This window comes from Parasynechococcus sp. (assembly GCF_042954325.1).
Taxonomy (GTDB): domain Bacteria; phylum Cyanobacteriota; class Cyanobacteriia; order PCC-6307; family Cyanobiaceae; genus Parasynechococcus.
In genome coordinates, this window is sequence record NZ_JBGKDS010000033.1 from 1 (window position 1) to 57,671 (window position 57,671).

General features: G+C 59.2%; 54 protein-coding genes, 1 tRNA gene and 2 pseudogenes (1 of these 57 running past the window's edge). 33 read left to right on the top strand and 24 right to left on the bottom strand.

What is annotated here, in order from left to right; genetic code table 11:
* A pseudogene (locus ACGVKB_RS05005) lies at positions 1 to 301 on the top strand (hypothetical protein); the annotation flags it as partial.
* A 9-nt stretch (positions 302 to 310) separates the two neighbouring features.
* Here the strand turns inward: ACGVKB_RS05005 and ACGVKB_RS05010 are convergent.
* The 5 genes from ACGVKB_RS05010 to ACGVKB_RS05030 form a co-directional block, all read right to left on the bottom strand.
* Complete coding sequence (locus ACGVKB_RS05010; RefSeq protein WP_392350179.1) at positions 311 to 1,114, bottom strand: sulfotransferase; 804 nt, start codon at positions 1,112 to 1,114, stop codon at positions 311 to 313.
* A gap of 4 nt (positions 1,115 to 1,118) precedes the next feature.
* A complete protein-coding gene (locus ACGVKB_RS05015) occupies positions 1,119 to 5,771 on the bottom strand; it encodes a glycosyltransferase (RefSeq protein ID WP_392350236.1) in 4,653 nt (1,550 codons plus the stop codon).
* 176 nt (positions 5,772 to 5,947) lie between these two features.
* Entirely contained in the window at positions 5,948 to 8,554 is a 2,607-nt protein-coding gene (gene pepN / locus ACGVKB_RS05020; RefSeq protein WP_392350180.1) for an aminopeptidase N, read from the bottom strand.
* Positions 8,555 to 8,614: 60 nt separating this feature from the next.
* The gene (locus tag ACGVKB_RS05025; protein WP_392350181.1) at positions 8,615 to 9,022 is read right to left on the bottom strand and encodes a hypothetical protein; all 408 of its coding nucleotides are present in this window, start codon (positions 9,020 to 9,022) and stop codon (positions 8,615 to 8,617) included.
* Between the two features lie 90 nt (positions 9,023 to 9,112).
* Positions 9,113 to 9,700 carry a hypothetical protein gene (locus ACGVKB_RS05030; protein WP_392350182.1) on the bottom strand — a complete coding sequence of 196 codons (588 nt, stop codon included), beginning with the start codon at positions 9,698 to 9,700 and terminating at the stop codon, positions 9,113 to 9,115.
* Positions 9,701 to 9,806: 106 nt separating this feature from the next.
* On the opposite strand from ACGVKB_RS05030, the gene ACGVKB_RS05035 reads away from it, so the two are divergent.
* Together ACGVKB_RS05035 and ACGVKB_RS05040 are read left to right on the top strand one after the other, a co-directional pair.
* Positions 9,807 to 10,958 carry a histidine kinase gene (locus ACGVKB_RS05035; RefSeq protein WP_392350183.1) on the top strand — a complete coding sequence of 384 codons (1,152 nt, stop codon included), beginning with the start codon at positions 9,807 to 9,809 and terminating at the stop codon, positions 10,956 to 10,958.
* Between the two features lie 46 nt (positions 10,959 to 11,004).
* A tRNA-Glu gene (locus ACGVKB_RS05040) sits at positions 11,005 to 11,077 on the top strand.
* A gap of 98 nt (positions 11,078 to 11,175) precedes the next feature.
* Here ACGVKB_RS05040 and ACGVKB_RS05045 read toward each other — a convergent pair.
* Positions 11,176 to 11,655 (bottom strand): SRPBCC family protein, encoded by a 480-nt coding sequence (locus ACGVKB_RS05045; protein ID WP_392350237.1) that lies wholly within the window; start codon positions 11,653 to 11,655, stop codon positions 11,176 to 11,178.
* Between the two features lie 251 nt (positions 11,656 to 11,906).
* Here ACGVKB_RS05045 and ACGVKB_RS05050 point away from each other — a divergent pair, with 251 nt between their 5' ends.
* From ACGVKB_RS05050 to ACGVKB_RS05075, 6 genes are all read left to right on the top strand, one after another.
* A complete protein-coding gene (locus ACGVKB_RS05050; protein WP_392350184.1) occupies positions 11,907 to 13,079 on the top strand; it encodes an FAD-binding oxidoreductase in 1,173 nt (390 codons plus the stop codon).
* A 169-nt stretch (positions 13,080 to 13,248) separates the two neighbouring features.
* Positions 13,249 to 14,772, top strand: a complete 1,524-nt coding sequence (gene zwf / locus ACGVKB_RS05055) for a glucose-6-phosphate dehydrogenase (protein ID WP_392350185.1) — start codon at positions 13,249 to 13,251, stop codon at positions 14,770 to 14,772.
* A gap of 46 nt (positions 14,773 to 14,818) precedes the next feature.
* Positions 14,819 to 16,111 carry a glucose-6-phosphate dehydrogenase assembly protein OpcA gene (locus ACGVKB_RS05060; protein WP_392350186.1) on the top strand — a complete coding sequence of 431 codons (1,293 nt, stop codon included), beginning with the start codon at positions 14,819 to 14,821 and terminating at the stop codon, positions 16,109 to 16,111.
* Between the two features lie 13 nt (positions 16,112 to 16,124).
* Entirely contained in the window at positions 16,125 to 17,501 is a 1,377-nt protein-coding gene (locus ACGVKB_RS05065) for a cobyrinate a,c-diamide synthase (RefSeq protein WP_392350187.1), read from the top strand.
* Positions 17,450 to 17,803 carry an acylphosphatase gene (locus tag ACGVKB_RS05070; RefSeq protein ID WP_392350188.1) on the top strand — a complete coding sequence of 118 codons (354 nt, stop codon included), beginning with the start codon at positions 17,450 to 17,452 and terminating at the stop codon, positions 17,801 to 17,803. Before ACGVKB_RS05065 ends, ACGVKB_RS05070 begins: the two co-directional genes overlap by 52 nt.
* A gap of 85 nt (positions 17,804 to 17,888) precedes the next feature.
* Positions 17,889 to 18,254 carry a hypothetical protein gene (locus tag ACGVKB_RS05075; protein ID WP_392350189.1) on the top strand — a complete coding sequence of 122 codons (366 nt, stop codon included), beginning with the start codon at positions 17,889 to 17,891 and terminating at the stop codon, positions 18,252 to 18,254.
* 131 nt (positions 18,255 to 18,385) lie between these two features.
* On the opposite strand, the gene ACGVKB_RS05080 is transcribed toward ACGVKB_RS05075, so the two are convergent.
* From ACGVKB_RS05080 to folD, 5 genes are read right to left on the bottom strand one after another with little or no spacing between them, the layout of a single operon-like run.
* Positions 18,386 to 19,828, bottom strand: coding sequence for an ATP-dependent RecD-like DNA helicase (locus ACGVKB_RS05080; protein ID WP_392350190.1), 1,443 nt, complete (start codon positions 19,826 to 19,828; stop codon positions 18,386 to 18,388).
* The gene (locus tag ACGVKB_RS05085; protein ID WP_392350191.1) at positions 19,825 to 20,337 is read right to left on the bottom strand and encodes a divergent PAP2 family protein; all 513 of its coding nucleotides are present in this window, start codon (positions 20,335 to 20,337) and stop codon (positions 19,825 to 19,827) included. Before ACGVKB_RS05085 ends, ACGVKB_RS05080 begins: the two co-directional genes overlap by 4 nt.
* Positions 20,334 to 21,263 (bottom strand): geranylgeranyl diphosphate synthase CrtE, encoded by a 930-nt coding sequence (gene crtE / locus ACGVKB_RS05090; protein ID WP_392350192.1) that lies wholly within the window; start codon positions 21,261 to 21,263, stop codon positions 20,334 to 20,336. Before crtE ends, ACGVKB_RS05085 begins: the two co-directional genes overlap by 4 nt.
* A 48-nt stretch (positions 21,264 to 21,311) precedes the next feature.
* Positions 21,312 to 22,007 carry a TIGR02466 family protein gene (locus ACGVKB_RS05095; protein ID WP_392350193.1) on the bottom strand — a complete coding sequence of 232 codons (696 nt, stop codon included), beginning with the start codon at positions 22,005 to 22,007 and terminating at the stop codon, positions 21,312 to 21,314.
* Positions 22,008 to 22,889 carry a bifunctional methylenetetrahydrofolate dehydrogenase/methenyltetrahydrofolate cyclohydrolase FolD gene (gene folD / locus ACGVKB_RS05100; protein WP_392350194.1) on the bottom strand — a complete coding sequence of 294 codons (882 nt, stop codon included), beginning with the start codon at positions 22,887 to 22,889 and terminating at the stop codon, positions 22,008 to 22,010. It lies immediately after the preceding gene.
* 71 nt (positions 22,890 to 22,960) lie between these two features.
* On the opposite strand from folD, the gene ACGVKB_RS05105 reads away from it, so the two are divergent.
* Complete coding sequence (locus tag ACGVKB_RS05105; RefSeq protein ID WP_392350195.1) at positions 22,961 to 25,054, top strand: HDIG domain-containing metalloprotein; 2,094 nt, start codon at positions 22,961 to 22,963, stop codon at positions 25,052 to 25,054.
* Between the two features lie 3 nt (positions 25,055 to 25,057).
* Here ACGVKB_RS05105 and ACGVKB_RS05110 read toward each other — a convergent pair whose 3' ends face one another.
* The 4 genes from ACGVKB_RS05110 to ACGVKB_RS05125 form a co-directional block, all read right to left on the bottom strand.
* The gene (locus tag ACGVKB_RS05110) at positions 25,058 to 27,967 is read right to left on the bottom strand and encodes a G8 domain-containing protein (protein WP_392350196.1); all 2,910 of its coding nucleotides are present in this window, start codon (positions 27,965 to 27,967) and stop codon (positions 25,058 to 25,060) included.
* Between the two features lie 71 nt (positions 27,968 to 28,038).
* Entirely contained in the window at positions 28,039 to 28,644 is a 606-nt protein-coding gene (locus ACGVKB_RS05115) for an RluA family pseudouridine synthase (protein ID WP_392350197.1), read from the bottom strand.
* A gap of 2 nt (positions 28,645 to 28,646) precedes the next feature.
* The gene (locus tag ACGVKB_RS05120) at positions 28,647 to 29,144 is read right to left on the bottom strand and encodes a hypothetical protein (RefSeq protein ID WP_392350198.1); all 498 of its coding nucleotides are present in this window, start codon (positions 29,142 to 29,144) and stop codon (positions 28,647 to 28,649) included.
* A 103-nt stretch (positions 29,145 to 29,247) separates the two neighbouring features.
* Complete coding sequence (locus ACGVKB_RS05125) at positions 29,248 to 29,478, bottom strand: hypothetical protein (protein ID WP_392350199.1); 231 nt, start codon at positions 29,476 to 29,478, stop codon at positions 29,248 to 29,250.
* Between the two features lie 85 nt (positions 29,479 to 29,563).
* Here ACGVKB_RS05125 and ACGVKB_RS05130 point away from each other — a divergent pair, with 85 nt between their 5' ends.
* Together ACGVKB_RS05130 and ACGVKB_RS05135 are read left to right on the top strand one after the other, a co-directional pair.
* Positions 29,564 to 30,004, top strand: a complete 441-nt coding sequence (locus tag ACGVKB_RS05130; protein ID WP_392350200.1) for a hypothetical protein — start codon at positions 29,564 to 29,566, stop codon at positions 30,002 to 30,004.
* An 80-nt stretch (positions 30,005 to 30,084) separates the two neighbouring features.
* A complete protein-coding gene (locus ACGVKB_RS05135; RefSeq protein WP_392350201.1) occupies positions 30,085 to 30,291 on the top strand; it encodes a hypothetical protein in 207 nt (68 codons plus the stop codon).
* A gap of 126 nt (positions 30,292 to 30,417) precedes the next feature.
* Here ACGVKB_RS05135 and ACGVKB_RS05140 read toward each other — a convergent pair whose 3' ends face one another.
* Together ACGVKB_RS05140 and ACGVKB_RS05145 are read right to left on the bottom strand one after the other, a co-directional pair.
* The gene (locus ACGVKB_RS05140) at positions 30,418 to 31,125 is read right to left on the bottom strand and encodes a reprolysin-like metallopeptidase (protein ID WP_392350202.1); all 708 of its coding nucleotides are present in this window, start codon (positions 31,123 to 31,125) and stop codon (positions 30,418 to 30,420) included.
* Between the two features lie 173 nt (positions 31,126 to 31,298).
* A complete protein-coding gene (locus ACGVKB_RS05145; protein WP_392350203.1) occupies positions 31,299 to 31,541 on the bottom strand; it encodes a hypothetical protein in 243 nt (80 codons plus the stop codon).
* A gap of 119 nt (positions 31,542 to 31,660) precedes the next feature.
* Between ACGVKB_RS05145 and ACGVKB_RS05150 the strand changes: the two genes are divergently transcribed.
* Entirely contained in the window at positions 31,661 to 32,161 is a 501-nt protein-coding gene (locus tag ACGVKB_RS05150; RefSeq protein WP_392350204.1) for a hypothetical protein, read from the top strand.
* Between the two features lie 323 nt (positions 32,162 to 32,484).
* Here ACGVKB_RS05150 and ACGVKB_RS05155 read toward each other — a convergent pair whose 3' ends face one another.
* From ACGVKB_RS05155 to ACGVKB_RS05165, 3 genes are read right to left on the bottom strand one after another with little or no spacing between them, the layout of a single operon-like run.
* The gene (locus ACGVKB_RS05155; protein ID WP_392350205.1) at positions 32,485 to 32,730 is read right to left on the bottom strand and encodes a Nif11 family protein; all 246 of its coding nucleotides are present in this window, start codon (positions 32,728 to 32,730) and stop codon (positions 32,485 to 32,487) included.
* Between the two features lie 33 nt (positions 32,731 to 32,763).
* Entirely contained in the window at positions 32,764 to 33,588 is an 825-nt protein-coding gene (locus ACGVKB_RS05160; RefSeq protein ID WP_392350206.1) for a carbohydrate ABC transporter permease, read from the bottom strand.
* A 10-nt stretch (positions 33,589 to 33,598) separates the two neighbouring features.
* Positions 33,599 to 35,221 (bottom strand): 2-isopropylmalate synthase, encoded by a 1,623-nt coding sequence (locus ACGVKB_RS05165; RefSeq protein ID WP_392350207.1) that lies wholly within the window; start codon positions 35,219 to 35,221, stop codon positions 33,599 to 33,601.
* A 133-nt stretch (positions 35,222 to 35,354) separates the two neighbouring features.
* Here ACGVKB_RS05165 and ACGVKB_RS05170 point away from each other — a divergent pair, with 133 nt between their 5' ends.
* On the top strand, positions 35,355 to 36,932 hold the full coding sequence (locus ACGVKB_RS05170) for a glycoside hydrolase family 57 protein (protein WP_392350208.1): 1,578 nt from the start codon (positions 35,355 to 35,357) through the stop codon (positions 36,930 to 36,932).
* Here the strand turns inward: ACGVKB_RS05170 and crtL are convergent.
* Together crtL and gyrA are read right to left on the bottom strand one after the other, a co-directional pair.
* Positions 36,899 to 38,152 carry a lycopene beta cyclase gene (gene crtL, locus ACGVKB_RS05175; RefSeq protein WP_392350209.1) on the bottom strand — a complete coding sequence of 418 codons (1,254 nt, stop codon included), beginning with the start codon at positions 38,150 to 38,152 and terminating at the stop codon, positions 36,899 to 36,901. The genes ACGVKB_RS05170 and crtL overlap by 34 nt on opposite strands.
* A 2-nt stretch (positions 38,153 to 38,154) precedes the next feature.
* Entirely contained in the window at positions 38,155 to 40,788 is a 2,634-nt protein-coding gene (gene gyrA / locus ACGVKB_RS05180; RefSeq protein WP_392350210.1) for a DNA gyrase subunit A, read from the bottom strand.
* Positions 40,789 to 40,881: 93 nt separating this feature from the next.
* Between gyrA and ACGVKB_RS05185 the strand changes: the two genes are divergently transcribed.
* The 5 genes and pseudogenes from ACGVKB_RS05185 to rsmD form a co-directional block, all read left to right on the top strand.
* Positions 40,882 to 41,457: a CAAD domain-containing protein gene (locus ACGVKB_RS05185; RefSeq protein WP_392350211.1), complete on the top strand. Its 576-nt coding sequence runs from the start codon at positions 40,882 to 40,884 to the stop codon at positions 41,455 to 41,457.
* A gap of 65 nt (positions 41,458 to 41,522) precedes the next feature.
* Positions 41,523 to 42,686 carry a GuaB3 family IMP dehydrogenase-related protein gene (locus ACGVKB_RS05190; protein WP_392350212.1) on the top strand — a complete coding sequence of 388 codons (1,164 nt, stop codon included), beginning with the start codon at positions 41,523 to 41,525 and terminating at the stop codon, positions 42,684 to 42,686.
* A gap of 186 nt (positions 42,687 to 42,872) precedes the next feature.
* Positions 42,873 to 43,196, top strand: a complete 324-nt coding sequence (trxA, locus tag ACGVKB_RS05195; RefSeq protein ID WP_392350213.1) for a thioredoxin — start codon at positions 42,873 to 42,875, stop codon at positions 43,194 to 43,196.
* 29 nt (positions 43,197 to 43,225) lie between these two features.
* A complete protein-coding gene (gene hisH / locus ACGVKB_RS05200) occupies positions 43,226 to 43,867 on the top strand; it encodes an imidazole glycerol phosphate synthase subunit HisH (protein WP_392350214.1) in 642 nt (213 codons plus the stop codon).
* Positions 43,864 to 44,412 (top strand): annotated as a pseudogene (gene rsmD, locus ACGVKB_RS05205) (16S rRNA (guanine(966)-N(2))-methyltransferase RsmD); the annotation flags it as partial. The gene hisH and the pseudogene rsmD, both read left to right, overlap by 4 nt.
* A 13-nt stretch (positions 44,413 to 44,425) precedes the next feature.
* On the opposite strand, the gene petG reads toward rsmD, so the two are convergent.
* Entirely contained in the window at positions 44,426 to 44,539 is a 114-nt protein-coding gene (gene petG / locus ACGVKB_RS05210; RefSeq protein WP_006041770.1) for a cytochrome b6-f complex subunit V, read from the bottom strand.
* 55 nt (positions 44,540 to 44,594) lie between these two features.
* Between petG and ACGVKB_RS05215 the strand changes: the two genes are divergently transcribed.
* From ACGVKB_RS05215 to ACGVKB_RS05275, 13 genes are all read left to right on the top strand, one after another.
* The gene (locus tag ACGVKB_RS05215; protein ID WP_392350215.1) at positions 44,595 to 44,984 is read left to right on the top strand and encodes a c-type cytochrome; all 390 of its coding nucleotides are present in this window, start codon (positions 44,595 to 44,597) and stop codon (positions 44,982 to 44,984) included.
* The gene (locus ACGVKB_RS05220; RefSeq protein WP_392350216.1) at positions 44,981 to 45,739 is read left to right on the top strand and encodes an RNA methyltransferase; all 759 of its coding nucleotides are present in this window, start codon (positions 44,981 to 44,983) and stop codon (positions 45,737 to 45,739) included. Before ACGVKB_RS05215 ends, ACGVKB_RS05220 begins: the two co-directional genes overlap by 4 nt.
* A 29-nt stretch (positions 45,740 to 45,768) precedes the next feature.
* A complete protein-coding gene (locus tag ACGVKB_RS05225; RefSeq protein WP_392350217.1) occupies positions 45,769 to 46,914 on the top strand; it encodes a serine hydrolase in 1,146 nt (381 codons plus the stop codon).
* On the top strand, positions 46,911 to 48,275 hold the full coding sequence (locus tag ACGVKB_RS05230; RefSeq protein WP_392350218.1) for a DUF3370 domain-containing protein: 1,365 nt from the start codon (positions 46,911 to 46,913) through the stop codon (positions 48,273 to 48,275). The genes ACGVKB_RS05225 and ACGVKB_RS05230 overlap by 4 nt, the downstream gene beginning before the upstream one ends.
* A gap of 19 nt (positions 48,276 to 48,294) precedes the next feature.
* The gene (bchI, locus tag ACGVKB_RS05235; protein ID WP_392350219.1) at positions 48,295 to 49,383 is read left to right on the top strand and encodes a magnesium chelatase ATPase subunit I; all 1,089 of its coding nucleotides are present in this window, start codon (positions 48,295 to 48,297) and stop codon (positions 49,381 to 49,383) included.
* A 6-nt stretch (positions 49,384 to 49,389) separates the two neighbouring features.
* Positions 49,390 to 49,854 (top strand): crossover junction endodeoxyribonuclease RuvC, encoded by a 465-nt coding sequence (gene ruvC, locus ACGVKB_RS05240; RefSeq protein WP_392350220.1) that lies wholly within the window; start codon positions 49,390 to 49,392, stop codon positions 49,852 to 49,854.
* Positions 49,851 to 50,420, top strand: coding sequence for a 5-formyltetrahydrofolate cyclo-ligase (locus tag ACGVKB_RS05245; protein WP_392350221.1), 570 nt, complete (start codon positions 49,851 to 49,853; stop codon positions 50,418 to 50,420). The genes ruvC and ACGVKB_RS05245 overlap by 4 nt, the downstream gene beginning before the upstream one ends.
* Positions 50,421 to 50,445: 25 nt before the next feature.
* Positions 50,446 to 50,853, top strand: a complete 408-nt coding sequence (locus ACGVKB_RS05250; RefSeq protein ID WP_392350222.1) for a hypothetical protein — start codon at positions 50,446 to 50,448, stop codon at positions 50,851 to 50,853.
* A gap of 8 nt (positions 50,854 to 50,861) precedes the next feature.
* Entirely contained in the window at positions 50,862 to 51,305 is a 444-nt protein-coding gene (locus ACGVKB_RS05255; protein WP_392350223.1) for a SufE family protein, read from the top strand.
* A gap of 36 nt (positions 51,306 to 51,341) precedes the next feature.
* The gene (locus ACGVKB_RS05260) at positions 51,342 to 52,649 is read left to right on the top strand and encodes a homoserine dehydrogenase (protein WP_392350224.1); all 1,308 of its coding nucleotides are present in this window, start codon (positions 51,342 to 51,344) and stop codon (positions 52,647 to 52,649) included.
* 120 nt (positions 52,650 to 52,769) lie between these two features.
* Positions 52,770 to 52,994, top strand: coding sequence for a hypothetical protein (locus tag ACGVKB_RS05265; protein ID WP_392350225.1), 225 nt, complete (start codon positions 52,770 to 52,772; stop codon positions 52,992 to 52,994).
* 89 nt (positions 52,995 to 53,083) lie between these two features.
* A complete protein-coding gene (locus ACGVKB_RS05270) occupies positions 53,084 to 54,622 on the top strand; it encodes an ABC transporter substrate-binding protein (protein ID WP_392350238.1) in 1,539 nt (512 codons plus the stop codon).
* Positions 54,619 to 55,764: an ABC transporter permease gene (locus ACGVKB_RS05275; protein ID WP_392350226.1), complete on the top strand. Its 1,146-nt coding sequence runs from the start codon at positions 54,619 to 54,621 to the stop codon at positions 55,762 to 55,764. The genes ACGVKB_RS05270 and ACGVKB_RS05275 overlap by 4 nt, the downstream gene beginning before the upstream one ends.
* Here ACGVKB_RS05275 and ACGVKB_RS05280 read toward each other — a convergent pair.
* Positions 55,758 to 57,407 carry an alpha/beta hydrolase gene (locus ACGVKB_RS05280; RefSeq protein ID WP_392350227.1) on the bottom strand — a complete coding sequence of 550 codons (1,650 nt, stop codon included), beginning with the start codon at positions 57,405 to 57,407 and terminating at the stop codon, positions 55,758 to 55,760. The genes ACGVKB_RS05275 and ACGVKB_RS05280 overlap by 7 nt on opposite strands.
* A 44-nt stretch (positions 57,408 to 57,451) precedes the next feature.
* Here ACGVKB_RS05280 and ACGVKB_RS05285 point away from each other — a divergent pair, with 44 nt between their 5' ends.
* Positions 57,452 to 57,671 carry the 5' end (the start) of an MFS transporter gene (locus tag ACGVKB_RS05285; RefSeq protein ID WP_392350239.1) on the top strand. Its footprint extends 1,001 nt past the window's final position, so only the first 220 of its 1,221 coding nucleotides appear in the window; it begins with the start codon at positions 57,452 to 57,454; the stop codon falls past the right edge of the window.

Genomic DNA, 57,671 nt, shown 5'->3' on the forward strand with positions numbered 1-57,671 from the left:
CTTGATCGATGAACTGGTCGTTCAGAACTACGCCTATTCCATTCAGGGCTTCGCCCGCGATCTCGATCAACCGGCCTTGCGCAAGGCCAGGGAGTGGGGCGTTCCCACACAGATTGGAATTTTGGCTGGGTTTGGCAAACGGACCACATCGATGAATGACTTGAACAGCAAGATCAAATTGGCTCGCACGCGCAATCACGGCGTGATCTTCTTCTATTGGGAAGGCATCTGCGGTCGACACAGACATTCATTCAATGACGACCAATGCTGGGCAGACTGGAGACGATTGACATCGAACTGACAATGCAATCTAAAATGGGAAAAACCAGCGATCAAACTCCGCAAAATCAGAACAAATCCTGTCCTGAATGGAGGCAGGCAAATCATCCAGAAACTGCATACAAGCCCCAACGCTGATCGACGAGCCCGAAGTATTATTAAATCGCTTACTGCGCAGGCTTAGATACTCTGACTCAAACTCAAGCCCAACAAATTCATAGATCGCAGAGACGGTATTCCGCGCATCAAAACAGATATCCTCTAAGCGGACAACAAAACAACCGTCGTCCTGCCATGCGTACTGATAGCCAAGATACGCAGAACGCATGTAGGCAATCTTCGGATCTCTCCAAGCTTCATACCAAGCATCAATCTGATCCAAAGAATACTTAGATCGCTTGAAATCGGATAAGGCAAGCGATCGAGGATCCTTAATGACAGCAACAATGGGGCGGCTGGAACGCTGCTGAACTCGACCTAGATCCGTAATATAACGCGGAGTCTTGTCGAAAATATAACGCGCTGATTTCTGCGCCAACAGAGACGAACTCTCGAACAACTTCGCATAAAACTCCTCAAAAGTTGATGACATACAAGCACGCTCGAAGTCAAGCTGATCGATCCCCCAACCCACAACCATATGGTTACAAAATGGCTCGTAGTTGAGAAAGTCTGAGGGCTGGGAACAAAGCAGAACGCCACACTCAAAACCGGAATCAACATCCGGGTGCTCACGAAAAAGATCGGAGACCATTGTGGTACCGCTGTGCTCCAGACCACAGATCAGAAAAGATAAAGAAGGAGCCATATTCCCACTCAAGTCAGCAATGTTCATCGTATCAGGATTGCAATGATTGTCTGCGCTTGACGAGATCATCAGGCAAGGCCATCAGTGCATTGCGTAAATCGAGCAACTCATTCGGTCGCACAACAGTCCCCACCGGTCGCGATGACACCTTGATGGGCTCTGCCAATGCTCCAGCATCACTGGCAATCACCCAGAGGCCAGCACTGAGGGCCTCTCGAGTGACCAAACCAAAACTTTCAGGCCAAATGGATGGAGCCACCAAAACATCTTGCTGAGCATAAAAATCTGGCATCAAATCCATGGAAACCGGTGCAATAAAGGACACCTTGTAGCCGTTCCACGTCGAGGTGTAACGATCACGGCTGGATCCCAATCGGTGATCGACAACAGTGAAGATCAAAGGGAGATCGGGGGGGAGTTCATGCACGGCACGGCGGAACAATTGATACCCCTTATGCAGACTCATCCCTCCGATATGACAAACACGATAAAACGGCTGGTAATCAGTTGCCTCCGAAATTGAACACCTCGATGCCAGTTGATCAGACATCGGCGCGAAACGATTTTCACGCACATCAACATCGGCGATGCCAGCCTTTGAGCAAAGGGATTGAAACGCCATCGACACAGCCCATCGACGATCAGCCGCAGAAAGAATTCCATACAACTCCTTCCTTCGCTCGAGAGCATCAGCACGCTCTTGATCCGATGGAGCATGGTCAAAATGTCCGAGGGGGTCGGACGGGTCGACCAATCGGCCCGATGGTGTCACCAAAAATTGTTCAGCACTCATCCACCAGGCATCGTGAAGCACAATGTCGTAAGGGATTCCCATCCGACGAGCCACGACGAGTGGTGAGGCTGTCAACAACTGACAGCAGTGACACTGGATGCGATCAAATTGTTCTTGGGCAAAGAACTCAGCACAAAAGTCTTCAACCAAGGGATCCTCATGCTTCGGCCACGGCTTAGGGGGCAAACACAACCGCACAACTCTGACACCTTTCCAATGGGAAATATCAAGACCAATCGCTTTCCTATAATCTGAATCTTGCTCAATTAATTGACCACGCAGTTGAGCGATCTCTTGGGCACTCGCACCCGATGATGTGAAAGATTGGTCGTGGGACGACAACGAAATCTGATCCGGTACACCAATCTGATCAGGAGATGCGACCACGGATGCAGGATCTGATTGCCAATGGTCGTAATCTGTACATAGCACCGTAATGTCGTAGTCAACGGAAGAGTCAGCGAGAAGATCGTCCACATAATCTTGGGCTACGCGGGTGGCACCGCCGACACTTTGAGGAGCAAAAAACACATTCACCACAAGAATTTTCTCTCGCTTGCGAGCTGACACAGGCAGCGCTGGATCAGAGCTCAACCAGGCGGACCAGAGGCTGTTTGCTGAGGATGGAGAAAAAATGCTCCGAGCATCCAGAAAAGCCTGGTGGCGCAGAGACGAATACAGCGATGAATCACCAAGAAGGCGTTCAATGGCCTCGAGCCACTGATCAGCAGTATCAGCAATCAGACCATTGCGTCCATCCGTCACCACATCGGTATAAGCATGGACAGGCGAGCAAATTGAAACGACCCCACAGAGACTGGCTTCCATCCATTTGATGGCACTTTTCGCATGGGTTGTTGGATGCACCTCTAAAGGCACAAGGGCAATCGATGCAGACTCCAAGACCCCCAAATACTCTGAATAATCGGAGAATGGAAGGATAGAAATACGACCGGAATACTTTGCAATTAAACTGGGACGATCAAAATGGCCAATAATAGTTAACGTGACCGTGGGATGCTTCCCAAGAATTGTCTCAAGAACGGGAATGATCAGCTCATGGAAGATTTGCTTGTGGGAAAGAGTTCCCGACGACACGACGATCCGATGCTGTGAGTCGATCGGCATCGATTCTTGATCGAATTGATCAGCCACATCATCCAAAGCAGCGAGCGGTAAATTGGGCAGTACATGCACGCATTGATCATCCAAACCTAAATCTCTCCGACAAACATCGGCGAGAACATTGGTGGAAACGATCACCTCATCAGCGTAGGCAAGAACGGCCTGACGCAACGGATAGTCAACGGACAGGTTTCTATATTGATAACGGGAAATACTTCCACCATATGATTCATAGGGCGCCGGGTAATCGGAGGTAAAAATTAGATCATCAATTTCAGAAAAAATCTTCTTCCCACAATGACGGGCAAAGGCCATCGCACGGAAAACTGGATAGGTTGCTGCCAACCTGCAGACAATAATTGCGTCGGCCCAAAGGACATGATGTGAGAACGACCATGACTTCAATTCATGGTGATCGAGACAACGCACTTCAGCACCAAGCGATGTCAGCTGAGAAAACTTTTGTTCAACTCGATACATCCAACATTGACGCAACTCAGGTTCACCAACAATCAGCCAACGTTTAATCGGAGCATCGACTGAACGGGATGATTCTCCGGACTGAAGCCAGAGGGTCTCAGCAATCGCCTGCTTCACACCAATCATCTGCTGATGAAAATGGCGAACCCGGTCACAGCTCAAACCTGCCTGCAACATCAAGGAAACAAGGTGCTGTGTCGATGCGTTGACGAGAAATCCAAGATTGTCCACCCAATGTCGAGGCCTGGACTGGCGTGGATGATCCTTCAAGAACTGTGGAAGAACAGATTGAATCTGCTCAATAACGACTTGCAGCAATGCCGGCGACTTATCAACAAATCCAACCACCGATGCCAAATATTGCAGGTCTTGAATGGCATCTGAGCTACCCCTGGACTTGGAGTATGTCGCCATCAGATATGTAAAACAATCGCCTGCCTTAAAAGCCAAGGCTCCATGACGCTCGTCCAAACTGAACGAGTGATCAACTTCCAGAATGGATCGAAGGTAAGTCGCCAATTGGAGATCGGCATAGACGGTATCAACCACCCGAGCCAAGGCCTCAAGCAAGCCCCGAGTCGTTCCGAGCGGTTTCGGCTGACGCTGCAGGAAGAACGTACCAATCAGCACATCGAATAAAGGCCGCAAATGCGTTTGCCATAACCGATTTTCCCAGCCCTGAAGACCAAGAAAACAACGCTCATTCAGTTGCTCAAGCAGATTTTGTGGCTGATCATCAACTCCATCAGAAACAAAAACATCTTGATCAATGGCGTGAAGATGATCTCCATCGAGATCCGATAACAATCGACGCATTGCAAGAAATACCAGCTCAATCCTTCGAGCAGCCTCTGACTGGACGCCATAGTCAAGGAAGGCATTATCCGAGACTGCTTTCAGCACGTAGCGAAGGGGAACGTTGTTCCAATCTCCAGAGAAACAACTCAAAATCGAATGTTCTAAAAGCCTTTTCCGAACGGCAAGTAGAAACAAGGATTGTTGTGAAGTGGACAGATAATCCTGAATCTTTGAAGTTTGTCCCTTCTCAATCTGGCTGGAGACCAACCCAGGAAGCAATGTCGACTTGATCGCATCCGTCATCGACCATGCAACGCCACCAATCAAGGCACCACTTTTACTTTCAACCACCTTGAGAGTGACCGGCAAATCGAGCAGATCCGTCATCGAGCGCCCCTCAATGATCGATAGGTCCACAGAAAAACCACAATCCAGAGCTGTTAATCCTGCATCGATCAAATCAGGCCTTGGCTGTGATGCTGGACCCTCACCAACCAAAAGATCGTCGCGCTCTGTCCAGTACACACAAACGGTGGACATCTCAGTGCCATAGCTCGAAGCATCCACCCATCCCCGCAGGGAAAGGTCATCTTGAAACCCATCAATATGTCCACGAATGGAGGATTGAACCGAATCAGCCAATGGGCGCGGCGGGTGAGCACCGCTGGGGATGATTGCAGCATCGGCCTTGACCTCATCCTGCGGAGCCAAGGCCAACGGCATCATCGGCGGCTCAGGACGCTGTTGGGTTGGGCTCCAACGCTGAATCATTTGCTGCCTCAACAACGCACTGATCGATAACGTCACACCGGGGTCCGTCGGCCCTGTAATCAATCGACGAAACAGTTGGAGATCACTCAACGCCTTGAGGTCAGGATGCTTGGAGCGATACGCCTCAAGCGGAAAGAGCGTCGCCAGAAGCCGCAAACTTGGCCCAAGAAATGTGGTGCTTTCACCGGGGTGAGCCCACGGAGGCTGAACATCCTGGCTGGATCTGGATGGCTTAATCCACAACAGACAATCTCGGAAGGGCTGTTGAAATCCCTGCGTCCTGAGAAAAACCGATAACGACTGCTGCCAGAGCAGACCCAGGGGGTGAAGCGAAAGATCAATCCGGGTGCACTGCCCCAGCAAAGACTGAGAGCGCTTCAAGGTCAGCAATGGATCTCCCTGGGCGAGCGTCAAAGCCAAAGATCTCTGATCAAGACGCTCAAATCCGGATTGAGCGATGAACTGATCCAGTCGATCAGCCTTGACAACAAACTGCTTGTCCAGCGTGATCGAGCACGCCGGATTGCACCAGGAAATCAACCCTTCTGCAAATATTCCATTCAAAAAAGGCTGCTGAAATTGATACCAAATCTTTTTTGCACCCGCCTTGGCGATCACACCATGACGGAGTACAAAAGAGTTGGGGTCTCGCTCACTCGAACAACATCGCCGTTTAATCAATGCATCTGCCCAGTCATCCCGATCACCCGTAATCACCAACAGCGGTTGGTCCGGCACAGGGGATGGACACAATGCCGCTGGACCGACATAAACCTGAAGAGGAGACAATCTCATCGGTTATCAGCCCAGGGCTTTTAATGGTAAAGATATAGCACAGCCAAGTCCTGCGACTGCAATCAATGCAGCATAAAAATACTAAAAAATAGCCCTAACTATGACAACAGAAGTGTCACAACCTCCTGGGTATTTGCAGACAACTCTCCACCACGATCCGCTAGAGATCGAATGGCTTGGTGCATCAACGCAGAGCGATCATCTGCATAGGTCTTCCAACGACTGAACACCTTGGCCATTCGAGATGCTGTGATCGGGTTTCTTGAATCCACATCAAGAATCTGCTCGGCCATGAATTGATAGCCACTGCCATCGTCGGCGTGGAAAGCCAGTGTGTTGGCCGTGAATCCACCCAACACAGCTCTCAGAGAATTGGGCGCCAAGGGATCGAAACGTGGATGCTGCAACAAGCCGCGCACGTGGTCGAGGGCATCGGACCTCGGCATTGAGGCCTCCATCGAAAACCAAGCATCGAGAATCACCGGTTTGTGTTGCCAACGCTGTTCAAACAGGCGCGACGCTTCGTCACGCTCTGTGCAATCCACCGGCTGCAAGGCACGCAAAGCTGCACGGGCCAGCGTCATCGAAGGACCGGAAACAGCAGAGAGAGCCTCCCGGCGGATCTCTTGATCGTCCGCAGCGAGCCAAGTCCAGGCGACAGCAGTGAGTTGTCGATGGCCCTGACCGGCTGGCCAGGCTTGAGTCCATCCCACCCGAGCCGCGGACAACAGTTGATGCAAGGGATCCCTTAGCTCCTCAGCCAAACGTTCACGGAAGGCCATGACAGCCCGGTAAAGCGCAGGGGGATCAGCAGGAGACTGCAACGACTCCAGTTCCGCCAGACCAGGCAAACCCAGAAGGGTGGCCAGTTCCGATTCGTGGCCCGCCGTCAACGCACCGAGGCGTTGGCGCAAAGCATCAATCAGCGCGGCCTCCTTCGGCTGATCCGGTTGATCCGACGCACGCGCCAAAAGAACATCGCGATAGAGAGACTGGGCCGCATCCCACCGCGAGAAGGGATCGTCGTCTGCAGCCAAGAGCAGCAGTGTGTCCGCCAACGGCCGGGATTGGCGCAGAACCACAGGAGCCGAAAAGCTGCGCAACACCGAAAGGGCGGGGGCCTGCGCCGCGGGGGCTGCTTGAAGAGTCACCGTCGCGGACTCACGATCAAACACCACCAAACGCTCTTCGTTCAGCCGTCCATCCGAACCGATCAAGGCCATCGACACAGGCAAAACCATGGGTGTCTTGACGGGCTGGCCCGGGGTGGCAGCGGTGGACTGCTGAAGCGAAACGACCATCTCTCCTCGCTCAGCATCCCAACGCTGATCAATCGACAGCAGGGGCGTTCCAGCCTGGTGATACCAACCGCGGAACTGATCCAGATCGAAGCCGAGGGGCTCTCCGTCCTGCGTCGCACCGGCAGCGATCGATTCAACAAAATCTTCTGTGGTGGCAGCCGTGCCATCGAAACGGCGCACATACTCAGCAATTCCTCGCATGAACCGCTCCTCCCCCAGCAAGGTGTGGAGCATGCGAATCACCTCAGCGCCTTTCTCATAAATGGTTGTGGTGTAGAAATTATCAATGGCTTGGTATTCACTCGGCTTCACAGGATGAGCCGTTGGGCCGGCATCTTCACGGAATTGCGTGTTCCTCAACATCGCCACATCTTCAATGCGTTTAACAGCTGCAGAGTGAAGATCAGCGGTAAAACTCTGATCGCGAAAGACAGTGAGACCCTCCTTCAACGACAGCTGGAACCAATCACGGCAGGTGATGCGGTTGCCTGTCCAATTGTGAAAATACTCATGGGCAATCACACTCTCAACGCGCTCAAGCTCACCATCCGTCGCCGTCTCTGCATCCGCAAGAACTAATTTCGAATTAAAAATATTCAGGCTTTTATTCTCCATCGCGCCCATATTAAAATGGCGAACGGCGACAATATTGTATTCATCAAGATCATATTCAAGTTGATAGACACGTTCATCCCACTCCATCGAGCGCTTCAAGGAGGCCATGGCATGGGCGGTGTAAGACTCATCTCCCGGCTCAACATGAAGCCTTAGAGCAACCGAACGGCCAGATGCTGTGCGGTACTCATCACGAATCTCGCTAAGTTGACCTGCCACCAAGGCAAATAGATAGGACGGCTTCCGCGATGGATCAATCCATCGCATCGCATGACGACCTTCGGCCTCCACTGGGATGCTGATCCCATTGCCGTTGCTCAACAGAACAGGGAAGCGGGCTTGATCCGCTTCCAGTCGAACGGTCCATCGACTGAGAACATCGGGGCGATCGGGATGGAAAGCAATTCGACGGAAGCCTTCCGCCTCACATTGCGTGGTCAACATCCCTTCGCTGGCATACAAACCCTCCAGCGAACGATTGCTGTCCGGATGCAGCCGACAACGTGTTGTCAGAACGAATGGCTGATCAGGAGGCTGGGCAATCGTGAGCGTTGATTGATCCAGAACCCACTGGTCCTTGTTCAGAGGAGTTTGATCAATGCTGATGCTCTCAAGCTGCAGATCCACTCCTTGCAGAACCAAAGCCTGGCCAGGCTGACGGGGTTCCAGCTGCAATTGGCTGGTCACCGACACATGGTCCGACTGGATTTGGACGTCCAGCTCGACCGTCGGAAGCTCAAACGGCCATGGGCTGTAATCGACGAGTCTGACGGTTCCGGCTGCACCCATCGATCAGGACCAGGCATTCATCAGACCTGATCCTGACCGATTTGGCTCTGAATCGACTGATCAGGGCTTGGGGGCGCCTTTCTTGGCGGCAGCGGCTCCCTTCAGCACCTGGTCTTGGATTTCCTTGGGGATGTTGTCCTTACAGATGCTCATCGCGGCCAGCATCGTGTTGTTCACAACTCCGACGTTGAGCTGCTGGGGCGTCAGAGGCTTCGTCAAGCCAGGTTGATCAATCTTGTAAGCGTGCTTGCGGGCCACAACCCCGTAAAAGCCAACAGCACCCACCTGAACAGCTTTGTCAAAAGCCAGGCCTTGCTGGAGGGCCTCACACATCGATGAACCACCCATCACCATGTAGGTGTTCATCTCGTCGAGGGTGGCAGGCTTGCCAACAGGGGCTTTCTGAGCAAAGCCGGCCGGTGCGGCAGCGGCAATGACAACGAGAGACGCAAGAATCGACTTGATCATTCTCCGGGCGCAATCCCCGCGAAAAGGTGCGTCAATAGTGACACGATTCGCTTGACCCATGCGTCTCATATCAGACCAGACGGCAAGGCGTCACGATTCCTGGATGGGGGGATAAGGGTCTTCCAGGCGAATTTCGTGGTGATGTTCAACGATGGAGAGCTCTCCGTTTTCCCAGCTGTAGATCGCTCGGTAGCGGTAGCGATCCTGATCCACCAAACGGATGTGTTCGATGATGTCCCACTGCTGGTAATGGGATTCGAGAATCGTTTCGTGTTCGTCGACCTGCCGAAGCCGGGTCCGCACGGGGTCGGCATTGAGATAACCGCGACTGCGTTGGAGCTGATGGCCCCAAAGCGTGGCTTCCATGACGCCGTTCTGCTCAAACCAGGGTTTGTGGGCAAAGAAAGCCTGATTGGACGTGAGACTTGATTCCGGCCACCAGGTGAACCGATACCGCGTTTCCCCCGCCTGAGGTTCAGCGAAGATCTCCATCTTGAGGTTCATATCCAGGTGATACACCTGGTCGTCACTGAAGAGGTACTGACGCCGCGATCGCCAGAGTCCAAGGTTCCTGGAAAACCAACGGCGCAAACTGCTGTCCACCTGAATGGACTGAGCTGACCCTGTTCCGCTGGGAGCCGACAACGGCACGCGGTTTTGCGCAGTGAAAAGCGACATGGACCGCGCTGAAAGCGCTACGGACTGTTTGAGAACGTCTTAGCGCCATTCACCTGCTGGTCAAAAACCCATAAGGTGAGCATCGGATTTGCCATGGACCGTCAGCGTGAACGACGACGTTCCTCCGGCTTCCCAACACCTTCAACTTTTATTGGTTGCAGCCAGGCAACACCTTTCTGGCCCCGATCTTCGCTCGCTTGTTCAGTACCTCGAACGCGACGACATCGGCTTTGAGGTAACGCTTCAGCTCGCCGACCCTTCTCAACAACCGGAATTACTCGAACTGCACCGGCTCGTGGTGACCCCGGCGCTGATCAAGCTGTCGCCGTCGCCCAAGCAGGTCTTCGCCGGAAGCAACATTCTTCAGCAGCTGAAAGGTTGGTTGCCGCGCTGGCAACAAGACGGTGTCGTCAGTGGATTGGGGTTGAGTCTGCGACCCACGGAACTGGATGGAAGTCGGACCCAGAAGGAACTGCAACTCGAAGATCAGTTGCTGGTGCTGCGCCAGGAAAACGAAACCCTGATTGATCGCATCCACGCCCAGGAGCGTTTGCTGCGGATGGTCGCCCATGAATTGCGCACTCCTCTTACGGCGGCGGCGTTAGCGCTGCAAAGCCAGCGCCTGGGACAGATCGATATGGATCGTTTTCAGGATGTCGTCACCCGTCGATTGCAGGAGATGGAAGCGCTGTCCAAAGATCTCCTGGAAGTGGGCACCACCCGCTGGGAAGCCTTGTTCAATCCGCAAAGGCTCGACCTCGCCAGCGTGTCAGCGGAGGTGATTCTCGAACTGGAGAAACTCTGGCTCGGGCGCAATGTCGAAATCCGTACGGACATCCCCATCGACCTCCCCAAGGTCTTTGCCGATCAACGCCGGATGCGGCAGGTGCTGCTGAATCTTCTCGAAAACGCCCTCAAATACACAGGGAATGGTGGGCACATCACACTGACGATGCTGCACCGCACCAGCCAGCGCGTGGAAGTGAGCGTGTGCGACAGCGGCCCCGGCATCCCGAAGGAAGAGCAGCAGAGGATCTTCATGGATCGGGTCCGACTGCCCCAGACTTCGAACCAGACCACAGGCTTTGGCGTCGGGCTTTCCGTGTGCCGCCGCATCGTTGAAGTCCACGGCGGCCGCATCTGGGTGGTCTCAGAGCCCGGTGAGGGAGCCTGTTTCACCTTCACCGTTCCCGTCTGGCAAGGCCAAGGGCAGGAATGGGGGCAGGCTGTCTTGACGGAGGGCAGGGCTGAAGCGTAATTTTGTTGGGTGCTCGGGGCGGAAAACGCCCGCTGAACACGGCCTCGCCCCCATCGTCTAGAGGCCTAGGACACCTCCCTTTCACGGAGGCGACAGGGGTTCGAATCCCCTTGGGGGTATGTAATCGATCGTTCATTCACTCGAATGAGTGATGAAGGGCTACGAAAAGGTTTCAGGTCTGCATGACCTGGTTAGAAGAACGTTCTGAGACAGTTTTTCAGGATGCCTTAGACGCCTGACAACGACGGATGGCTTCCTGTTCAACGGAGCGCAGGTTGCTGGTCAGGTCATCACGAAGACGTTCTTCGATCAAGGCGATCGGCATGCCAATGCATCCCTGAACGGTCAGTTCGTAGACCAACGAACACCCCTCGGGCAGTGGTGTGATGCTCCAGGTGCCTTCAAACCGCCGAAAATCGCCTTTCAACATGTGAAAGCGCAGTTCGCCCTCGGTTCGGCACTCGGTGAGCTCCAGCAACACCTGAGCGGAAAAGCGAAGGCCAAGCAGCTGCTGACTGCCCACCTGACGAAGCTGGACCGTGTTGTCGACGCGCTGAACCAGTTCGCTGGAACTGAGATTCGGAATAAAGGAGCTGAGCTTCTCGTAATCGGTCAAGACGTCCCAGAACACCTCCTCCGCAATCGAAGAACGCAGCTGAACAGCAAGCCGTCGCACCCCCATGGGCATCCGCTCCATGGTCTGCTCGATGGCTGTGGATGCCGACGACCCGCTCGTCACTTCGTCAGGACGCAGACGCAGGAGTGACTTGGGACTGAGCAAGACGGAAGAAGGGTGTGGAGGACCTCGGCCGGAGTCGAAGCTCCCGGATCTTAAGAAAGACGATCAGGAGCTTAATAATTCCCTCAACCCCTGCAGCCAACTGCGCACAAAGCTCAATCAAACGCAGAACCACGCTTATAGTCGCGCCACTAGAAAGCTGGTTTTCAATGCGGGTGTCCATTGCAGCGACAGGCCAATCCGATCCGACGCTGTTCACAGTGATTGCTAGTGGTCGTCAAGCTGGATCCCGAGCTTCTGTGGTTCAGACCTACCGGGTCGGTCTGAACCAGTTATCAGCACTGTTTAAACGACTCGGCGCCACCGGAGCCAACATCCTGGCTGTGACCCCAGCCAATGAGGGCGCACCGGAAGCACCCAAGGCCGTGCCGGCCCCCAGCAGCGCTCCTGCTGCTGCGGCTCCGAGCCCAGCCGCCAAAAAGAAGCCGCACGGCAACGTTCCGGTGAACACCTACAAGCCGAAAAATCCGTTTGTGGGAACCGTCACCGAAAACTATTCCCTGCTCAAGGACGGTGCCATCGGCAAGGTCCAGCACATCACCTTTGATCTCTCCGCAGGGGATCCTCAGCTCGAGTACGTCGAAGGCCAGAGCATCGGCATCATTCCCGATGGTGTTGACGCCAAGGGCAAGCCCCACAAGCTCCGCCTGTACTCGATCGCCAGTACCCGACATGGCGATAACTACCAAGACGACACGGTTTCGCTGTGCGTCCGCCAACTCGAGTACAAAAACGAGGCCGGTGAACAGATCTATGGGGTCTGCTCAACGTTCCTCTGCGATCTGGAACCGGGCAGCAAGGTCAAGATCACCGGTCCCGTCGGTAAGGAGATGCTTCTCCCCGAGGACGAAGACGCCAACATCATCATGCTGGCCACCGGCACCGGCATTGCACCGATGCGCACCTACATCCGTCGGATGTTCGAGCCGCGTGAACGTGATGCCAACGGATGGACCTTCCGAGGCAAAGCCTGGCTCTTCATGGGTGCCCCCAAAACCGCCAACCTTCTCTACGACGAGGACTTCCTCCACTACGAGACATCATTCCCCGACAACTTCCGCTACACCAAGGCAATCAGCCGCGAGCAGCAGAACACCAAGGGCGGTCGGATGTACATCCAGGATCGCGTGCTCGAGCACGCTGAAGAGATCTTCGCGATGATTGAAGATCCGAAGACGCACGTTTACATGTGCGGTCTGCGAGGGATGGAACCCGGCATCGATGAAGCCATGACAGCCGCAGCCGCGGCCAAAGGGCTGGATTGGTCGAAACTGCGTCCTCAACTCAAGAAAGCTGACCGCTGGCACGTTGAAACCTATTGAGCCGATCCAGACGGATTCGATCCCTCCAACGGACTTTCAGGACTCACCCTTGCGGTGGGTCCTTTTTTTTGGGTTGACAACAAACCACATCGGAATCCGAGCTTCCTGCTGTCCGTGTAATGTCGCGACCCATTTCCGGGTCTAAACCAGCTTCAGAAGCCTGGGCAGCATGAGCGCCACGATCACCAATCCGCTCCGGATTGGACTTCGACAGGAGCGTGTCATTGCGCCCCAATGCCTGGTGATCTTTGGTGCAAGTGGTGACCTGACCCATCGAAAACTTGTTCCAGCGCTGTTCGAACTGTTCAAGCAGCGTCGACTGCCCAGCGAATTCGCCATCCTCGGTTGTGCCCGACGCCCTTGGAGTGACGCCGAGTTCAGGGGAAAAATGGCCGAATCCCTCAGTCAGTCGATCAACGACAACCCCGATGCTTGGGACCAGTTCGTCGCCAAGTTGTTCTACGAACCGGTGGACCTGGAGAAGCCAACTGATGTGGTGAAACTGGGGGGTCGACTCGAAGAAATCGACCAGCAGTGTGCGACCCGAGGCAATCGCACCTTTTATCTTTCGGTGTCTCCGAAGTTCTACGGCAGTGGTTGCAGGGCGCTGTCGGATGCCGGTCTGCTCAAAGATCCAAAACGCAGCAGGGTTGTCATTGAAAAACCCTTCGGGAGGGACTACAGCAGTGCGCAATCACTGAACAAGATTGTTCAGAGCTGCGGACAGGAGAGTCAGATCTTCCGAATCGACCATTACCTGGGCAAGGAAACGGTTCAGAACATCCTGGTACTGCGCTTTGCCAATGCCATCTTCGAACCGATCTGGAATCGCAATTACATTTCCAGCGTTCAGATCACAGCCGCTGAAACCGTCGGAGTCGAAGAACGCGCCGGCTACTACGAATCGTCAGGCGCCCTGCGCGACATGGTGCAAAACCATCTCACCCAGATGCTGGCGATCACGGCGATGGAACCACCGGGCCGCTTCGATCCGGAAGCGATCCGCAATGAAAAAGCCAAGGTTCTCCAGGCCGCTCGCCTCGCTGACGAACTGGAACCCTGGAACTGCTGTGTGCGCGGTCAATACGGTCCCGGTGGAAGCAGCGACATGCCCCTGAACGGATATCGCAATGAACCCGGGGTGGATCCAACCAGCACCACGGAAACCTATGTGGCGATGAAACTATTCATCGACAATTGGCGCTGGCAAGGCGTGCCGTTTTATGTGCGCACGGGTAAACGACTCGCCAAACGCATGAGCGAAGTGGTGCTGACCTTTCGCGAAGCACCGGTTCACCTCTTTGATGCCGCCACCGGTGGCCCGACCGCCAACCAACTGATTCTTCGGATCCAGCCGGACGAAGGCGCGGAATTCAAATTCGAGGTGAAGTCGCCGGGGTCAGGCATGCGCAGCCGGCCTGTCGAGATGGAATTCTCCTATGACGAATCCTTCGGAGAACCCTCAGATGAGGGCTATGTGCGACTTCTGGCGGACGCCATGCTCAGCGATCCCACCCTGTTCACCCGCAGCGATGAAGTGGAAGCCGCATGGAGGCTCTACACACCACTGCTTGAGCTGATCGAAGACAGCCCCTGGCAACTCCCAATTCACCCCTACGAATCCCGCACCTGGGGTCCAGCGGCAGCAGATGCGCTACTCGCCCGGGATGGCCTGCTCTGGCGTCGCCCCTGACATCGGATCCACCACGCACCGACCGCATTCTTTTTCGGCACCGACCATGTCTCCCCAGCTGACGCTTCAAACCCCCCTTGCCCTCGCCCCCTCAGAGGTTCCCAGCTACCTCGAGCAGCTCTGGTCTCCAGAGCAGCAGGGTGGTGCCGGCACAGGGGCCAACACGTTTTGTCTGCTGATCTGGCAACCGGCCTGGGCCGAACAGCAATTAATCCGCACCGGACGCCTGCCGGGTCCGATCACAGGCCAACAATCCAATGAGATCCTGGCTGCCGCCCGACAAGCCATTGCGGATCGGAACCTACCCCGCACAACGGCACCACTCGACGGCTCTGTGATCAGTTCGCTGGCTGAGATTGCCGTTGATGAGACCCCCGACAGTGACGACCTAAGGGGGCAGTTCATCGACCCCGCCCTCAGCGCATTGCAACCGCGGCGCCTCATCACATTGGCTCCAACCATCGATCCTGATCGACACCTGGAAACGATGGTCGCGGCCTACTGCCCGTTGCCGGAGGAAGGAGGAGGCACCGCTGCCTGTGGTGATGTGGTGGTCCTGCGCGGTGGTCACAGCGCCCTCCGAGATGGACTCGCCATCGTGGACCCCCTGATGCCAACGGCACTGCCAGCCTGGGTGTGGTGGAACGGGTTTCTCGATGAAGCACCGGAGCTGATGGATCAGCTCGCCAGCCAACCCAGGCGACTGATCATCGACACCGCGGTGGGGCAACCGCAGCAGTGTCTCAACGTTTTGGCGGACAGGATCCAATCCGGTCAGGCCATCAATGACCTGAACTGGCTTCGTCTGCGCAGCTGGCGGGAGACCCTGGCCATGGTGTTCGATCCACCGCAACGGCGTGAAGCCCTCGCCCACATCGTGCAAATCGATGTTGATGTCGAAGGAGCCCATCCTGCCCAAGGCCTGTTGATGACGGCTTGGATCGCTGACCGCCTTGGCTGGACGCTGCAATCCAGTGAGGAACAGAACGGTGAAATCAATGCACGCTTCCTGCGCCCCGATGGGGAACAGGTGCTGATGAACCTGATGCCCGTTCCGATGGAGGCCCCCAGTGCCCATGCTGGACAACTGGTCGGTCTGCGCCTGATCAGCAAGCCCGACGCCGGACGGGGGGTGTGTGTCATCCTCTGTGCCGAATCGGGGGGATGCATGCGCCTGGAGGGCGGCGGCATGGCCGATCTCGAGCTCCACGAAGACGTGGTCTCGATTCAACATGCCAGTCCGGAGATGGACATCGCCCGGCTGTTGGCGGGGGGGCACGACACCACCAACCCGCTGCTGGCCAATGCGGCCGCTCTGGCTGCCAGGCTGCTGAGCTGATTCACGTTCTGCCATGGCCGTTGTGATCACCGCGCCGGCCAGCGGCAGTGGCAAAACACTGGTGAGCCTGGCGCTGCTGGCCTGGGCGCGACAGCAGGGCCACAGCATCCAGGGCTTCAAGGTCGGACCCGACTATCTGGACCCACAACTGATCACTGCGGTCTCGGGGCAACCCTGTCGGAACCTCGACATCTGCCTGTGCGGAGAATCCTGGGTTGAGCGTGCTTTTCACGGCTACGGCGGTGGCAACGATTTCGCCCTCGTTGAGGGTGTCATGGGCCTGTTCGACGGCGTGGGCAACAGCGAAGAGGGCAGCACCGCCGCTGTGGCGCGACAGCTCGGGCTTCCGGTTGTGCTGGTGGTGGATGCCGGAGGACAAGCCGCCTCGCTGGCCGCCCTTGTGCGCGGGTTCCGTGATCACGATCCCGATCTGACCCTCGCCGGCGTCATTCTCAACCGGGTGAGCACGGACCGGCACCGCCAGTTGCTCGAAGACGTGCTCGAGCGCATTCAGGTGCCGGTGCTCGGCTGCCTGCCCCGCTGCGATGCACTGGCCTTACCGAGCCGACATCTCGGCCTGGCCCCCGCCCATGAACTCGGACAAGCCGACCTACGCATCCGCCGCTGGGCGGATCTCGCGGCCGAACATCTCAACCTGAAGGCGCTGCTCCCCCTATTACGGGCCCCCGAAATGGGCGAGGACCCGCTCAAGCACATCGAGCCAGACCACCACAAGCGCCCCGATCGACCGGTCGCCGTGGCGGGGGATGCCGCCTTCCACTTCCGCTACCCGGAAACCGGAGAGTTGCTCGAGCGCCTGGGCATGCCTTTGCTGCCCTGGAGTCCACTGGCCAACGAGGCCATTCCCAACGAAGCCTGTGGGCTGATTCTCCCTGGGGGATTCCCCGAACAACACGCCGAAGAACTCTCGACCTGCCGAACCAGTCTGAAATCCCTGCGCGACTTCTCCACGCAACGGCCGACGTACGCCGAATGCGGCGGCATGCTTTTGCTGGGGCGCCAGCTCAGTGATCTGAACGGCCGCCCACACGCCATGGCCGGCCTTCTCGATTTCTCGGCCCGGAGAGGAAGGCTTCAAGTGGGGTATCGCACCCTCCGGCCCCTGCGGGATGGGTTGCTCACCCGGCGCGGCGATCAACTGCAAGGCCATGAATTCCATCGCTGGGAGCTCGACACCGCCCCCCAGAATCCCGACACCTCCCTGTGGGAGATTGAAGGTTGGCGATCGCAAGGACGGGCGGAGGGATGGACGCATCCAAAGCTTCACGCCAGCTGGGTTCACCTGCACTGGGCCAGCTGTTCGACGATTTGCTCCCGATGGGACGACGCGCTCGGAACCGGGAATCCAGCTACAACAAACGCTTTGTAACCCGTCAGCAACCCCAGCGGCCAGCGCCCTTTATGGAGCGCTGGCGCATGATCGTGGAAGGACGTGTCCAAGGCGTTGGCTTCCGAACCAGCTGTCATCGCCGGGCGCTGGAACTTGGCCTGCGCGGCTGGGTCCGCAACCGTCCCGACGGCAGTGTGGAAGTCCAAGCGGAGGGTCGCCCCCTCGACATCGCTGAATTGCGCGCCTGGTGTGAGAAGGGATCAGCCCAGAGCCAGGTCACTCGGGTGAAACCCTCCCAGCTGCCGATCACCGGTGATGACTGGTTTGAGGTCCGCAGCTAACGCGGCTGTGAAAAGAATCCGCAGAGGCCCAAGGTGCAGGTCTCATGCTGGCTACTGGTGAGACAAGCCGCTCTCCCCTGAGACCGTGCTCCAGCTCCACCGTTCCAGTCTCTCTCTGATCGTCTGCCTCAGCGCGACTCCCCTCCTGGCAGTCAGCGTCTTGGGGGCTCGACGCCCCTCCATCGAAGGGCACTACCCATCCGCGCGGGCAGCGATTGCCGCGTGTCAGCAGTGGCAGAAACAGGAAGGACTCTTCAGCACAGGCACCGCCGAGCAATCAACGCAAACCAGGATTCGCACCTGCGTGGTGGATCTCGATCGCCCCTTGGTGCTGGGGCATCGCTACAGCGTGGTTGTCGGTGCCCACTACAACAGGCCGCTCGAGAATCTGCATCGCAAGCTCAGCCAGCGATTCCCATTCCAACTCCAAACAGACGACACTGATCTGTAACGACCCAGGCCAGCGGTGACGCATCCCTACAGCCCCCGCAATCGCACCTTCTGGAGAGCGCTTGTGGGCGTGATCAGCCTGGGGGTGTCGATCGGCCTTGGTGCCCTGATTCTGACGATGTGATCCCAGCGTCAGCCGCCCACACCAAACTCCGTTCGCCAGGTCGATGTCAGCGATGGAGACGCATTGCCACCGATCATCCAGACCCCCGTGCGGGCCCTGGATACGGCCACATAACACAGCTGCTGACGAATCTGAGGATCAGCCCTGAACACATCAGGTGCCACGAAAACCTCTCCAAAACTGCTGCCCTGACTGCGATGCACGGTGAGAACAGCCGCCGGACCGAGGGCGGCGAAGGCATCGCGAATTAAAAAGAAACGGCGCCAGATCGCGCGGCCATTGCTCTTCCCCGCCTCACGGGCCTGCACACGCAAGCGCTGCATCACCGCATCCAGTTGTTGGCGTGCCGCACTGCCAACGGGTGGCTGAAGCCGCAAGGTGAGATTGAGATCCCCCGAACTCACCTCAGCAGAGAGGGTCTCGATGACAGGAACCGGGCCATCCGCAGCACTCAGGCCAAAATCAACGAGATCACATGCTTCCGGCGTGACATCGCGGACCACGACCTCACGGTTCGAGCCGAGCACCATGTCGGGCTCCTCTCCAGCCTCCTCCCCATCCCGGGAGGCCGGCGCCATCACCGCCGAACGGGTGATCAAGACTTCCCCCGGGAGGACTGACATCTGATCGGCCATCTCCCCATGGATGGCCCGTCGGGCATGGGGCACCAGTCGCTCCAGGGTGCGGTTGGTGTAGCAGAGGATTCTCGCGGCATCCGGGTTGTCCTGAAGCGATGCATCGCGAAGCGCAACCCGCGCCTGATTCAGCCATTCCTTTTGCGGCAGCGCGTGCACCTGTCCGCGAGCATCGCGGATCGCTGGCAGCAAAGGCGGTTGCTGACAGGGCAGCCGACCATCCCGCAACCGACTAGCCAACTGCAGCACCGGCCCCTGATGGCGCACCACCTGACGGAGTGATGCCTTGCAGGAGCGCTCCATGGCGAAGACAGGGCTGGTCTGTTCACCCACCGGAGGCAGCTGCGCTGGATCTCCGACAAACACCAAACGGGTCTTGAAAGGGTGGGCACACTGCAAGGCAATGCCGAGCAGGGTGCTGTCGACCATTGAGGCTTCATCGATCAGCACCAAGCCCAGATGCTCAAGAGCCAGGGCGGTCTGTTCGGTGGGCTCACACAGCTCAGAATCGCCGGAGCGTTTCAGCTTCAGCCGCAGCAAGCGATGAATGGTGGAGGGAAACCACGTGGGGTTGAGCCCCTCAAGATCCAACGCCTGACGCAAGACTCCAACGGCCTTATGCGTCGGAGCCACCACGGTCCAACAGAGGCCACTGTCCTCGACCTGTCGCAACATGCGCATCGACAGGAAGGTTTTACCGCTTCCGGCGAAACCGCTCAGCACAAAAGGCGTGCCATCGACAGGGGCCTGAAGCCAGTCAGCGAAAGCCTCAGCCGCTGAGGCCTGATCCGCGGTGAGCTCCGCAGTGGGCGTCACCCCGGGCCAACCCCAAGCAGGCTGAAGAGGTGCCCGGGAGACCCGAGATAGACCAGTCCGGGCAAGGCAACGGCGGGGCCGAACAGACTGCCGACCAACACCTCCAGGCGGCTATGGCCAAGGCTTTCCTTGAGGGGCTTGGGGGGGGCATCAGGCCAGAGTTCATCCGGGAGGCCATTGACCCGCTGCGCCGTAAAACCGGCAGCTCGACGGATGCCACTGGCGTCGTACATCACCACAAACGACACCATTGCCGCGAGAGCAAACAGCGGATGATCAAACCCTAAGGACCATCCGATACAGGCGGCCGTTCCGGTGACCAACGCTGAATGGCTGGAGGGCATGCCGCCGGTCTCGATCAACACCGCAGGGCGAAATCGGCGGTGAACGACGAGCTCAATCACCAATTTCGAGAGTTGTGCCGTGCCACAGGCGATCAGTCCCCAAGCCAAGGAGGTGTTGTCCAAGACCTCATGCAGCACGTCATGGGTCATGCTGGGATCCATCATCGGTCGCGGCTGGTGATGAAGTCGGCCAAAGCCAGCAGAGGCATGGCGCGGTCTGCCCAGGGGGATAAAGCATCCTTGGCCTCCTGAACCAGCGCATCGGCCCGTTGACGTGATTCCTCCAGCCCCAACAACTTGGGATAGGTGGTTTTGTCTGCGATCAGGTCTTTACCGGCTGTTTTGCCAAGCACCTCGCTGCTGGCGGTGATGTCGAGGATGTCGTCGATGATCTGGAACGCAAGGCCGATCCCCCGCGCATACACGCGCAAGGCTTTGATCAGAGCCTCGTCCGCACCGGCGATCATGGCCCCGGTGATCACACAGGCACTGAGCAGGGCTCCGGTCTTGTGCAGGTGGATGTATTCCAACGTCTCAAGACTCACCTCCTTCCCTTCGCTCTCCAAGTCGACCACCTGGCCACCTACCAGGCCAGGTGCTCCAGCAACCAGTGACAGCTCGCCAACCACCTGCAGCAGACGCTCAGGAGGCACCCCCGGACTGCGCAACGCCACCATTTCAAACGCCCGCGTCAACAGGGCATCACCGGCAAGAATGGCCACCGCCTCGCCATACACCTTGTGGTTGGTGGGGCGGCCACGACGCAGGTCGTCGTCATCCATGGCAGGCAGGTCGTCATGGATCAACGACATCGTGTGAATCATTTCCAGCGCCACCGCCGTCGGCATCGCCTGACTCACGGTTCCACCGGCCAGCTCACAGGCGGCCAGACACAGGATCGGCCGGAGACGTTTGCCACCGGCCAACAGCGAATACCGCATCGCTTCCCGCAGCGACTCCGGTCGCTCAGGGCCGAGCGAACCGTCCAGTGCGGCCTCAACCGTCTCCTTCGACCTCTGCAGATAGGCCTTGAAATCAAAGACGTCCGGCTGCGACGGGACGTGGTTAGAGGAGGTCGCCGCGGCGGTCATGTACGAACCGGTACTGGGCGGATTCTCTCAGGCCAGGCCCTCTCAATCTCAGGGTGATTGAAACAACGACATCGGCACCCAATCCATCGGATGGGGAACACGCATTTCGCGGCCCTGTCCGGAGGCGGTGGTGATGGCCAGGTCGTAGGAGACCGAATAGCGCGGAGAGTCACCTTGATAGGGAGTAACCCGGTGACGCAGGTCCGATGGAAACACCAGGAGCCTGTGTTGCTGAGGTGCGAACACCCCTCCCGACACCGCCGCGTCGCTGAAGGGAATCGCCATCACATGGCTGAAGTAGTCATCCGGAGCCCGAAATTCCAACTCTCCGCTTGGATTGCCCGCTTCCGTGGCCACGTAAAACACCGCACTCAACTGGGCATTGCGGTGGGTGTGCAACTCAACCTCGCCTCCCTGTTGGGAACAGACGACAGGCCAGGCTTTCTGGATGTGAACCTCCAGCCCATGCTCCGGTCCCAGCAGCGTCTCGAGGTAATGGGCGACCTGCCGTGACAACTGCTGATTGAGCCACTGAAAGGCCGGGGAACGGTGCAGTTGATCCAGACCAGCCTTGCCCAGCAGATCACCGGTGAGGTTGTTGCGATCACTAAACCGCTGATCGCCGAACACATCGCGATCAAAACAAGCGAGCTCCGCTTCCATCGCTGCGGCAGTGGCGGGATCCGGTTTGAGGTCCGTGTGCAACACCGGTGTCGGAAACAACCACTCCACAGCCATCGGCATTCAGACGATCAGATCGTCAAGTCCATGCTCGAGATCATGACGACGGCACCAGGCGACGACCGTATTGACCAACAACATCGTCACGGTCATCGGACCCACGCCTCCGGGAACAGGGGATAGAGCCGCCGCGACTGACTCAACCTCAGCGGAGCGGACGTCACCGCAGAGACCACCCTCAGGCTTGCGATGGATCCCCACATCAACCACGGCGGCCCCTGGCTTCACATGCTCTGCGCCAACCATCTCGGGGCGGCCAGCGGCAACGACGAGGATGTCAGCCTCACGGGTATGGGCGTGGAGATCCGCCGTACGCGAATGCGCCACCGTCACCGTGGCGTTAGCGGCCTGCAACATCAGTGCCATCGGCTGACCCACCAAAATGCTGCGGCCGATCACGACAGCCCGTTGACCGGCGGGGTCGATGCCATTGCTTTTCAACAGGGCCATCACGCCAGCAGGCGTACAGCTGCGCGGACCTGGCTCTCCCTTGAGGAGGCGGCCCAGGTTCAAGGTGTGAAGACCATCCGCATCTTTTTCAGGGTCGATGGCCTGGAGAAGCGGCGTTTCATCCAGGCCATCAGGGAGCGGAAGTTGAAGCAAGATTCCGTCGACCCGGGGGTCAGCATTGAGCGTCTGAATCGTCTTCAGAACGTCAGATGCTGGGGTATCGGCTGGTAGATGGGCTCCGAAATTCTCGACCCCAATGCGGGCACAGGCCTTCTCTTTATTGGCCACATACACCGCACTGGCGGGGTCGTCTCCCACCCGAAGCACCGCCAGGCCCGGCGGGCGCCCCACCGATGCCACCGCCATCGACACCACGGTGCCCAGACGCGTCTCCACGTCCTTTGCCAGTGCCTTGCCATCCAGACGCAGGGCCATACCTTGGAATCACTGCTTCAAACAGCATGCCTGGGCAGAGCAGCTAGTTTGCTTCTGTCAGCTCTGAAAGCGTGGTTTGCCTCCAGCGAGTGCGCAGCCTGTGGAGGCGCTGGCTGCGTCATCAAGCTCCGGCTGGAAAGCTGCTGAGCTGGAAACCATTTCAACGGATCGGCCTGGTCCTGCTGTGCATCACCGTGAGCGTGGTCGCCAGCCTGCCCTGGTTGCTCAAACCCGATCTTCAACCCGGTGTTCTGGCACCGTTTGATGCCTACGCGCCAAAGGATGCTCTCGTCCGAGACACAACCGCATTGGAGCAGCGCCGCTCCAATCTGGTCGCTCGCTCGGTCGTTCAGGTCATCGACCCGGAGCAGACGGACATGCTGCTCAAACGGTTGGACAGCCAGCTGGCAGAACTCCACCAGTTGAATGAAACCGGTTCTGCGGCGCGGATCGGTCCGGTCAACCTGACCAACCCTGAGCAACGTTGGCTGGAACAACTCAGCCCCAATGAACTCGAACTCTGGGAGCAAGACATCCGTTCAAGCGCGCGACGGATGCTCCATCAGGGGCTGGTGAGCACCCTGGCTGGGTCACAGCTGCGACAGGCCGCCTCGCTCCAACTTGATGCTCTGAAGCTCGATAGCCCAGCGGCCCGAAGCCTCGGCAGCAAACTGCTCGCGAGCAGCCTTGAAGGACGCGGCAATCTCCGAACCGACCCCGTCCTCAGCCGGCAGCTGATCGAAGAACAACTGACCAAACAGGGGATTCCCACGATCGAAGTCAGCCGTGGAGACCTGATCACCCGCAAAGGGGAACCGATCAGTGCCCAGGCCTATGACGTTCTGGATCATTTCGGCAAGGTGCGCCGCGAACCGCAACCGACCGTCTGGTTCGGACGCTTTCTGGAAAGCCTGATCGGCTGTGCCGTTCTGCTGCTGGTGATGCGGCGTAACCGACCGGGCCTCGAAGTACGCCATGCCGTCCTCGCCCTGGGCCTGCTGCTTTTGGTCCAAGGTCTGAAGATCTGGTTTGGTGCCACGGTGAGTCCGCTGGCGGTGCTGGTTCCACCGACGCTTGTGCTGACCGAAGGTCTGGGCACGGGATGTGGACTGATCTGGTTGGCGGTGGCCAGCATGATCTGGCCTGTGCCAGTCAACGGTTTAAGCGAAGGTCGCCTGTTGGTGGCCACCCTCGTTGCCGCCATCGGAGCCCTGGTGGCTGGGCGTCAACGCAGTCGAGGCCAACTCCTCCAGATGGCACTGCTGCTGCCCATGGGTGCCTTACTGGTGCAGTGGCTCCTACTGGTCTTCCAACCCATCACCTCCTGGCGTATCTGGGGGTGGAACAATCCAAGCCTCGATGATCTGGCCGCGGAGTCCGTCCTGCTCGGGCTGCTGCTGATGTTGACGCTGCTGGTCATCCCCGTGCTGGAAGGATTTTTCGGCTTGCTGACCAGAGCACGCTTGCTGGAATTAGCCGATCAGGAACGTCCCCTGCTGCGACGGCTGTCCAAGGAAGCCCCAGGCACCTTTGAGCACACCTTGATGATCTGCAGCCTGGCCGAGGCAGGAGCCCGCTCCATCGGAGCCAACGTGGACCTGATCCGCACCGGGTCGCTGTATCACGATGCTGGCAAGCTGCATGCGCCGAACTGGTTCATCGAAAACCAGAAAGACGGCCCCAATCCCCATGACGCTCTGGATGATCCTGAGGCCAGCGCAGCGGTCCTCCAAGCCCATGTCGACGAAGGACTAAAGCTGGCCCGTCGACACAGGCTTCCCCGTCCAATTGCGGACTTCATTCCTGAACATCAGGGCACCTTGAAGATGGGCTATTTCCTGCACAAAGCCCGCGAAACGGACCCCAATGTGGATGAACAGCGGTTCCGGTACAAGGGCCCTGCGCCTCGGTCCCGGGAAACGGCCATTTTGATGTTGGCGGATGGTTGTGAAGCAGCCCTGCGCTCATTGCCACCGGAAACATCCGATGCCCAGGCCAAGGACACGGTGCGTCGCATCGTGATGTCACGGCAATACGACGGTCAACTCAAAAACAGTGGACTGAGCCGCTCGGAGATCGAGCTGATCACTCGCGCGTTTGTCCAGGTCTGGCGCCGCATGCGGCATCGCCGCATTCCGTACCCGATTCCAGCCCGTCGCCACTGAGGTTCAGATCAGAACCGCATCAAACCCACTCGCCAGCGACGCCAAGCCATCCAGTTGAAGCAAGGGCTCGTCGTCAACAACGAGGAGCAGATTTCCGCGCTGCCGTTCAAGTTCCCATGGCAGGGCTGTAATGGCATCAGAGAGATCAATGCGGTCCTGGCTCGGATCGAAGTCGGTCAGACGATGCAGACCGGCCGCACGCTCAAAGGCGAACACGTCGCGCCCACGACCACCGCGCAGCTCTGATTCAAGGGCTGACACAAGCAACCGATCGGCCCCGGCGCCGGCATCGATCTCCACGAAGGCATCCATGGTCTGAACCTCGATCCGATCGTTTCCAGCTCCAGAGACCACCAGCATCGGCGGAGCAATCGAGGAGCGTCGTGCTGCACGAAGAACGATGGCGTCGTCCCCTTGGTCCGTGAACAGCGTCAGCTCCTCAAGCGCATCATTGCCGCGGGGATGGAGTGTCCAGTGAATGTCTGCTGACGGTTGGGACGCAACAACCTCCAGAACCGCAACATCCGTGAGGTCGTGACGAATGCGTTCAGACGCTCGCTCGATCAAACCGTCCCCTTTCCAATGCAGGCGATGGCTCCGCTCGGATCGAGCCAGGACGATCTCAACCCCATCGCCGATCTGATCATCAGCGCTCTCATCGGGGAGGGGATTTGGGTTGAGCGAAGCAAGACCGGTCGCCGGATCGCCGATCAGTCCCTGAACCCTCGGCAGCTCGGCGGCATCGTCCGGAGGAATCACACCACCGAAACTGCGCCCGAGACGAGCCTGCATCTCGGCGTTGGTTTCACCGATGAACTCATCGCCAATGGTCGGACCAGGATCCTCCGGATCCAGCTGATCGGGCATCTCCGGGAAGAGGACAAAATCAGCCACCTGCTCCTCGAAATAAAGCTGCTGACCGTTGTACGGAGCAAAGTCGAGAAGCACCTGGTCATCCAGGAGGAAATGTTCATTGGCAGAATCCGCCGCGGGGGCGAATTCAGGATCCATCTGAAAATGAAGCCGTTCCTCACGATCCTCAGGATCAAGACCGAGGGGTTGATCGCCAAAACTCAAGTCGCCCTGAAAAAGAAGACGACGACCGATCTGGCGTGGCTCGGGAATCTGTAGATCAACGTTATTACTGAAATAACCACCATCAACAACAATCTCCCCACTCCGAGGAAGCGCAAAACCAACCTCATAATCCTCAACACTGATGTTCTGATACTGATGAACGCCACGGTTGTAGAGATTGGCGCCAGCATCGAAACCGATCTCTCCGGACGAATCCGTCGGACCAATGATCCGGATATCCCGAAATAGGGTATCAACGGTGTAATTAATCAGCATTCCATTTTCATTACTCCAAAGGTCCATGTCCTCCATCAAGCTGAGCGGAAACGCAAAGGCACCAGCCTGTTCCTCCTCCTCCTCTTCAATCGTGATGAAGGTTCTGTGGTAATAGATCTGGGCTCCCAATGCCGATCCATAGGCTTCGTTTCCACGAAAGGGTGCCAAGGGAACAAGTGAAACCGGAACCGTCTCTTCCCCGTTGACACCGGAGGGATCAACAAGACTGGCGGCCGGAAAAACAGGAAGACCCAACCCGTCCTCAAACAACGGCTCGGCATACAGAATCAGACCGCTTCCCGTTGCTCCGCTCACCACGTTGTCGACCACTTCAACGCCGGAGCCCTGCAACCAGAAGCCATCTCCGGCATGGCCGAAGTCGCCGAGTTCCTGACGCAGAATTGGCTCCTCACCCGTTCCATGCATGCGGATGGCAACGTTATTCTTAAAAGATCCAATTTCATCACCGACTTCCGTACTGAAGGCTGAACCTGAGACGTCATAGGCAACATTGTCGACAAAATCGACATAACTGGAATGGTTGACAAATCCCCATCCAGGACTTCCTTCCACCACGCTTCCACTCACACGAACAGGGGCTGTCGCACGGTCGACACCATTGCGATGAAAATGCAATGAATAACGGCCCGACTGATTGGTTCCCGTTCCCTCAACAAACGTCCCATCCTCTTCAAAGTAAGGAGGATCCAGCACCTTCAATTTATCCGTGCGACCAAGATCACGGAATGCAGCATTGGCAATATCCACATCACGGGTATGCATCAACATCACATGACCACGTCGATCCAGCTGTGTTGATTCCGAGCTGATTTCAACGTTGCGGGTCAAATTGGCCAGGTGAGGCCTGAGGTGATCTCTAGGACTGAGGTGATCCTTTTCCAGGGGGCGATCCAGGCTGACGCGGGTTCCATCGAGAGCCGCAATCCGGACCTGCTCATCTCCATCGGCCCCATGGCTGGTCCCCGCCAGCACCAACCGATCCCCGACCTGCCAGTTCAGGGGTTCTGCGTCGAGCAGCAGTTCCCGATCCCCTTGCCGCGGAGGGCTCGCCACGGCGATGGCAGACCGTTTCGGAGCGCCATGCACAAGCGTCTCGCCATGGAGAACGGCTCCTCGCCCCAATAGCGAGGGATCACGCTCCACCGACAGGGGGCCGAGATCGGCAAAGACAATCCTGGCGGAATGATTGGCATCAATGGGCTGAGCGGATGTGCCGACCTCAAGACGTCCCTGGGGTGCACTGACCAGGGTGTCGACCTTGAGCTCCGTCGTGCTGAAAGGGTCAAAGCGCAAGGTGCCATCCAGCCGCACCCAGCGCAGCGACGGCGACCAACGCTCCGTCAGCGTGACCACAACACCAGCTGGAAGGTGAACCCTGGCACCGTCATCGGGAAGGCGACCGTCCTTCCAGGTGTCTGGATCACTCCAGGGGCCGGATCGAACCGCCTGATGGCTGGCCTCAGGTACAGGCACCAGCTCAAGGATCGCCATGTGCTCCTGGGCAAGCACCGGCTGATCTTGATGGGGGGAGCCTGCCATCACGCTGACGGCTTGATCCAGCCGGAATGCCTTGGTGACATCTTGTCCAGAGCCACCCCTTCTGTCAGCTGTCACCACGGCCAAAGCTGACCGCTGCGCAGCCTTAGAGGCTGTCCGGTGAACGGATGACGGGCACGCAACGCGACCGCGTGGAGGTGAAGTCGACCCAGCGGATCGGAGCTGTAGATCGGATCGCCAAAGATTGGGTGGCCGATGCCGCACAAATGGGCCCGGAGTTGGTGCGATCGCCCCGTTCTCGGAACAAGCCAGAGCTGTGTCCAATCCAATCCCCCATCGACACGACGCCAGAGCGTCAGTGCGGATCGACCCTGGGGATGGGCGCCGTAACGCGGCGGGTGACGCGAGAGGCGTGCGAGAGGAACGCGAATCCGACCTGACCCCTCCAAACGGCCATGGACGCGGGCCGCATAGAGCTTGCGAATCCGACGTTCAGCGAACAGGGCACTCCACCGACGCAGACTGTCCTTCCCCCGAGCGACCATGACCAGACCGGATGTGTCTCGATCGAGACGGTGAATCAGATGCAGGTCGGGATCGTCCTCCCGCAGTCGCGTGATCAGGGAATCCTGTTGATGGTCACCGATCCCCGGCTGAACCAGCAGACCAGCAGGCTTGTCGATCACCACAATCCAGGGATCGCGAAAACACTCCTGCACAACTAAGGCTGAATCTGATCCCCGCAATGGCGCCAGAACATGGCCTCAACCTGTGCGGGTGGGAGCTCCTGAATCAGACGAGCCTCAGCTTCAATCTGATGCTGACTGGAGTGATAGAGCTTCAACTCCTGGAACATCTGGGGATCCCTCCGGCGCGCCAGATCCATGGATTGACTGAACAAGCCCGCTGGCATCAGCGGCCCCCCGTTGCAGAACTGCATCACATGCACGGACTCATGGGCCAGCACCACCCAGACCACCTCCGGGTCATTGGGCAAATTGTTGCCGCAGAGCAGCAGACTGCGTTTGGACTGATGAAAGGCCCCCAACAATCCCTGAGGACAGTCCTTTGCGACGAGGGCATTGATCTCGATCCGTTTCAGCAGTCGCAAATAGCGACCGATCTGATCCCAACTCGAGGCCTGAAGTGGAGCCGCCACCAGCAGGCTCAACATCAGGCTTGTCATCAGGAGCTGGCCACCAACACGCAGCAGGAACACCGACTCAGGACAGCACTGATCTCATTGGTCTCAAGAAGTGGACCTCAGGCGTTCAAATCACTGAACTTTTCCAGATTCCCCACAAACGCCGGATTGAAACCGATCAGGACACCAGGCAGCTCAGGGGGTAATCGATGGTGCGCCAATCTCCATTGCCGGTGTTCACCTCGACCGCCAAGCCACGCTGCTGAGGTCCTGGACTCGCACCCTGACCCGAACACCACAGACTGGCATCGGCCAAGGCCAGATCCAAGGTGTCGTACATCGCATCCAAGACGGGATGGGGCTGGCCATCCAGTCCGACGAGGCGGTAACGCGGAGGAAAAGCCCTCATCGAAGGACGATCCCGAATCTGTCCCTCAGTTTGCCATGGTCGACGGGTTGGTCAACATGAGCCAAGGGAGCACCGCAGGAGCACGATGCAGAACGTTCTATTCAGCGCTTATCAGACCTTGATGGCCAAAGCTCCTGGAGCGGCCTTCCGCAAAGCACGCGCGCTGTATCTGAACAAATATTCCTTCCCAGACAGCAATCCCAACAACGCTTTTCGGCTGTTCGTCTGCCGAGAAGCTTTGGATGAAGGGTTGCGGCCCGCCGATGACGGCAACCCGGACCATCAAATCGTGAGCCTGACATCCACCGCCCTCGAGCTGGCCGTTGTCCACTGGCAAAACCCCATGGCAGCCGAAACCGAGATCGTGCTGCGCTACCTGCACGACCACTGGGGTTTGCCATTGGAGCCATCCGCACTCAGCCCCCAAAACGAGCCCTGGTTTCGCGATGGCGGCCATCAAACGCGTCTGGCGGCCCCTTCAGGGCTGCAAATCCGGCAGGAGAGTCTGTTGACGCTGCGCGACTAAAAACCGATGAAAATCTGGACGCAGCATCTGAACCACCACGGCATCGCTATGGCAAGGGGGACCGTTCTCTTCCACGTGTCATGTTCTCAAGCTATGCCGAGCGCTACGTGCTGAAAAGCGCCAAAGCAGGACGTTTCCTCGGGGTCAACACCCTGACCAACGAAATTGAACCCAGCGAGTCGATGGACAAGGCCTGGGTGTTCCATACACACGATGGAGCCGTCACCCACGCCCTGTGGATTGGAGAAGTCCATGGCGAAACGCCAGACGTTGTTCGCTTGTCCTGATTGTTTCGTGCGCTTCTGAAGCGAAACGTTGTCGTCCTACGGACTGCCTGGTCTCGCTGAACAGTCTCAACTGATGCTTGACATCGGGTTTAGCGAACCAGGGAATCCACAGTCTTCAACCAGCGATTACTCGGGGCCCCAGATGCGCTGCAAAACGGCAATGTCGTAGGCGGTGAAAAAGCGTGGGGGCCCACCTGGACGGGGCTTGTAGGCCATCACCGTCACCCCGGCATGGGCCGAAGCCGCCGAAAAGGGCTGGTTGTCATACAAGCAATCTCCATCGGAATCCGCAAAGGGGTGTTCCAGCCCAAGGGCATGCCCGAACTCATGGAGAAACAGCCAGATTGGGTCTTCCGCTCCGGTGGCAATTCCCCTGCATCCATTGAGAATCATGATCGCTTGGGTGCCCGTCGCGTTCTGAGTAACAGCCCCCTCTTTCCGATCATTGGGGTCGCAGTAACCGACGATGACCAGGTCGGCATCCTTGGCACGACGCACCTGGCGGAAATCAAGCGAAATCAACCGATCCGTGGCCTGGATCAACTGAATCCCAAGTGCTTTTTCATGGTCGTAAAAGGGATCAGCCCTGAAACTTTGCGTCGGGGCACCCGGAACGATGTGGCCCTGCTCATTGCCGTAAACGACCCGATAGCGACGGGGCCGCATTTCGAAGAAATAGTTGATCGTGGTACGACCATTGAGAAAGTCCTGATCCGCAGCATTCCATGGGGCAACCAAGGCTCGAGCGGTGAGTTGGTGGTCGCATGGATTGGCAAGCGCCGGAAGCGGAGCCAGTGCAGCCAACACAGCCCAAGCCAGTGTCCACGGTTTCATGACGTCATCCGTCCCACCACTGATCCACCCATAGGCAGAACAGACAACAAGCACAACAGGGCTGCCAGACCCGATTCAAGACGAGGACAAGATCGAAACAAAATCAGCAATGCCCCCGATGGGCCATGGACCTCGGAGGGGCAACACCTCACTCCAAGGCCACAGCCTGAACATCACCGCTTGGGAAGACTGACTTGATACATCGTGTCGCCAACAGGCTTCCATTGCACAACATGGAGGCGATCAATCTGATACCGATCAAGACAGTCCCAGATATCACCTCCAGTCAACGTGGCCATCGACCAGTGATCTCCTTGGCTCATCATCTGCTTCCTAACGTGATCCTTCCATTCAACCCAAGCCAAATCGGGATAAGAGGAGACATAGTCATTCAGAATGACCACGGTGAAATCCATTGCGAACCCAGATTTAATGGCTACAAATTATAAAGGCTACTCGTCGACTCAGCCCGCAAGACACCCATACCATCCTCCGCAATCGTGGGTAGCATACAAAGTTCAACAGGTAGACGTCAGTGGGAATCTCACCTCGAACTGTCAAACTTAAAGTGAAGGGTGGAGGGAGTGCATCCTTCACAACAGAACGCCAAGATGAGGACATTGTCCTGGCCACATTCAAAGCCAGAGGGAAAGACTTCAAATCCGTCCCCAAGGGATTTCTAGCCATTGATCCCAATAGCAATTTGGTCTACACAGGCTTTGACGCAGACCAAGACGGAATCATCAACGTCAAAAAAGATTCATTCGCCCAACACACCGTCCAAATTGACCCCTTCAGCAACGACATCACCGCCAGCGAAAAACTTGCCAATCAATTCTCAAGCAAAAAGAGCAAAGGCAAGATGCTCTTTAAGCCCAAAGAACTAAGCCAATCATTGGTTACCTTTGAAACAATATTGAGCGACGAAAGGCTTTCACCCAGCACTCAGCTGTCGGATGGAGACCCCGTCCTCAGCACGGATGGTTCGTATACCTATACAGCACTCATCAACGACATTCTGTCAGCAGGACTTTGAGCGACTTCTCCTAAGCCTCCAGCCCTCCATAGCGGACGACTGCGCAATCCTGCAACACTCTCCTTCAAAAGGGAAAGCGATGGCATGCTTCATGAGCATGCCTTGGGTCGAGGGATTGGTTGAGCAAATCCAAGCATTCGATCATCAATCCAAACAGCTATCGCCCCGCCATGACTGACGGCGTAAATGCCTGTGTGGTCCTGGATGCTCTCTTGCACTTCAGACATCATCACCACCTGGATCTGCGCTGCCAAGAACATTGGGGGGAAAGGGTCCACTCGTCGCCCCCCGGCGTGACAGCTGTCTCACCCGAGTTACGTCCACTATCCATTCACAAAATTGCGCAGCCGGCGCGCATCATCCCCTTGCTGCGCTTGAAGCTCAGCGGCGCTGCGTGCTTGGTCAGCACGATGCTGTGCCGCAAGGATGTCCTCATCATTGATCGATAACCCCCGCTCCTCCGCCAACTGCTTCAAGGTGTCCAGGTCCACCGGCTGACTCAGGCTGATGCGCAAGGCCTCGTCATCTGTACGCATCGCCAACAGGCGATCAAGATCCTCGAGTGACATGGCTGGGCGAGCTCATCAACGGACATCTCCCATTCAACCCTTCACGGCATCGCCGCTGGCATTGGGAAGAATGAAGCGCTGCAGAGCAATGAAGACAACCAGAACCGGAAGGATCGAAACCACCGAGCCAGCTGCCACGATCCGCCAATCCAAGGAAAAGCTGCTCGACAGCTGTTGCAGTCCCAGTGGAAGGGTGTAGAGGCCCGGTTCGTCCAAAATCACCAGAGGCCAGAGAAAATCACTCCATGTTCCAATAAACACGAACATGGCCAGGGTGATGAGATCCGCTCGGGCTGCAGGAATCATCACGTTCCACCACTCTCCCAAGCGGCTGCAACCATCAATGCGTGCCGCTTCCTCCAGTTCCACCGGAACGGCCAGAAAACTCTGGCGGAGCAGATACAGGCCAAAGGCTGTGGCTGCCTGAGGGATCACCAAAGCCATCAAGGTATTGCGCAATCCCAGCTGAACCATCAGCAGGTAGAGCGGAATCATCACCACCTGAAAGGGAATCAGAATCGTGGCTACAACCAGAGCCAGAACAATCCCCCGGCCTGCAAAGCGCATGCGAGCCAGAGGATAAGCAGCCAGAGAGCAGAACAACAGGTTGGCCACCACCGCCAGGCCACTGACCACAGTGCTGTTGACCAGATAGGTGGTCAACGGATGGTCACTGAACAAACGCCGGTAGGCATCAAAACTCGGCTCCTGTGGCAACAGTGCGGGAGGACTGCTGAAAATATTCTCAGTCGGACCTTTCAGCGACGTGCTCACCAGCCAGAGCAACGGAATCAGTATCAGCAAAGCCAGTGCAATGACCAGCAGAAGCTGAAGCAGGCCCAGGGCAGAGCGACGCATCAACAGAACATCAGAGGATGGGACGTTCCTCCATGGTCACAGGATCTTTCTGGGGATGCAGAGGTTGTTTGTGTTCACCGGCAACCAGACGATTCAAAGCATTAATGAACGCCATGGCAGCAGCGACCACAACATCCGTATCAGCGGCATGACCGGAGTAGAGCGATCCATCCCGACGCAATCGAATGGTCACCTCACCCATCGCATCGATCCCCTCGGTGACCGACTTCACCGAAAATTCGATCAGCTCATTGGGCACTCCGGCCAGGGAGTTCAAGGCACGGCAGACCGCATCAACGGGGCCAGTGCCAACGGCAGAGAGTGTCTGCTCACCACCTTGTTCATCAGCCAGAGTCACGGTGGCCGTCGGTCGCAGGCTGCTGCCACAGCTCACTTGAACCAACTTGAGCTGGAAGCGTGCATCCGGTTGCTGCACCTGTTCGCTCACGATCGCCTCGAGATCTCGATCGGTGATCTCACGCTTGCGGTCAGCTAAGTCCTTGAACCGCGCGAAGGCTTCATCGAGATCTTCCCGGGAGAGGTCGTAGCCGAGCTCCTCGAGACGCGCCCTCACGGCACTGCGGCCACTGAGCTTGCCAAGGGAAATACGGTTATCGCTTAGGCCAACGGTGCGGGCATCGATGATCTCGTAGGTCAGCCGATTTTTCAGAACACCATCCTGATGAATGCCCGATTCATGGGCGAAGGCATTCGCACCAACAATGGCCTTGTTGGGTTGAACGACCATTCCAGTGAGGTTGGAGACCAACCTTGAGGTCTTGGTGATTTCTTCCGTTCGAACGCCGGTCAATGGCGTGGGACTGTCCTCATCGCGATCAAAGAACGGGTTGTAGTAGCGGCGGCGCACATGCAACGCCATGACCAGTTCCTCAAGCGAAGCGTTACCGGCCCGCTCACCAATGCCATTAATCGTGCATTCGAGCTGACGGGCACCCTGCTTCACCGCCTCCAGGAAATTCGCCACGGCCAAGCCGAGGTCGTTGTGGCCATGCACTGACAACACGGCCTCATTGATGTTGGGGACATTCCGATTAATGCCGGCGATGAGATCACCAAACTCCGAGGGCGTGGTGTAGCCAACCGTGTCAGGGATGTTGATCGTGGTGGCACCGGCACTGATCGCGGCCTCGATCACCTCGTAGAGAAACTCGGGATCGCTGCGACCGGCATCTTCACAGGAGAATTCAATGTCCTCCACCAGCGAGCGGGCGTAGCCGACCATCTCCGGCACAATCGCCAGTACATCAGCACGACTCTTTCGCAACTTGTGCTCGAGGTGGATGTCGCTGGTGGCAATAAACGTATGAATCCGACTGCGCGGCGCCGGCGCGACCGCCTCAGCACAGGCCTTGATATCAGCTCTGGAGGCCCGGGCCAGACCACAAATAATCGGGCCTTGCTCTCCGCCGACCACCTGGGCAATCCGCTGCACGGCGGTGAAATCTCCGGGGCTGGCGAAGGGAAATCCAGCCTCGATCACATCCACCCCAAGGCGTGCCAGCTGCTGGGCGATCGCCAGTTTTTCCTCAAGGTTGAGGCTGGCACCAGGAGATTGCTCTCCATCGCGGAGCGTGGTGTCAAAAATCAGGACACGTCCTGGGTCCTTGGCCATATCGAGGCTGTGCGGGAGGCGTTAGTCGGACTGACTATGAGTTAGAGAAGTCTAAGCGAGAAGGGTGGATTATCCGAATCCAGAACCTTCTGGATAAATCGTTCTACATTCAACCCCCCATGGGTGTGACGTTGTGAAGGGAGACGGAGGCGCACTCGCCCTGGTTCTCCACGCGCACCTGCCCTACGTGCGCTCCGCCCAGCCTGGATCCCTCGAGGAAGACTGGTTTTTTCAAGCGTTGCTGGAGTGCTATCTCCCGCTGCTCACTGTTCTTGAAACCGCCGCCTCCGACGCGCAGCAAGCACCACGGCTCACGGTGGGGCTCTCACCGACCCTGCTGTCACTCCTCAGCGACCCTGAGCTGAGCCAGCGTTTCCCTGGTTGGTTAAACGCTCGGCTGGATCTCTTGCCCCTGGCGGATCCGTCGCTCCGCTCCGCTGCGGATCACCTGGCCGATCGCATCCGCCAACAGCGACAGTCCTGGATCGACTGTGAGGGCGATCTGATCGGACGCTTTGCCGCCCTGCAAAAGACAGGTGTGGTTGACCTACTGACCTGTGGAGCGACCCATGGGTATCTCCCCTTACTGCGGCAGAACCCTGAGGCGGTCCGGGGCCAACTGAGAACAGCCGTCCGTGAACACCAACGTCTGGTCGGAGAGCGCCCCCTGGGCATCTGGTTACCGGAATGCGCCTATTACGAGGGTCTTGATGGCTGGATGCGGGACGCTGGTCTTCGCTACGCCGTCCTCGACGGCCATGGTCTGTTGCACGCGCGACCCCGACCCCGCTATGGGGTGTACGCGCCCATTTGCAGCCGCAACGGCGTCGCCTTCTTTGGGCGAGACAGCGAAGCCACCCTGCCTGTGTGGTCTGCCAAAGATGGCTATCCCGGTCATCCGGCCTACCGGGAATTCCACCGTGACCTCGGCTGGGATCTTCCGCTGGAAGCCCTCCAACCGTTGGGGTTGGACGCCCCAAGACCACTCAGCCTGAAACTGCATCGGGTCACCGATCACGCAGTTGCCCTGGACGGGAAACAGCCCTACGACCCGGAGGTCGCTGCGCGACAAATCCAGATCCATGCCAGGGATTACCTCGCCGGACGCCGTCGGCAGCTGGATCGCCTGAAGCAGGCAATGACGTCCGCGGATCCACTCCTTGTTGCGCCATTTGATGCCGAACTGTTCGGCCATTGGTGGTTCGAAGGCCCAACATTTCTTGGCGAGCTGTTCCGCCAGGGACCCGAACAGGCGATCCGCTTCACCCGCCTGCGGGACATCCTGGAGGCCCAACCGAACCTGCAGCTCTGCGATCCAAGCCCATCGAGCTGGGGGCAGGGTGGATTCCACAATTACTGGCTGAATGAAACCAACGCCTGGATCGTTCCGGAATGGGAGCGTGCCGGTGCAGCGATGGTGCAGCGCTGCAGCCGGGGTGTCGGTAGCGAGCAGTCTCTCGCTTATCTGAAACAGGCAGGGCGTGAACTGCTTCTGGCCCAGTCATCCGACTGGAGTTTCATCCTGCGGGCCGGCACCACCACCGATCTGGCCAGGGAACGGGTCGAACGCCATCTCGGCCGCTTCTGGACTCTGATGCAAGCCATCGACACGGGCTCCGCCGTGAATCACGACTGGCTTCAAGAGGTGGAAGCAGATGACCGGTTATTCCCGCTGATTCAGCCCTCTGACTGGGCAAAAGTTGGCGGCTGAGGATGCGCAGCACCAAGGACCAAGCCTCGGCGAACATCCCATGGAGCAAGGGCGAACAGCCGCAGCATCACCCCCATCAACCGAGGCAGCGGCAGTGTGTTGGTCAGAAAGCCAAACCATTCCTCCTGCGGCAAAGCAAAGAAGGTGGCGAAATGACGCCGCAACAGGGTTTCGTCGAATCCCATCAAACGGCTGAGGCCAAACTGATAGAGCTGATGACGAAGCACAAGCTCCAGGGGCCAAAGTGCCCGCCAACCAGAACGGGCCAGAGCCGCTGAGCCGAGGTCTGGGTTCGCCAAAGCCTCCGCAAGGGCCTGCGCCAGAGCTGGGCCGCGCCGAAGGAGCGCACCCACCATGTATCCGGAGGCTGGGTGGACCATGCTCGCTGCGCCGCCGAAGGCCAGCAATGGCTGGGTCCGGTCCGGCAAGGGAAGATTCATTGGGAAGAGGCAGAACTCCTCATGGATCACCTCCGTGATCTGCACACCGCGCTGATCCAAGCGCTGTTGGAGCCGTTGCTGAAGCACGTCGTAGGGAACGCCCGGTGCCAAGGCAAGCGAGGTTTCTTCCAGAAAGAACACACCATCTCCCAGATCCATCGCATAGAGAAAGGTGGGCGGTTCGCTGCGCTGGGCGTCACTGAGGTGATCGCAGCGGTAGTCCATCAACACAAAGCGACCGGCCTCGATCGGGTTCTTTGAACATCGCCCCACCACGCCATAGGCCGCCTGACCGGCCACCGGCCCCTGATCCGGCCGCTTGATGTGTGGCGTCCGTGATCCGGACGCATCAATCACCAGACGCGCCTGGCGTTGTTGACCGGAACTGCAGCTCACCGTGCTGAGGGAGGAAGCCACCGACACCCGTTCAGCGGTGTCCCGATGCCACCGCACCCCTGCAGCACGCTTCAGCCAGTGCTGCTGCAGTTGGGCCCGATCGAACAGGCCGTAATCGATGCCATGGGCTGTGACCTGATCCTGTTGGACCGTGCCACCGGATCCGAAATAACTCACCGTGTCGGTCCAACGGTGCTCAAGCAGTGGTTCCAGACCCAGCGCTGTGAGCTCATCCGCCCAGATGCCATAGGTGTTGGGCCAAGCAGCCTCCACGGGCTCCGGAGCGATGCCTTCGACCACAACCCCGCACTGATGGAGTTCAGCGGCGATGCAGAGGGCAGCGGGACCGCCCCCCAACACCAGCACATCAGGCCAATCAGCCAAGATCAGTCCTCAGGGGAATCCGCGCCCGTGGCCGCCGCCTCCGCAGGCGCATCCGTCGCAGCATCGGCCTCGTCGTCGTCACTTTCAGCCTCAGGGGGCACCAACACCACCTTGAGCAAGCGATCGCCCTTGTCCAGCTTCTGAAGGCGAACGCCCGTGGCCGCACGGGACTGCTGGGGGATGGCATCGGCGCTGGTGCGCACGATCACCCCCTTCTCACTGACCAGCAAGAGCTCTTCACCGGCACCGAGCACCCGCAGGGCCACCAGTGCATCACCGGCATTGCGGAACTTCATGCCCCGCAGGCCCATTCCGGCCCGCTTTTGCAAACGAAACTGGGTCACTGGAACCCGTTTGCCCAGACCACCTGCCGACGCCACTAACACCCAAGGGCCTTCTGTGACCGCACTGCCCTCGTCATCATCGGCAACCTCATCACTGCTCTGGGCCACCTGATCAGCCAACTCAACCGGCAGCACGTCCATGCTCACCAGGGCGTCGCCCTCTCGCAAATTCATCGACCGCACCCCTCTGGCTGTGCGACCGAGGGGACGCAGCTCCTCGTCACTGAGACGGAAGTGAATGGTCATGCCCGCACGGGAGCCGATCAGCACGCTGTCGCCAGGCACCGCGAGGCGCACCCAGGTGAGGGCATCGCCGTCCTCGAGGTTGATGGCAATCAACCCGTTGGAGCGAATGTTGCTGAACGCCGATAAACGGGTGCGTTTGATGAAGCCCCCGTTGGTGAGCATCAGCAAATCGGTGTCGTCATTGAACTCCGACACCGCCAGCAACGAGGTGATTGCCTCTTCCCTGGGGATCGGCAGCAGCTGAACCACGGGTGTCCCCTTCGCCGCCCGACTGCACTGAGGAACCCGGTATGCAGGCAGTGCATAGGACACGCCCCGATCGCTGAACAACAGCAGGGTGTCGTGGTCGTTGCAGCTGATGAATAATTTCACCGCATCTTCACCCTGACTGCGGGTGCCGGCCTTGCCTCGGGTGCCGCGACTGGTGGCCTCGAACTCGCTCACCGGCATCCGTTTCAGATAACCGGTCTCCGTCAACAACACGACCGACCGTTCATTGGCGATCAGATCGATGTCCTCCAATCCACCGCCCAGATCGAGGATCTCGGTGCGACGTTCGATCGGATAGCGCTGCTGCAGCTGCAGCAATTCCTCTCGGATCAGGCCAAAGACCCGTTCCCGCCGACCCAGAATGTCCTTGTAATCGGCAATCTTGGTGACAAGGTCCTCGTGTTCGAGTCGGATCTTGTCGGCTTCCAGAGCCGTCAGACGGCGCAATTGCATCTGCAGAATCGCGTCCGCCTGGATGTCGCTGAGACCGTGGCGCTCCTGAAGTTGCTGACGCGCCGTTGCCGTATCGGGAGCGGCACGAATCAGAGCGATGATCGGATCGAGTTGATCCAGCGCCAGCAACAAGCCGAGCAGAATGTGATCGCGCTCCTCGGCCTTGCGCAGCAAATAACGCGTGCGGCGTTCGATGGTCTCGACTCGGAAGTCGAGGAACACCTCCAACATCTTGCGCAAGGTGAGCAGAACGGGTTCACCGTTCACCAGCGCCAGCATGTGGGCACTGAAGTTGCTTTGCAGCGGTGTCAGCTTGAACAGGTTGTTCAACACAACCTGCGGGTAAGCATCACGGCGCAGCTCAACGACGATGCGCATGCCATCGCGATCACTTTCATCGCGAATGTCGGAGATGCCTTCCAGCTTCTTGTCGTTGACCAGTTCAGCGATCCGCTCGATCAGGGCCGCTTTATTGGTCTGGTAGGGCAACTCCGTGATGATCACGGCGTCCCGGTCCGGACGGCCAGGCGCTTCGATCGTTTCAATCGCGGCCACGCCGCGCATGGTCACCGACCCGCGGCCACCCAGATAGGTCTCACGGATGCCGTCACGCCCCAAGATCTGACCACCGGTGGGAAAGTCAGGTCCTGGAATCAGACGCATCAGCTCCTGAGCGCTGAGCTCGGGGTTCTCGATCAAGGCGAGAAGCCCAGTAATTAATTCGCTGAGGTTGTGGGGGGGAATGTTCGTCGCCATTCCCACGGCGATCCCGGCAGAGCCGTTGAGCAGCAGCTGTGGAATCCGCGCTGGCAACACCGTGGGCTCCTGCTGCGAGCCATCGAAGTTGTCGGCGAAATCAACGGTTTCTGCCTCGATGTCCTCCAGCAGGCTGTCGGTGGTGAGCGCCTGAAGCCGCGATTCGGTGTATCGCATTGCCGCCGGCGGATCATTGTCCACCGAGCCGAAGTTGCCGTGCCCATCGATCAGGGGCATCGACATCGAAAAGTCCTGGGCCATCCGCACCAGGGCGTCATACACGGCTGTATCGCCGTGGGGGTGGTACTTACCCAGCACCTCACCGACCACACGGGCGCACTTCCGATAAGGCCGATCACTGGTGAGACCCAGTTCGTACATCGCGTACAGGATGCGGCGATGCACCGGCTTGAGCCCGTCGCGGGCGTCGGGCAAGGCCCGGCCCACGATCACGCTCATCGCGTACTCCAGGTAGGAGCGCGACATTTCGTTGCGGAGATCCGTCTGAATGATCCGGTCGTCGGATTCTCCGGGACCGCCGCTGCCGGGCCCCAATGGATCCGCCATACAAGATCGATAAGCCTCTATTCAGGTTATCTCGGCCAGTGCCAAGAACCCAAAAAGCTCAGATAAGCTCCCGGAACTCCTAGGTACAAGTTCATGGGTCCGACAGACGAGCCTCTTTCCGGTGCTCCTGCAGACCCCACAGCAGCGGTGCCTCCGGCCATGGATGCAGAGGCCAAAACCGTTGTCGACCCAGTGGTTGTTCCACAGAGCGAACCAGAACCGGTGGCGGGCTCTGAACCCACTGATGCCCTCCATGACGCGTCCGCTGAACCGGCCACTGCACCGGACCCCATGCCCCCATCGCAGGATCCAGCCATCGCCAGCACCGTATCGATCCCAGCGGAAGAAACCAGCGAAGGCGGTGAATGGGATCTCCTGACAGGAAAACTGCGGGACTGGATGGCCAACAACGAACTGAACGAGATCTGGGAGAAGACCCAGACCCCAGCAAAGCTGGTCGGACTCTTGATCCTGGTGATCGTGGTTCTGCAGATCTACAGCGGAATCCTCAACACGATCGAGAAGCTGCCCCTGGCTCCCGGACTGCTGGAACTGGCCGGCGTGATCTGGCTCGCTCGCTTCGCTCTGCAGAACCTCGTCCGCAGTGGTGATCGCAAGCAGGCCCTTGACGGACTGCGCAACCTCTGGGGCAAAGTCACCGGCCGCTGAGCTGCCTATACCGAATCCAGGTCTGGTCCGATTGGTAGTTTGATCAGACTTAATCAAGTCGTGCGGTGGACATTCAGCTCGGACGCTCCAAAACCGTTCGCCGGGCCTACGGAATTGACGAAATCGCTCTGGTGCCCGGAGGACGAACGGTTGATCCGGAGGTGACCAACACCAGCTGGAGCCTCGGGGGCATCACGCGGGAGATTCCGATCATCGCCAGCGCGATGGACGGAGTTGTCGATGTCGACATGGCTGTACGGCTGTCCGAGCTGGGTGCCCTTGGCGTGCTCAACCTGGAGGGCGTCCAGACCCGCTACGAGGACCCCAACAGCGTCCTTGATCGCATCGCCAGTGTTGGCAAGGACGAATTCGTCCCGTTGATGCAGGAGATCTACAGCCAGCCCGTCCAGGAGTCGCTGATCCGCCAACGCATTCAGGCCATCAAAGCCAAGGGAGGCATCGCAGCCGTCAGCGGGACTCCAGTGGCCGCGATGCGCTTTGGCAAGGCGATTGCGGACGCCGGCGCTGATCTCTTTTTCGTGCAGGCCACCGTGGTCTCGACCAATCACATCGGTCCCGAGGGACAGGAGACCCTTGACCTCAAGGCCCTGTGCAGCGACATGGGTGTTCCCGTTGTGATCGGCAACTGCGTCACCTACGACGTCGCCCTTGAATTGATGCGTGCCGGTGCCGCTGGTGTGATGGTTGGCATCGGGCCCGGTGCAGCCTGCACATCACGGGGCGTGCTGGGCGTTGGCATCCCCCAGGCCACAGCCGTGGCCGACTGTGCTGCCGCACGCGCCGACTATGAGAAAGAAAGCGGTCGCTACGTTCCCATCGTGGCGGACGGCGGCATCGTCACCGGTGGCGACATCTGCAAGTGCATTGCCTGCGGAGCGGACGCCGTCATGATCGGATCGCCGATCGCCCGGGCGGAAGAAGCCCCCGGACGAGGCTTCCACTGGGGCATGGCGACGCCAAGTCCAGTCCTCCCTCGAGGAACACGGATCAACGTCGGCAGCACCGGAAGCCTGGAGCGCATCTTGCGCGGACCAGCCCGGCTCGATGACGGCACCCACAATCTGCTGGGTTGCCTCAAAACATCGATGGGCACCCTGGGAGCGCGCACCATCCGTGAAATGCAGGATGTGGAGGTGGTGGTCGCGCCCTCCCTGCTAACCGAAGGCAAGGTGTACCAAAAAGCCCAACAACTGGGTATGGGTAAGTAAGCAGAGTTACGCTGGGATTGTGTGCGGGCTGATGCCCACACACTCCTCACACCCCCCGGCCCGACGCGCTCGGGCTTTCATTCTTTACCGTCCACGCATCAAGCATCACAGTTCCCTTCCGACCAGGCTTTTTCGCCGAGGAAAGGGATTCTCGTTGCTAAATTCCCATTACATCTTTAAAGGCATATGTCCGGCGCTGCAGCTGTCACCGACGCCTCCTTCGAGCAGGACGTCCTCCAGAGTGACGTGCCGGTTCTCGTCGATTTCTGGGCCCCCTGGTGTGGCCCATGCCGCATGGTTGCGCCGATCGTCGAAGAAATCTCCAAGGAATTCGAAGGCCAGATCAAGGTTTTCAAACTCAACACCGACGAGAACCCCAACGTCGCCAGCCAATACGGCATCCGCAGCATTCCAACCCTGATGATTTTCAAGGGCGGACAGAAAGTCGACACCGTTGTGGGAGCCGTCCCCAAGGCCACCCTCTCCGGCACCATTTCGAAGTACCTCTGAGCTGACCTTCAGGACCAGCCTTGGCACCCTTGCCTGCAACCCTTGGCCTGATTGATTACGGAATGGGCAACCTCCATTCCGTAACGAAGGCATTTGAACGACTGGATCGCACCCTTCAACCGGTTCGATCGTCGAAGGATTTATCCACATGCGATGCCCTCATCCTTCCGGGTGTCGGAGCCTTCGATCCAGCCATGGATCGTCTGGAGGCCACCGGTTTGGTCCCTGATCTGCAGGCCTGGGGGAGGGATCATCGCCCCCTGCTTGGGATTTGCCTGGGATTACAACTGCTTTTTGAGGGCAGTGCAGAGGGGTCTCGCTCCGGTCTAGGGCTGATACCAGGCCAGGTTGAGCGTCTCCCCGAGCAAACCGGCGAACGCATTCCCCATATGGGGTGGGCACCACTGACCTGCCATCATCCCAACCCTCTGTTGCATGAGAACGACCAGCCCACTTGGGTTTATTTCGTTCATTCCTATGCAGCGAAGCCTTCCCATGACGAGACCCTCGCTGCGACCGCACCCTTTGGCTCCTCGTCCGTCACCGCGATGGTCTGGTCCAACCGCATCGGAGCCTGTCAGTTCCATCCTGAGAAATCCTCAGACGCTGGCGCTTTGCTCTTGCAGCGCTGGCTCGACTGGATCGATCGTGATGCACCAATTCTGAGTTGAGCGGCCAGGGAGGACAACTCCGACTCACCGGAGGACGAAAACTGGTCAGCCCCCCGGGTGATCGAACCCGTCCCACCACCGGACGCGTTCGCGAAGCGGTGATGAACATCCTGATGCCCAGGATTCGAAGCTGCCGTTGGCTCGATCTCTGCTGCGGAAGTGGCGTGATGGGATGCGAAGCGATTCAGCGGGGCGCCAAGGAAGTCGTGGCCGTGGAACAGGACCGACGAACGGCACGGATCGCAGAAAGGAATCTCCAAAGCACATCGATGGGTTGCTTGCCAAAGGCCAACGTCGCGGTGGCAAACCGCAGCGTTCAGGGGTGGCTGGACGCCAATGCCGATTCAGCACCGTTTGATCTGATCTACTTCGACCCCCCCTATGGGGCAGGGCTCTACATCCCGGTGCTTGAGAAGATCAGCCAATCAACCTTGCTTGAGGCCAGCGGCTTACTGGTCTGCGAGCACGACAAGGCCAACGCGCTGGATGTTGATCAGCGGTCATGGACCATCCATGACCACCGCTTTTATGGCCGAACCGGCCTGCTGTTCCTGACGATCAACCGCCCAGAGCACTGCCCCGGCGGTATTGATTCCAAGCAGCCACAAACAACCCCAGAAGCGTGACGGGAATCAGACCCAAAACGATGCCGCACAGAAGGGGTTCGATCATGAGTCGCGCTGAGAAGCAAACTTGACCACAATTCTTTCATGTAAAACCCTGCACCGTGATGGAGCCGACATCAACTGCTGCAGGCGCCCCCGAAAGCAGTCGCACCTTGATCACTGCTCTGGTGGTGGTCGCCGCTGTGGCCTGCGTGATTCTGTTGATCTGGATGCTCGGCAAAGCCCAGGTCGATCCCTACGTCCAGGCCACGCTCAACCTGCAGGGAACCAGTGAGCACGGCGGGCAGTTGTTTCGGATTAATTGCGCTGGATGCCATGGATTGGCAGGCCAGGGCTTGCTGGGTCCCAAGCTGACGGAAGTCAGCAGTCGACTGAGCGATCAAGCTCTGATTCATCAGATCGTGAGTGGAGACACGCCACCGATGCCGAGCTTTCAAATGGAACCCCAATCGATGGCTGACCTGCTGGCCCATCTGCACAACCTGCAGTGACACCCGTCTGCTCAGCCCTGGTGGTGGTCTTGGTGGAACCAGCGGGTCCGCTGAACATCGGCAGCATCGCCAGGCTTTGCGCCAATTTCGAGGTTGCCGAGCTGCGTCTGGTCAATCCCCAGGCCGATCCCCTGGACGACGACTCCCGGCGCATGGCCGTCCACGGAGCCGATCATCTGCATCAGGCCTCGCACTACGACTGCCTGGTTGATGCCGTCAGTGACTGCCGACGGGTGGTGGGCACGTGCGGTCGGTTGGACCATGGCGACATCCCCCTGAGTCACCCCGAGGCGGCGCTCCGCTGGCTCGGGACTCCCGGACTGCGCGCAGAAAACGGCGACGATCGCCACACCGTGGCGCTCGTTTTTGGACGCGAAGATCGTGGCCTCAGCAATGACGAGCTCAGGGTCTGCCAGAAAGTGGTGACCCTGCACAGCGGCAGCCACTATCCCTCGTTGAATCTCTCCCATGCCGTCGCCGTTCTTTTGCATGACTACGCTCGAATCCATCAACTCGACAGACCAGCGATCAGTGCCTCGGAGGACCCGGCACCCGCAAGCCAGCTGAGCGACTTGATCGCTGATGCCAGTGATCTGCTGCTGGAGGTCGGGTTTCTGCTGGAGCACACCGCGGCGGCTCGGATGGGCAAAGTGCAGGATCTGCTTCAACGGGCGAGGATCCGCAGCCCGGAAGTTGCCCTGTTGCGGGGAATGATTCGGCAACTGCGTTGGGCTGTGCACCGAGATCGCTCCTAACCTTCGCTCAGCCACCGCTGCAACCTCCGTTGTCGACCAGCCGTTCGGCTCGCAAGTCACCAGGCTTCGGGCAACCCCTGCGACTGATCGTGAGATTGATCCTGATTGGGATCGGGCTCGGTGTACTCAGCGGGTCACTGTTGCGAGCACTGGCCCCTCAGGTGCGTCAACAACAACTGGCTCTGCCGGGCTGGATCAAGGACCAACCCTGGTTATCCGAGCTGATACCAGAACAGACCGCCCCTGCCCAAAGCGAGCCTGAGCGAACAACCACGGCCAGCTCAAACGGCATTCCACTGGCCAGGTTCAACCCACGGGACAACATCACCGCACTATCGGAACGATGGGCTGGGCTGGCAGCCACTCAGCCCGATCTCAAGGTCAGTGCCTTCATGCACGTGCTCGACACCGGGAGCTACGCCGATTTCAACGGGAATCAGCCGATGGCGGCGGCAAGTTCGATCAAGACTCCGATCTTGCTCAGTGCCCTCGAGTTGATCGATCGCCAAGAACTGCAATGGAATGAGCCACTGACCCTGACCAAGGAACTGGTGGGAGGTGGGGCCGGCTGGATGGCCTCCAGGCCACTGGGCAGCCGATTCCCCACCTATGAAGTGGCCACAGAAATGATCCGGGTGAGTGATAACTCAGCCACCAATCTGTTGATCGACCGGGTGGGTGGTCAGGATGCCATCAACCTGCGCTTCCAGGAACTGGGCCTGCTCTCAACGGAAGTGAACAACTGGCTGCCCGACCTGGATGGCACCAACACCACCAGCGCCAGAGATCTCAGTCGAAGCATCGCTTTGGTCGACAGCGGTGAGACGCTGGGTCCACGAACCCGCGATCTCTTTCGCGAGGTCATGGCGACCTCCGTCACCAATACGTTGCTGCCGACCGGATTAATGCGGGGCCTTGGCGGTGCACAGGGTGCACCGGACGACAGCCTGGCCCGTAAGGGCTATCGGGTGTTGAACAAAACCGGTGATATCGGGATCGCGTATGCGGACGCCGGCTTGATCGAACTGCCCGATGGCACCCGAGCCGTCGCGGGTTTCATGGTTGAAGGACCGTTCAACGACCCCCGCTCGACGGAACTGATCCGCAGCCTGGCCGCGGCCATGGCCCCCTATCTGAAACCCCAGCCAGCACCACCGAAACCAGCAGCCCCATGACCATGCGAACGGCACTGATCAGCGGGCTTCTCAGCCTCAGCACCCTGGTGGCAGGACCCACGGCCTTGGCGGAGACAACTCTGCGTCAGCAGCAGGTCAGGTCACTTCCAGGATCCCTGGACAGGGTTCTGATGGTGAACGACAACAATCCTGAATTGATCCAGGACGACGGCGTCCTGCTGTCGACCTTTTCTGACAAGGACAGCCGCGCCCTTGCCGTGGAACTCAACGGGCGTTTCGACCTCTTCAGCCATCACGTGTATGCCGGAGACGAGGAGGGAAGCCTCAACTCCACCCTCTGGCTGGCGATGTTGGTGGCTCCAGTCGGGGATGAGCCCGTTGAACTGACCCTGCTCGGTGGGAGCACCTCGCTCTCCCAAGCCACCGAAGACGACCAGACGCAAGCCCCCTTCCTGCCCTTGCCAGCACTGATGGCGGAAACGACGGAGGTTGTGGCCTCTGGCCCAGGGAGCCGAGTCGCCGGAGACCTGCTCGCCGGGCGCACCGCCCAGGAACTCGATCAGAAGCGATGGCAGCTCCCGCCCGGAGAACCCAGCACCGTGATGCTGCTTCCGCTTCCCGTCGCCGGCCTGGACCCGCTGCTGAACGGACGCAATCTGCAACTGCGTTTACACAGCACTGGACCGGTCTCCGTTGCCATGCTCGCGGCCCATGGATCCGGGACGACACCCCCCAAGACGAGCCACTGGTTAGGCCTCTTGGATCGGGGTGTTCTCAGCACCAAAGAGCACAGCCCAACCCCCCGCGGTGCCGAAGGGAAGATCATTTATTCCAGGGTCAGTGGCGTCCAGATCGGCAGCAGCTGGCGAGCCACACTCAGCGATCCGGGGCGCGATGTTCTGCTGGCACCGAGCGAGCCCGTGTCATGGCCGATCAGCAGCCTGGAACGGGGGACCCTTGGAACCCAACAGGTGCAGACCGCTGAATTGACGGCGGCGTACCCGAACACCGCATGGGCCGCCCATGGCAACTACGGCGTCGAGTACGACCTCACCTTGCCGCTGAAAAATGGCGGGTCGACTGCCACCACACTCCAACTCTCCCTCGATTCACCGCTCAAAAGCGATGAACCCCTCGGAGGCCTCCGGTTCAGGGAGACCCTGACCGGTCCCGTGATGTTCCGCGGTCCGGTCGCCATCCGTGGCCTGGATGGACCTCGGGGACTTCCACAGGGGCGTCGCACGGTTCATCTGGTGCTGCGCCAGGGGCAACCCGGCCCGGCACTGGGCCAGCTGACCCTCGAACCGGGGGAGGAACGCCGGGTGCAGGTTCGACTGGTCTATCCAGCCGATGCCACACCCCCCCAGGTGCTGACCGTGCAGCCTGTGAAACAATCCTGACCACACCAGAGATTCGACCGTGACTGCACCCCGGAAGCGCAGGGTTTTCCCCTTCACTGCGGTGATCGGTCAGGAGGAGATGAAGCTGGCTCTCCTGCTGAACGTGATCGACCCACGCATTGGTGGCGTGATGATCATGGGCGACCGTGGCACGGGGAAATCCACCACAATCCGGGCCCTGGCTGATCTGCTGCCGGACATCGACGTGGTGGCTGGAGACCCGTACAACAGCTCGGCATCTGACCCTGACCTGCAAAGCACTGAAGTGCGTCAGCGGATTGCCGATGGCGAAGCCCTCCCCACCGAGCCGAGGCAGGTGCCGATGGTGGACCTCCCCCTCGGCGCCACAGAAGACCGTCTCTGCGGCACGATCGACATCGAAAAGGCCCTCAGCGAGGGCGTCCGAGCCTTTGAGCCGGGACTGCTCGCCAAGGCCAATCGCGGGTTGCTGTACGTCGACGAGGTGAATCTCCTCGATGATCACCTCGTCGATGTGTTGCTCGACTCGGCTGCATCGGGTTGGAACACCGTGGAACGCGAAGGGGTCTCCGTGCGACACCCCGCTCGCTTTGTGCTGATCGGTTCGGGGAACCCTGAGGAAGGAGAACTTCGCCCTCAGCTGCTCGACCGTTTCGGCATGAGCGTCGAAGTTCGCACCGTGCGCGATCCGGAACTGAGAGTTCAAGTCGTGGACCAACGCACCGCCTTCGATGGAGATCCCGATGGCTTCAGCACCGCGGTTGAAACCAACCAAAAAGCACTGCAGCAACGCGTTGTTGAAGCACAGCAACGGCTGGGTCAGGTCAGCATCGACGACGACCTCCGCCTCCAAATCTCTGCCGTCTGCGGCGAGCTCGATGTCGACGGTCTGCGCGGAGACATCGTGACCAACCGTGCAGCCCGAGCTCTGGCGGCCTTCGAGGGACGCACCGAAGTGACGGAAGACGATGTCGCCCGCGTCGCCTCCTGCTGCCTGCGACACCGACTGCGCAAGGACCCGCTTGAGCAAGTGGACTCCGGCGACCGCGTCGTCAAAGTGTTCTGCAAAGTGTTCGAGCGCAGCGAAAGCAGCGACCGCTCGGACTTCGAGCTGGCACTGGCCGCCTGATCTGCTTTGCGCATCCTCGGCATTGACCCTGGTCTGGCGAGGGTGGGCTACGGCGTCATTGACACCTCAGGGGGCCAGCAGAGGATGCTCGACTGCGGAATCATCCGCACCGATCCTGGCCGTTCCGAAGGCGAGCGCATGGTCGAAATCGCCAGCGACCTGCGCCAGTTGATCCGCAGCTGGAAACCGGAGCTGGCTGCAGTGGAGAAATTCTTCTTTTATCGCTCCAGCACCACCATCAGCGTGGTGCAGGCCAGAGGCGTCGTGATGATGACTCTGGCCCGGTTCAACATTCCAGCGGTGGAGTTTCCACCGATGCAGATCAAGCTGGCCCTGGCCGGGTTTGGCCATGCCGACAAGGACGAAGTGCTGGCTGCGGTGATGCGCGAGCTCGACCTCACGGAGCCCCCGCGACCGGATGATGCCGCCGATGCTCTGGCGGTGGCCCTGACCGGCTGGTTTCAGCGATGACCGACAAGCAGAGTCTGCGCAGCAGATTTCGACAGCTTCGGCGGCAGCAAGCCGGCCAGGGGGCCGTCATCCGGGACGCCGTCAAAGCCCATCTGTTGGCGCGATCGGCCCCTTCGGCTCACGCCCGCTGCATTGGTCTGTACTGGCCACTGGCCGATGAAGTGGACCTGCGGCCTCTCCTCAAGGACATCCAAGCCCCCTTGGCACTCCCGGTGGCCGATGGCCACGGAGGACTCAGCTACAGGCTCTGGGATGACCATCCCCTTAGCGCTGATGGCTGTGGCATCCCCGCACCGGCTGTGGGGGCTGATCTACAACCGGAGGAGCTGGAGTTGCTGTTGGTGCCAGCCCTCGCCGTCGATCGCCATGGAATCCGCCTGGGGTACGGCGGTGGTTACTACGACCGACTGCGTGCCGATGACCGTTGGCACCAGGTGCCGGCCTTGGTCGTCCTGCCCCAGGCCTGTGTTCACGACCGTCCACTGCCCCGCGATCCCTGGGACATCCCGTTTGAAGGCTGGATCACAGAACGGGGGTCTGGTCAGGCGACGGCGTCACCCGCATGATGAGCGCCGATCGCTGTATTGACCGATGAACGGCTTCCTGGCTGCGCTGCTGCTCCTCGGGGGCCTCCAGGCCATGCCAGCCCGGGCTCATCAGATCGAGAGTGCCCTGCGCTATCTGGACGGTGATCTGGAGCTGAGCAGCAGCTTCTCCAATGGCGAACCGACCCGGGGAGCGGTGGTGCGACTGCTTCAGGCCGATGGCACCCCTGGGCAGGAGCTGGGACGAACCGACGACCAGGGCAAACTCAACCTCGACATCAGCGCCTTGGACGATGGCGTCGTCGATCTGCAAATTGACGGTGGGCCGGGACATCGCGACTACCTGGAGCTGCCTGTCGAGGCCGGGCAAGTCCAGCTGGACGACGTCGTGCAGGGCCCCATGCTGCTGATTCTCGTGGGATCGCTGGTTAGCGTGCAACGTCGACGCGACTGAAAACCGCCATGGCAACCCGCACCGGTAGCGATGCACTGGACCGGATGGTGGATCGCCTCAGCGGCACGAGCGACCCAAAGCGGCGATACGAATACGTCCTCTGGCTCGCCAAAAAGCTCCAGCCGATGCCAGCGGACGAGCAGACGGAGGCGATCAAGGTCAAGGGTTGCGTCTCCCAGGTGTTTGTTCGCGGTCAACTGGACAACGGCACCATGCAGTGGGTGGGCGATTCCGATGCTCTGATCACCAAGGGCCTTCTGGCCATGCTGATCGAAGGACTGAGCGGTTTGACCCCTGCCCAGGTGCAGGCGGTGGATCCATCCTTCATTGCGGCCACCGGCCTCCAGGCGAGCCTCACCCCATCGCGCGCCAATGGGTTCCTGAACATTTTTAGAACGATGCAGGCTCAAGCTCAGGCCCTTGAACAGATGCCTGGTCCCGTTAATTCATAGAGTCGGCGGGCGATATCTCGAAACGGTTCAAAGGTCATGGGATCAAGGATCGGCGTTGGACTCCTAGGCCTTGGCACGGTTGGCGGCGGGGTGGCATCGATTCTGCTGTCCCCGGACGAGCGCCATCCCCTGGTGGGCGACCTTGAACTGGTCCGCGTGGCCGTTCGAGACCTGTCACGACCGAGACCCGTCGACCTCCCGGCCGACATCCTCACGACCGACCCTGCCGACGTCGTCAACGATCCAGCCGTTGACGTTGTCGTGGAGGTCATCGGTGGTATCGAACCGGCTCGATCCCTGATCCTGCAGGCCATCGCGGCCGGCAAATCCGTCGTGACCGCCAACAAGGCGGTGATCGCCCGGCATGGCCAGGAGATTGCTGAAGCCGCAGCCAATGCCGGTGTCTACGTGCTGATCGAAGCCGCTGTCGGTGGCGGAATTCCGATCATCGAACCGTTGAAGCAATCCCTGGGCGGCAATCGGATCAACCGGGTAAGCGGGATCATCAACGGCACCACCAATTACATCCTCACCCGCATGGCCGATGAGGGAGCGGCCTATGACGACGTGCTCCGTGATGCGCAGGAGCTCGGGTATGCGGAAGCCGACCCCGCTGCCGATGTCGACGGCCTTGATGCAGCAGACAAAATCGCGATCCTGTCGACCCTCGCCTTCGGTGGAGCGGTGGAACGGAGTGCCGTACCAACGGAAGGCATCAGTCAGCTGCAGGGCGTTGATGTCGACTACGCCCGTCGTCTGGGATATGGGGTCAAATTGCTGGCCGTGGCCGAACGGATGGCCAAAACCGCAGAACCCCTGCCGTTGTCCCTTCGTGTGCAGCCCACGCTGGTGCCGACGGACCACCCCCTGGCAGGCGTCAACGGTGTCAACAACGCCATCCTCGTGGAGGGGGACCCCATCGGTCGGGTGATGTTCTACGGACCTGGGGCCGGCGCCGGCCCCACCGCATCCGCGGTGGTCGCTGACATCCTCAATATCGCGGGCATCCGACAAGCCAGTGACGCACCGGGACACATCGATCCGCTGCTAGCCGCTGGAACCTGGAGGGAGTGTGTCCTCGTTGAGCCCGGAGCGATCCGCCAACGCCATTACGTGCGTTTCAACACGAAAGATGCCCCGGGGGTGATCGGTCGCATTGGCGGCTGCTTTGGCGATCGGAATGTGTCGATCCAATCGATCGTGCAATTCAACGCCAGCGAGGCCGGCGCAGAGATCGTTGTGATCACCCACGAAGTGAGCCAAGGAGAAATGGATGCGGCTCTGCAGGCCATCCAGGCCCTCCCGGAGGTATCCGGACTCGCCGCCCACCTCGGCTGCCTCTAACGAACGATCGGGGGCATGCGCAACTGGCACTCGCCCCCCTCGATGGGCGAAACTATCAAGAACCATCACAGCCCACGTTCGCAACGTCTGACGTGTGCTCCCCAGTTCATGACGAACCTCATGACTGCCGCTCCTGTCCAAGGCTGTGTGCTGTCCGACGCCGTCGAAGCGATGACCATTCACCAGGGTGATTGCGTCAATCTCGACAGCGACGACGCGACCTATCAAGTGATCGGTGTCGATGACGAGCACCACCGTTGCTGGGTCCGCCGTTGGCCCCTGCAGACCGCGACAGGCTCACCGGTTTTCGAAATCTCACTGGAGCACATCAAAATCACGAGCTGAGACCGCAGAACGGCTGTTGAATGGCTGCAGCAATCCATCGGGTTGATGGGCTCGCCTTCTTCGCTTTGATTCGTTCACTCGCCCTGGCCATGTTGAGCGCCGCTGTGCTGAGCGGCTGCCAGGTCGAAGCCACAGGTGACCGGCTGACCGTGGCCTCCGCCGGGCGCGTCACCTCCCTGGATCCGGCCCAGGCGAGCACCGTCAGCGCGATTCAGCTGCTGAGTGCCCTTGGCGATCCTTTGTACAGCCTGACGCGCTCGGGCGCGCTGGAGCCTCGTCTGGCCTCCGGCCCCCCAAGCGTCAGTGCTGATGGACGCACGGTGACGATTCCGCTGCGAACCGATGTGCTGTTCCACGATGGCAGCCGCTTCGATGCCGAAGCGATGGCCTTCAGCCTGCGCCGGTTCCTGGACATCGGGACGCTCAGTTATGTGGTGGGCGGTCGTATCGCCGACATCGAGGCCACGGCGCCCCACGAATTGACGCTCAAGCTGAGCCGTGCGTCCACGTCGCTGAACGGACTGCTGACAGCCATCAACCTCACCCCGATCTCCCCCAGCGCCTATCGCAATCACCAGACACGGTTCCTCCACGATGGCTTCATTGGCACAGGCCCCTACAAGTTGGTGCGCTTTCGCGACGACCAACAGCGTCTGGTGCCCTTTGAGGGCTACTGGGGTGAAGCCCCGAAGAATCAAGGCCTGGACCTGATCACCCTGAGCAATTCCACAGCGCTGTTCGGCGCCTTGCGCAGCGGCGAAGTGGATGTGCTGATGTCCGGTTCCATTGACGAGGACCAACGTCACACCCTGCATGAAATGGCAGGGGAAGGCCGCTTGCGGGAAGGCGTCGGCCCGGCGATGGAAATCGGGTACATCACCTTGCTCAGTAATGCCCCGCCACTGCAAAACCCACAGCTGCGTCAGGCCATTGCCCTGAGCCTGAATCGAGACGAAGTCAGCGAACGGGTGAGCTACGGATTGCGCGCACCCTTGCGCTCCCTCATCCCGCCCAGCTTGCGGATGACCCCCACCGACAGCTGGCCCTCCCATGCTCCTGACCAGGCCCGCAGTCTGTTCCGCGAGGCCGGCTACTGCGATGGGAGAACGCTGGAGCTACCCCTAACCTTCCGCTCGAACGTTCCGGCCGACAAGTTGCTGGCTCTCACCTGGCAGGCCCAGATCAAACGTGATCTCAGCGACTGCCTTGTGCTCGATCTCGATGGGGTCGAATCCACCACGGTCTATCAACAGCTAGGGCAAGGGGCCTTCAAGGCCGTGATGCTCGACTGGCGCGGGACCTATCCGGATCCAGAGGCGTATCTGACGCCCTTGCTGAGTTGCATCGATGCGGATGGAGCCGTCTGTCGCTCGGGGGAAGCCGCGATCAGCGGCAGCTTCTGGTCGGCACCTGATCTCCAGAACACCCTGCTCACCAGTGACAACCAGCGGGGAGTCGAACGCGACCGGACGTTGCAAACCCTGGAAAACATCAGTGCCAAGGGAGCGGCCTACATCCCGGTATGGCTGGAATCACCGAGGGCCTGGTCCCAGCGCAGCGTCAGTGAGCCCGAATTCGATGGCAGCGGTCACCTTCGCCTCGATCGCCTCAGGAGGCGTCAGCCATGAGCCGCTTCGGGAATCTGGCCCGTTATTCGGCCACGCGCTTGGCCCTGGCGCCGGTGATGCTGTGGCTGATCTCCACACTGGTGTTCCTGTTATTGCGGGTGGCTCCAGGGGATCCGGTGGATGCAGTCCTCGGCAGCCGGGCGCCTGCGGACGTCAAAGCCAAACTGCGCGAGCAGCTTGGTCTGGATCAATCGCTGCTCCATCAGTACCTCGACTACCTCCAGGGGCTGCTGCCGGTCCACATCGAGCGGACGCCCGATTTTTCTGACATCGAAGGGTTGAGCAGCCTGAGTTGGATTTCCCTGGATCTGACCACCCCTTGGGATGGGCAGCATCTCTTTCTGGGAATCGGGTCTGACCTGATCAACCTTGGACGATCCCTCATCAACGAGGAAACGGTGCTCTCGATCATCGGTCGCACCCTTCCCGCCAGCCTTGAGCTGAGCGTGATCGCGCTGATCCTGGCGGCGTTGATCGGACTGAGCATCGGCTTCACCGGCATCGCCCGCCCCGAAGGAAAGCTTGATCTGACAGGGCGTCTCTACGGCCTGGGCACCTACGCCCTTCCTCCGTTCTGGATCGCCATGCTGTTTCAGCTGCTGTTTGCGGTGGTGCTGGGCTGGCTTCCCGTCGGCGGACGCTTTCCACCCAGCCTGATCCCGCCCGATGGCAGTGGCTTTTACCTGTTCGACAGCGTGACCAGCGGCAACTGGTCGGCCGTCAACGGCACGATTCGTCACCTGATCCTTCCAGCCAGCACATTGGCCGTGCTCCTCAGTGGCACTTTCACCACGGCACTGCGGCTCAATCTGAGGCGAACGCTGCGCAGCGATTACGTGGAAGCGGCCCGCAGCCGAGGCCTGAGTGAAACCCAGGTGGTGCTCCGCCATGGGCTGCCCAATGCCCTTTTACCGGTCCTCACCATCGCTGGAATCACCGTGGCATCGTTGATCGGGGGAGCGCTATTGATCGAAGTCACCTACTCCTGGCCGGGCATCGCCCTTCGCCTCCAAGAAGCGATCAACCAACGCGACTATCCCGTCGTGCAGGGGATCGTGGTGGTGATTGCTGCCCTGGTCGTTCTCGTCAGTGTTGCCGTGGATTTACTGGTGGCAACGCTGGATCCCCGGATCCGTTACTGACGTCGCTTCACCAGATCGAGGCTGTCCTGACGATTGAGCCGATGCCATCGGATCCGCTCTCTCTGAGCGTGGCTGGAGGCACCCACCGCTTCGAGTCGTTCCACCTGCTCGAGAAAAAGCACAACCTCGTCGAGAAAAATGCGTTGCACCGCCTCCGGCTGCACCCCGACCAGGTCTTCACCCAGTTGAAAGAGGTCCTCGGACTGGCCTGAAGCCGAGCTGGACTCAATCCGGATCACCGAAAAGTGACTGGCCCCTTCGGCGATCACAGCACGACTGCTGGGGTGCGTCCCCAGCGCTCCGAGCAGAGTGAGCTGTTCCTCCAGTGGAGGCGTAATCAGATCCAAGGTTCCACCCAAAACCATCAGGGGGAGGGGCAAAGCTGCAGATGTCGGAGCCGGCCAGAGCAAGCTGCCGAAGCTGTTGAACGCAACGACGGCGTCCACCGGATCCGACACCTCGAGCGGATGGAGGACCCCACCGGCCGCGAGTTCGCACTGCATCAACAACGACAGGTTGGTCAGAGGCAGATCAACCAGGGCCTCGGAACAGGTTGGCGACAGCTCGGATGCCGAAGGAGCCCCCATCGCCAACAAGGCCGTGAGTGCGCCAAGGGAATGCCCCATCAGGACAACACGGTCCCCATGGACCGGAAGGTCACCACGGGTGCGCGCTTCGATCACGGCGCTGATGTCATTCAGCCTCTTCTCCAGGGCCTCGGCACCGTCGAAGGTCTGACGGCCTTCCAGGAGCTCTTGGATCGCCGCACTGTCGCTGCCGGGATGCTCAAGCAGGACCACGGACCAACCCGAGCGCGACAACCCATCCGCCAGCCAGAGAAAATGGTCCGGGTCCCCTCCCAGACCCGGCATCATCAGGACCCAATTGGAGCGTTGCGGTCGCTCCGGAGTCCAGATCTGCAGGGCCAGATCGGACCTGCGGTGCTGGGTGGCCAGCTCGACCACGTGGCGACGGACGGCGACGGCGTCGGTCCCGGAGGCAAAGGAGCGGGAATGGACCACCGGCTGACGTGCCAACTCGCGGGTGAACGCCTGCTGGCGTTGAAGTGACTGCTGCCAACGCTGACCGGCCTGAACGAGGGCATCGAGATCCAGGCGCAGACTCTCGACCGGAAGCGCTTCCAGCACATCCAAGGTCGTGACGCTGCCGCGCTTCGCCAGCAGCCCCTCCAACGTTGTCAGCACAAGATCCGACGCTTGGGTCGACCCTGCATCCACCTGAATCAGCAGAGCCAGCGCATCGAGCAAAGGGCCTGCAGCCCAGCTGCGCAACATCTGCTGACCAAAGCTGCGACGGGTCAAGACCGGGGCCCTCAACAGGGTCCGCACGCCATCGCGACTGACGGGGTCAAGCAACGTCAGCCAGGTGGCCAACTCCGAGCGCTGCCGGCCCTCGGATCGCACCCAAGCGCTGAGATCATCGACCAGGACTGGCAAGACGATCCCATCGATTGCAACTTCCAAGCGCTCAGCTGCAGACACGGACCACGTTCCATGGGCAGCAAGCAGCAGACTGCTCAGCACACCCACTGCGACTCGTCGTCCTGATAAGCGTCCGCCCAGCAACGCCAAACCCCCTGCGGTGGTGGAACCAGTTTCCTCCAGGTCTGCGCCTTGTGACACGACTGCGTGTTTTGACGTCGATCGGAGCAGGCGGGGTGATTTTCATGACGCCGCTGATCTTCCATGCCATCGACTTCTCTGCCAGCGAAGTTGGCAGCGGATTGGCCATTTCGGCGTTGATCGGAACGGCGGTCCGTCTGCTGAGCGGCAGCCTGTTGGATCGCGGCCTGAGCTGCTCATGGCCCGTGCGTGGCACGACAGTCCTGGCGATCCTTGCCGACCTCATTCTGTTTCGAGCCACGAGCTATCCCAGCTATCTGTTGG

Coding starts and splice junctions, on each gene's coding strand:
- pepN (WP_392350180.1), bottom strand. CDS start 8,554: ATGGGTGCAGCCGGAACCGTCAGACTCGTCGATTACAGCCCATGGCCG.
- ACGVKB_RS05255 (WP_392350223.1), top strand. CDS start 50,862: ATGGCAACCCGCACCGGTAGCGATGCACTGGACCGGATGGTGGATCGC.
- ACGVKB_RS05165 (WP_392350207.1), bottom strand. CDS start 35,221: ATGGCCAAGGACCCAGGACGTGTCCTGATTTTTGACACCACGCTCCGC.
- ACGVKB_RS05140 (WP_392350202.1), bottom strand. CDS start 31,125: ATGAAACCGTGGACACTGGCTTGGGCTGTGTTGGCTGCACTGGCTCCG.
- ACGVKB_RS05130 (WP_392350200.1), top strand. CDS start 29,564: ATGCAGAACGTTCTATTCAGCGCTTATCAGACCTTGATGGCCAAAGCT.
- ACGVKB_RS05145 (WP_392350203.1), bottom strand. CDS start 31,541: ATGGATTTCACCGTGGTCATTCTGAATGACTATGTCTCCTCTTATCCC.
- ACGVKB_RS05230 (WP_392350218.1), top strand. CDS start 46,911: ATGACCATGCGAACGGCACTGATCAGCGGGCTTCTCAGCCTCAGCACC.
- ACGVKB_RS05095 (WP_392350193.1), bottom strand. CDS start 22,007: ATGCCGATGGCTGTGGAGTGGTTGTTTCCGACACCGGTGTTGCACACG.
- ACGVKB_RS05275 (WP_392350226.1), top strand. CDS start 54,619: ATGAGCCGCTTCGGGAATCTGGCCCGTTATTCGGCCACGCGCTTGGCC.
- ACGVKB_RS05125 (WP_392350199.1), bottom strand. CDS start 29,478: ATGAGGGCTTTTCCTCCGCGTTACCGCCTCGTCGGACTGGATGGCCAG.
- gyrA (WP_392350210.1), bottom strand. CDS start 40,788: ATGGCGGATCCATTGGGGCCCGGCAGCGGCGGTCCCGGAGAATCCGAC.
- ACGVKB_RS05265 (WP_392350225.1), top strand. CDS start 52,770: ATGACTGCCGCTCCTGTCCAAGGCTGTGTGCTGTCCGACGCCGTCGAA.
- ACGVKB_RS05260 (WP_392350224.1), top strand. CDS start 51,342: ATGGGATCAAGGATCGGCGTTGGACTCCTAGGCCTTGGCACGGTTGGC.
- crtE (WP_392350192.1), bottom strand. CDS start 21,263: ATGACCGCCGCGGCGACCTCCTCTAACCACGTCCCGTCGCAGCCGGAC.
- ACGVKB_RS05155 (WP_392350205.1), bottom strand. CDS start 32,730: ATGTCACTCGAGGATCTTGATCGCCTGTTGGCGATGCGTACAGATGAC.
- ACGVKB_RS05270 (WP_392350238.1), top strand. CDS start 53,084: ATGTTGAGCGCCGCTGTGCTGAGCGGCTGCCAGGTCGAAGCCACAGGT.
- ACGVKB_RS05060 (WP_392350186.1), top strand. CDS start 14,819: ATGTCTCCCCAGCTGACGCTTCAAACCCCCCTTGCCCTCGCCCCCTCA.
- folD (WP_392350194.1), bottom strand. CDS start 22,889: ATGGCCCTGCGTCTGGATGGCAAGGCACTGGCAAAGGACGTGGAGACG.
- petG (WP_006041770.1), bottom strand. CDS start 44,539: ATGATCGAACCCCTTCTGTGCGGCATCGTTTTGGGTCTGATTCCCGTC.
- ACGVKB_RS05245 (WP_392350221.1), top strand. CDS start 49,851: ATGACCGACAAGCAGAGTCTGCGCAGCAGATTTCGACAGCTTCGGCGG.
- ACGVKB_RS05110 (WP_392350196.1), bottom strand. CDS start 27,967: ATGGCAGGCTCCCCCCATCAAGATCAGCCGGTGCTTGCCCAGGAGCAC.
- ACGVKB_RS05065 (WP_392350187.1), top strand. CDS start 16,125: ATGGCCGTTGTGATCACCGCGCCGGCCAGCGGCAGTGGCAAAACACTG.
- ACGVKB_RS05070 (WP_392350188.1), top strand. CDS start 17,450: ATGGGACGACGCGCTCGGAACCGGGAATCCAGCTACAACAAACGCTTT.
- ACGVKB_RS05085 (WP_392350191.1), bottom strand. CDS start 20,337: ATGATGGATCCCAGCATGACCCATGACGTGCTGCATGAGGTCTTGGAC.
- ACGVKB_RS05045 (WP_392350237.1), bottom strand. CDS start 11,655: ATGGAGCGGATGCCCATGGGGGTGCGACGGCTTGCTGTTCAGCTGCGT.
- ACGVKB_RS05025 (WP_392350181.1), bottom strand. CDS start 9,022: ATGATCAAGTCGATTCTTGCGTCTCTCGTTGTCATTGCCGCTGCCGCA.
- ACGVKB_RS05185 (WP_392350211.1), top strand. CDS start 40,882: ATGGGTCCGACAGACGAGCCTCTTTCCGGTGCTCCTGCAGACCCCACA.
- ACGVKB_RS05160 (WP_392350206.1), bottom strand. CDS start 33,588: ATGCGTCGCTCTGCCCTGGGCCTGCTTCAGCTTCTGCTGGTCATTGCA.
- ACGVKB_RS05010 (WP_392350179.1), bottom strand. CDS start 1,114: ATGAACATTGCTGACTTGAGTGGGAATATGGCTCCTTCTTTATCTTTT.
- zwf (WP_392350185.1), top strand. CDS start 13,249: ATGAGCGCCACGATCACCAATCCGCTCCGGATTGGACTTCGACAGGAG.
- trxA (WP_392350213.1), top strand. CDS start 42,873: ATGTCCGGCGCTGCAGCTGTCACCGACGCCTCCTTCGAGCAGGACGTC.
- ACGVKB_RS05050 (WP_392350184.1), top strand. CDS start 11,907: ATGCGGGTGTCCATTGCAGCGACAGGCCAATCCGATCCGACGCTGTTC.
- ACGVKB_RS05030 (WP_392350182.1), bottom strand. CDS start 9,700: ATGTCGCTTTTCACTGCGCAAAACCGCGTGCCGTTGTCGGCTCCCAGC.
- ACGVKB_RS05135 (WP_392350201.1), top strand. CDS start 30,085: ATGTTCTCAAGCTATGCCGAGCGCTACGTGCTGAAAAGCGCCAAAGCA.
- ACGVKB_RS05250 (WP_392350222.1), top strand. CDS start 50,446: ATGAACGGCTTCCTGGCTGCGCTGCTGCTCCTCGGGGGCCTCCAGGCC.